The 57,671-nt window shown below is 62.9% G+C and carries 48 protein-coding genes and 3 pseudogenes (2 of these 51 cut by a window edge); 27 read left to right on the forward strand and 24 right to left on the reverse strand.

What is annotated here, in order from left to right:
• The 8 genes and pseudogenes from CD04_RS0117560 to ald form a co-directional block, all read right to left on the reverse strand.
• Positions 1-146, reverse strand: partial view of an ATP-binding protein gene (locus tag CD04_RS0117560; protein ID WP_038168510.1) — the 5' portion only. 2,125 nt of this gene lie to the left of the window's left edge; 146 of the gene's 2,271 nt are visible here — the first part of the coding sequence; the start codon lies at positions 144-146; its stop codon lies off the left edge, out of view.
• Positions 110-727 carry a DUF4390 domain-containing protein gene (locus CD04_RS0117565; protein ID WP_031409140.1) on the reverse strand — a complete coding sequence of 206 codons (618 nt, stop codon included), beginning with the start codon at positions 725-727 and terminating at the stop codon, positions 110-112. Before CD04_RS0117565 ends, CD04_RS0117560 begins: the two co-directional genes overlap by 37 nt.
• Positions 728-736: 9 nt before the next feature.
• On the reverse strand, positions 737-2,119 hold the full coding sequence (gene rsmB / locus CD04_RS0117570; protein WP_231480683.1) for a 16S rRNA (cytosine(967)-C(5))-methyltransferase RsmB: 1,383 nt from the start codon (positions 2,117-2,119) through the stop codon (positions 737-739).
• Between the two features lie 76 nt (positions 2,120-2,195).
• A complete protein-coding gene (locus tag CD04_RS0117575; RefSeq protein ID WP_031409145.1) occupies positions 2,196-2,660 on the reverse strand; it encodes a DsrE family protein in 465 nt (154 codons plus the stop codon).
• Positions 2,661-2,886: 226 nt separating this feature from the next.
• The gene (locus CD04_RS0117585; RefSeq protein ID WP_031409147.1) at positions 2,887-3,354 is read right to left on the reverse strand and encodes a DsrE family protein; all 468 of its coding nucleotides are present in this window, start codon (positions 3,352-3,354) and stop codon (positions 2,887-2,889) included.
• Between the two features lie 53 nt (positions 3,355-3,407).
• A complete protein-coding gene (locus tag CD04_RS0117590) occupies positions 3,408-3,704 on the reverse strand; it encodes a hypothetical protein (RefSeq protein WP_051849381.1) in 297 nt (98 codons plus the stop codon).
• A 30-nt stretch (positions 3,705-3,734) separates the two neighbouring features.
• A pseudogene (locus CD04_RS0117595) lies at positions 3,735-5,045 on the reverse strand (glutamate-5-semialdehyde dehydrogenase); the annotation flags it as partial.
• 299 nt (positions 5,046-5,344) lie between these two features.
• Complete coding sequence (gene ald / locus CD04_RS0117605; protein WP_031409156.1) at positions 5,345-6,484, reverse strand: alanine dehydrogenase; 1,140 nt, start codon at positions 6,482-6,484, stop codon at positions 5,345-5,347.
• 189 nt (positions 6,485-6,673) lie between these two features.
• On the opposite strand from ald, the gene CD04_RS0117610 reads away from it, so the two are divergent.
• Positions 6,674-7,135, forward strand: coding sequence for an Lrp/AsnC family transcriptional regulator (locus CD04_RS0117610; RefSeq protein ID WP_156030325.1), 462 nt, complete (start codon positions 6,674-6,676; stop codon positions 7,133-7,135).
• Between the two features lie 21 nt (positions 7,136-7,156).
• Here CD04_RS0117610 and CD04_RS0117615 read toward each other — a convergent pair whose 3' ends face one another.
• Positions 7,157-7,549, reverse strand: a complete 393-nt coding sequence (locus tag CD04_RS0117615) for a hypothetical protein (protein WP_031409160.1) — start codon at positions 7,547-7,549, stop codon at positions 7,157-7,159.
• Positions 7,550-7,709: 160 nt separating this feature from the next.
• On the reverse strand, positions 7,710-8,909 hold the full coding sequence (locus CD04_RS0117620) for an ammonium transporter (RefSeq protein WP_031409163.1): 1,200 nt from the start codon (positions 8,907-8,909) through the stop codon (positions 7,710-7,712).
• A gap of 813 nt (positions 8,910-9,722) precedes the next feature.
• On the opposite strand from CD04_RS0117620, the gene CD04_RS0117635 reads away from it, so the two are divergent.
• The gene (locus CD04_RS0117635; protein WP_031409167.1) at positions 9,723-10,610 is read left to right on the forward strand and encodes a DMT family transporter; all 888 of its coding nucleotides are present in this window, start codon (positions 9,723-9,725) and stop codon (positions 10,608-10,610) included.
• Positions 10,611-10,667: 57 nt separating this feature from the next.
• On the opposite strand, the gene rocF is transcribed toward CD04_RS0117635, so the two are convergent.
• From rocF to CD04_RS0117670, 7 genes and pseudogenes are all read right to left on the reverse strand, one after another.
• Positions 10,668-11,582: an arginase gene (rocF, locus tag CD04_RS0117640; RefSeq protein ID WP_031409170.1), complete on the reverse strand. Its 915-nt coding sequence runs from the start codon at positions 11,580-11,582 to the stop codon at positions 10,668-10,670.
• Positions 11,583-11,600: 18 nt separating this feature from the next.
• Positions 11,601-12,521 carry a TIGR00730 family Rossman fold protein gene (locus tag CD04_RS0117645; protein WP_031409172.1) on the reverse strand — a complete coding sequence of 307 codons (921 nt, stop codon included), beginning with the start codon at positions 12,519-12,521 and terminating at the stop codon, positions 11,601-11,603.
• A gap of 144 nt (positions 12,522-12,665) precedes the next feature.
• Entirely contained in the window at positions 12,666-13,193 is a 528-nt protein-coding gene (locus tag CD04_RS0117650) for a hypothetical protein (RefSeq protein ID WP_051849382.1), read from the reverse strand.
• Between the two features lie 310 nt (positions 13,194-13,503).
• On the reverse strand, positions 13,504-13,923 hold the full coding sequence (locus tag CD04_RS0117655; protein ID WP_156030326.1) for a hypothetical protein: 420 nt from the start codon (positions 13,921-13,923) through the stop codon (positions 13,504-13,506).
• 190 nt (positions 13,924-14,113) lie between these two features.
• On the reverse strand, positions 14,114-14,803 hold the full coding sequence (locus CD04_RS0117660) for a hypothetical protein (protein ID WP_031409178.1): 690 nt from the start codon (positions 14,801-14,803) through the stop codon (positions 14,114-14,116).
• Between the two features lie 413 nt (positions 14,804-15,216).
• A complete protein-coding gene (locus tag CD04_RS23910) occupies positions 15,217-15,387 on the reverse strand; it encodes a hypothetical protein (RefSeq protein ID WP_156030327.1) in 171 nt (56 codons plus the stop codon).
• Positions 15,388-15,623: 236 nt separating this feature from the next.
• Positions 15,624-16,514, reverse strand: a pseudogene (locus tag CD04_RS0117670) (hypothetical protein); the annotation flags it as partial.
• A gap of 135 nt (positions 16,515-16,649) precedes the next feature.
• Here CD04_RS0117670 and CD04_RS0117675 point away from each other — a divergent pair.
• From CD04_RS0117675 to CD04_RS0117690, 4 genes are all read left to right on the forward strand, one after another.
• A complete protein-coding gene (locus CD04_RS0117675) occupies positions 16,650-17,693 on the forward strand; it encodes a YncE family protein (RefSeq protein WP_038168513.1) in 1,044 nt (347 codons plus the stop codon).
• Between the two features lie 76 nt (positions 17,694-17,769).
• Positions 17,770-18,807, forward strand: a complete 1,038-nt coding sequence (locus tag CD04_RS0117680; RefSeq protein ID WP_031409186.1) for a sterol desaturase family protein — start codon at positions 17,770-17,772, stop codon at positions 18,805-18,807.
• A gap of 262 nt (positions 18,808-19,069) precedes the next feature.
• Positions 19,070-19,672: a GTP cyclohydrolase I FolE gene (gene folE, locus CD04_RS0117685; RefSeq protein WP_081858069.1), complete on the forward strand. Its 603-nt coding sequence runs from the start codon at positions 19,070-19,072 to the stop codon at positions 19,670-19,672.
• Between the two features lie 111 nt (positions 19,673-19,783).
• Positions 19,784-21,025 carry an RNA-guided endonuclease TnpB family protein gene (locus CD04_RS0117690; protein ID WP_031409190.1) on the forward strand — a complete coding sequence of 414 codons (1,242 nt, stop codon included), beginning with the start codon at positions 19,784-19,786 and terminating at the stop codon, positions 21,023-21,025.
• 152 nt (positions 21,026-21,177) lie between these two features.
• Here the strand turns inward: CD04_RS0117690 and metW are convergent, their stop codons facing one another.
• Together metW and CD04_RS0117700 are read right to left on the reverse strand one after the other, a co-directional pair.
• Positions 21,178-21,756 (reverse strand): methionine biosynthesis protein MetW, encoded by a 579-nt coding sequence (gene metW, locus CD04_RS0117695; RefSeq protein WP_031409192.1) that lies wholly within the window; start codon positions 21,754-21,756, stop codon positions 21,178-21,180.
• Positions 21,753-22,904 (reverse strand): homoserine O-acetyltransferase, encoded by a 1,152-nt coding sequence (locus CD04_RS0117700; protein ID WP_038168523.1) that lies wholly within the window; start codon positions 22,902-22,904, stop codon positions 21,753-21,755. The genes metW and CD04_RS0117700 overlap by 4 nt, the downstream gene beginning before the upstream one ends.
• A 468-nt stretch (positions 22,905-23,372) precedes the next feature.
• On the opposite strand from CD04_RS0117700, the gene CD04_RS0117705 reads away from it, so the two are divergent.
• From CD04_RS0117705 to CD04_RS0117750, 11 genes and pseudogenes are all read left to right on the forward strand, one after another.
• Positions 23,373-24,032, forward strand: coding sequence for a hypothetical protein (locus CD04_RS0117705; protein ID WP_197033156.1), 660 nt, complete (start codon positions 23,373-23,375; stop codon positions 24,030-24,032).
• A 216-nt stretch (positions 24,033-24,248) separates the two neighbouring features.
• On the forward strand, positions 24,249-24,659 hold the full coding sequence (locus tag CD04_RS0117710; protein ID WP_051849383.1) for a hypothetical protein: 411 nt from the start codon (positions 24,249-24,251) through the stop codon (positions 24,657-24,659).
• A gap of 116 nt (positions 24,660-24,775) precedes the next feature.
• Positions 24,776-25,327, forward strand: coding sequence for a hypothetical protein (locus CD04_RS0117715; protein ID WP_031409199.1), 552 nt, complete (start codon positions 24,776-24,778; stop codon positions 25,325-25,327).
• A 374-nt stretch (positions 25,328-25,701) separates the two neighbouring features.
• A pseudogene (locus tag CD04_RS24880) lies at positions 25,702-26,844 on the forward strand (transglycosylase domain-containing protein); the annotation flags it as partial.
• 38 nt (positions 26,845-26,882) lie between these two features.
• A complete protein-coding gene (locus tag CD04_RS24885) occupies positions 26,883-28,112 on the forward strand; it encodes a penicillin-binding transpeptidase domain-containing protein (protein ID WP_231480684.1) in 1,230 nt (409 codons plus the stop codon).
• A gap of 161 nt (positions 28,113-28,273) precedes the next feature.
• Positions 28,274-28,936 (forward strand): TlpA disulfide reductase family protein, encoded by a 663-nt coding sequence (locus tag CD04_RS22195; protein ID WP_081858070.1) that lies wholly within the window; start codon positions 28,274-28,276, stop codon positions 28,934-28,936.
• 42 nt (positions 28,937-28,978) lie between these two features.
• Positions 28,979-30,265, forward strand: coding sequence for an MFS transporter (locus CD04_RS0117730; RefSeq protein WP_051849386.1), 1,287 nt, complete (start codon positions 28,979-28,981; stop codon positions 30,263-30,265).
• Between the two features lie 455 nt (positions 30,266-30,720).
• Positions 30,721-31,986, forward strand: coding sequence for a hypothetical protein (locus CD04_RS22200; RefSeq protein WP_051849388.1), 1,266 nt, complete (start codon positions 30,721-30,723; stop codon positions 31,984-31,986).
• 140 nt (positions 31,987-32,126) lie between these two features.
• Positions 32,127-34,115, forward strand: coding sequence for a monovalent cation:proton antiporter family protein (locus tag CD04_RS0117740; RefSeq protein WP_031409206.1), 1,989 nt, complete (start codon positions 32,127-32,129; stop codon positions 34,113-34,115).
• A 425-nt stretch (positions 34,116-34,540) separates the two neighbouring features.
• Positions 34,541-36,310, forward strand: coding sequence for an alkaline phosphatase family protein (locus CD04_RS0117745; protein ID WP_031409208.1), 1,770 nt, complete (start codon positions 34,541-34,543; stop codon positions 36,308-36,310).
• Positions 36,310-37,692 carry a cytochrome-c peroxidase gene (locus CD04_RS0117750; protein ID WP_038168536.1) on the forward strand — a complete coding sequence of 461 codons (1,383 nt, stop codon included), beginning with the start codon at positions 36,310-36,312 and terminating at the stop codon, positions 37,690-37,692. The genes CD04_RS0117745 and CD04_RS0117750 overlap by 1 nt, the downstream gene beginning before the upstream one ends.
• 19 nt (positions 37,693-37,711) lie before the next feature.
• Here CD04_RS0117750 and CD04_RS0117755 read toward each other — a convergent pair whose 3' ends face one another.
• Entirely contained in the window at positions 37,712-38,347 is a 636-nt protein-coding gene (locus tag CD04_RS0117755) for an FMN-binding negative transcriptional regulator (protein WP_038168537.1), read from the reverse strand.
• 132 nt (positions 38,348-38,479) lie between these two features.
• Here CD04_RS0117755 and CD04_RS0117760 point away from each other — a divergent pair, with 132 nt between their 5' ends.
• The 5 genes from CD04_RS0117760 to CD04_RS24235 all read left to right on the forward strand — a co-directional run bounded on the left by CD04_RS0117760 (position 38,480) and on the right by CD04_RS24235 (position 43,455).
• Positions 38,480-39,313: an AraC family transcriptional regulator gene (locus CD04_RS0117760; RefSeq protein WP_081858138.1), complete on the forward strand. Its 834-nt coding sequence runs from the start codon at positions 38,480-38,482 to the stop codon at positions 39,311-39,313.
• Between the two features lie 121 nt (positions 39,314-39,434).
• Positions 39,435-40,208, forward strand: a complete 774-nt coding sequence (locus CD04_RS0117765; protein WP_051849389.1) for an AzlC family ABC transporter permease — start codon at positions 39,435-39,437, stop codon at positions 40,206-40,208.
• The gene (locus CD04_RS0117770) at positions 40,205-40,531 is read left to right on the forward strand and encodes an AzlD domain-containing protein (protein WP_031409219.1); all 327 of its coding nucleotides are present in this window, start codon (positions 40,205-40,207) and stop codon (positions 40,529-40,531) included. Before CD04_RS0117765 ends, CD04_RS0117770 begins: the two co-directional genes overlap by 4 nt.
• Before the next feature lie 340 nt (positions 40,532-40,871).
• Positions 40,872-42,089 (forward strand): tyrosine-type recombinase/integrase, encoded by a 1,218-nt coding sequence (locus CD04_RS0117775; protein WP_031409221.1) that lies wholly within the window; start codon positions 40,872-40,874, stop codon positions 42,087-42,089.
• Between the two features lie 391 nt (positions 42,090-42,480).
• Complete coding sequence (locus CD04_RS24235; RefSeq protein ID WP_081858071.1) at positions 42,481-43,455, forward strand: replication initiation protein; 975 nt, start codon at positions 42,481-42,483, stop codon at positions 43,453-43,455.
• A gap of 143 nt (positions 43,456-43,598) precedes the next feature.
• On the opposite strand, the gene CD04_RS0117785 is transcribed toward CD04_RS24235, so the two are convergent.
• The 4 genes from CD04_RS0117785 to CD04_RS0117800 all read right to left on the reverse strand — a co-directional run bounded on the left by CD04_RS0117785 (position 43,599) and on the right by CD04_RS0117800 (position 52,475).
• Positions 43,599-46,745: a BPTD_3080 family restriction endonuclease gene (locus CD04_RS0117785; protein WP_031409224.1), complete on the reverse strand. Its 3,147-nt coding sequence runs from the start codon at positions 46,743-46,745 to the stop codon at positions 43,599-43,601.
• Positions 46,742-48,490 (reverse strand): DUF262 domain-containing protein, encoded by a 1,749-nt coding sequence (locus tag CD04_RS0117790; RefSeq protein ID WP_031409226.1) that lies wholly within the window; start codon positions 48,488-48,490, stop codon positions 46,742-46,744. The genes CD04_RS0117785 and CD04_RS0117790 overlap by 4 nt, the downstream gene beginning before the upstream one ends.
• Positions 48,487-51,246, reverse strand: a complete 2,760-nt coding sequence (locus CD04_RS0117795) for a site-specific DNA-methyltransferase (protein WP_031409228.1) — start codon at positions 51,244-51,246, stop codon at positions 48,487-48,489. The genes CD04_RS0117790 and CD04_RS0117795 overlap by 4 nt, the downstream gene beginning before the upstream one ends.
• Before the next feature lie 365 nt (positions 51,247-51,611).
• Positions 51,612-52,475, reverse strand: coding sequence for an ArdC-like ssDNA-binding domain-containing protein (locus tag CD04_RS0117800; RefSeq protein WP_051849390.1), 864 nt, complete (start codon positions 52,473-52,475; stop codon positions 51,612-51,614).
• An 853-nt stretch (positions 52,476-53,328) separates the two neighbouring features.
• Here CD04_RS0117800 and CD04_RS0117810 point away from each other — a divergent pair.
• From CD04_RS0117810 to CD04_RS0117830, 5 genes are all read left to right on the forward strand, one after another.
• Entirely contained in the window at positions 53,329-54,189 is an 861-nt protein-coding gene (locus tag CD04_RS0117810) for a hypothetical protein (RefSeq protein WP_156030328.1), read from the forward strand.
• A 1,192-nt stretch (positions 54,190-55,381) separates the two neighbouring features.
• On the forward strand, positions 55,382-56,248 hold the full coding sequence (locus CD04_RS0117815; RefSeq protein WP_031409235.1) for a hypothetical protein: 867 nt from the start codon (positions 55,382-55,384) through the stop codon (positions 56,246-56,248).
• 31 nt (positions 56,249-56,279) lie between these two features.
• Complete coding sequence (locus CD04_RS0117820; RefSeq protein WP_031409237.1) at positions 56,280-56,825, forward strand: adenine phosphoribosyltransferase; 546 nt, start codon at positions 56,280-56,282, stop codon at positions 56,823-56,825.
• A 3-nt stretch (positions 56,826-56,828) separates the two neighbouring features.
• Positions 56,829-57,290: an LEA type 2 family protein gene (locus tag CD04_RS0117825; RefSeq protein WP_081858072.1), complete on the forward strand. Its 462-nt coding sequence runs from the start codon at positions 56,829-56,831 to the stop codon at positions 57,288-57,290.
• A gap of 123 nt (positions 57,291-57,413) precedes the next feature.
• Positions 57,414-57,671: the start of a hypothetical protein gene (locus CD04_RS0117830; RefSeq protein WP_031409241.1), read on the forward strand. It continues 819 nt past the right edge of the window; the window shows 258 of its 1,077 coding nt (coding positions 1-258); the start codon lies at positions 57,414-57,416; its stop codon lies beyond the right edge, outside the window.

Raw genomic sequence — 57,671 nt, forward strand, 5'->3', positions numbered from 1 at the left:
AGTGCGCCGAAATAGGGGTTGATCGCTTGAGTGTTCTTGGTGGACACCGCAAGCAGAAAAACCAGGAAGACCACCAGCGGCAGACCCAGCGCCAGCGCCGTCCAGGCTGCTACCCGGGTGATGCGGTTGACTGTGGAGGGTTCCATACGAAACTGGTGGGCGGAAAGTCAGCCTGGAGCTGCCAGTCCGCCTGTGAGCCAACGTTGATCTGAAACGGGCGCGGAAGCTGGGACAAGTCCAGCTCGAAACTTCCCTGCAGCTGGTAGGTCAGACCCACGTGAAGATCCTTCGCCTCGGCGACCTTCAGATGCAGCACATGCTGGACATGGTTCAGCGCCTCCTCAAGCGTGCTGTAATTTTTCTGCAAAGCGCCTGTGGACACACGATACGTCTCCAAAAGCGGCTGGTAGATCAGGCGGGTGAGCATCTGTGCGCTTGCGACCTTCTGGTCGAACCACCACCAACGCCCGCGTACGACGCTGACCTGAGTGAGAAAATACAACGGGATGCCACGATGCAGCGCGTCTTCCAGCGCGCGCGGCAGGGCGAACACCACGGTGGCGCTTGCATACAGGCCATCGCTATCTTGCTCAACGCTGAGTGGCTGGGCGTCCACCGTAGCGGCACGGACCGTTGCGCACGGCAACCATAGCGGGGCGGTCGCGGCCAGGCCCAGTGTGATAAGCCCGCGGCGGCGTGCGGGATCAGGGACCTGCGGTGGCGTCATGCGTGGGCGTCATGCATCAGCGCGCTTTGCGAAAAGGGCATAAAAGAAACCGTCGCGCTCTGGCGACGTGCCGGGAAGGATTTGCCCAGGCGCAGCCAATGCTAGCGCATCGGGATGCCGCAGCAGAAAGGCCGCCGCCTGCTCACTGCCTTCTTCCGGAAACACAGAGCAGGTGGCATACAGCAGGCGTCCACCTGGTGCAAGCAGGGGCCACAGCGCGTCCAGCAGCACGGTTTGCTGCGCGGCGAGTTTTGTGATGTCGGACTCCTGCCGCAGCCAGCAGATGTCCGGATGACGACGCACGATGCCTGAGGCGCTACAGGGCGCGTCGAGCAAAATACGGTCAAACGGCACGCCATCCCACCATTGCGCGGGATGTGCGGCGTCCGCAGTGGCAACGCGCGCCGCGGGCAAGCGCAGTCGCGCCAGGGTCCCGCTAATGCGTGCGGCGCGCGCAGCGTCCTGGTCGAGCGCAAGCACATTGCACTCGGCGAGCTCCAGGACATGAGCGGTTTTGCCCCCCGGTGCTGCGCAGGCATCAAGCACTCGCATGCCGGGCTTCGCGTCGAGCAAGACAGCCGCGCGCTGCGCCGAAACATCCTGAACGCTGACTGCGCCCTCATCGAACAGCGGCAGCTCTTGCACGGGCACAGGGGTGCGCAGCACGAGGGCCTGTTCAAGACCGGACGACTCGGGCGCATCACCATCGAGTGCCCGGGCCCGCAGCAGCGCCGCATAGGCGTCGCGCGTGCCCCAGCGCGCGTTGACCCGCAGGGTCATCGCCGGACGCTGTGCAGCCGTGTCCAGCACCTCGCGCCAGCCCTCTGGGTAAGCGGCACGCAGATGGGCAATCCACCATGCCGGATGGTTGAAACGCGCCACGTCTTGCTGCAGCACCTGGGCCAGCAAGCGGTCCCTGCTGGCCTGAAGCCGCCGCAGCAGCGCGTTCACGAGCCCGCGTGCGTGGCGCGTTCCCGGGCGCAGTGCGCAAGCCTGCACGGCTTCGTTCACCAAGGTGTGGTCAGCATAGGGATGCGGCTCGGATGGGCTGCTCAGCAGCGCCATGGCGACGAGGACCAGATGTTCCAGTTCGGCCGGCTTGATGCGCTTGGGGTGCAGGGCCTCCAGCAGCGCGCGAGAGCGGCCAAGGCCACGCAGCGCCTCGAAACTCAGCGCCTGCGCCGCTCCACGTTGGTCCGGGGTCCAGGCCTGTGCCAGCGCCAAGCGCGGCAAGGCCGAAGCCAGCGACTGGCCCTGTACAACACAACCGAGAAGATCGGCTGCAGCGCGGAGATCGCGGTGCAGTGGCCGACGCTTCGTCGTGGAGCCGCCGGGATCGCCGGGTTGCGACCCAGCGGGGATGCCGGGAGTTCGTGCAGTTGGAGTTTTCACGCGGCGCGATGATGCACCGCGTCATGATGCCGCGTCAACCCGGGCCGCATGATCGATTGGGCAGATTGCGCATCCCTCAGGGGCATAAATAGGCGTAACCGTCGCGGTACTGCAGATTGGCCGCCTCGGCAACGCCCGAGGGCACGATGGTGGCGTCGATGATCACCTTGTCCTTGGAGATGCCGCGGTTGCTCAGCGTGTTGTTGCAGACGCGAAACGAAACGCCCTTGCTGGCCAGATCCCCGATATTGCCAGCGTACTCGGCGCCTTTCGCATCCTTCGCGCCACTGAGCATGAAATCGATGCCCGCGCCGTTGCCCACGACGACGATCTTGGCCGTGGGGTCCGCGGAGAGGTGGTTGCGCACATTGCCCAAAGCCCGCGAAGCCTGTGCGTCTCCCTGCGTGATGTGATAGACCACCTTCACCGGCCCTTCCTTCTCGGCCCTGCCTGCGGCATGGGCTGTGGTCGTGAAAGCTGCAGCGCCCGCGGCTGCCGAAGCCAGCAGAACCTTGCGGCGGGGGGATTTAATGGATGTCATGCAATGTCTCCTCGTGTTGGTGTGCGCATCGGGCCAGCATGTGCGCAAACCCCACATGCCATGGCAACCTCGACTGGTTGCTGCGATTGATGATGCGTGAGTTCGCCCGCAAACGCAACCGGGTGTAACGCGCATGTTCTGCCGCGGGGATGGAAAGACCGGGACACGCAGCCGCAAGCCTTCCTCATGCCTTGCCGCTGCGTGCCGCATCGATCAAGCAGATCGCTCAGGGCTTGATGTAGTACCAGCCCTCGGACTGCAGCTTGACCAGCTCATAAACACCAGCTGGCACGATGGTGGCTTCGAGGATCAGCCTGTCCTTCGGAATATTGAGGAAAGTCAGCGTGTTATTGCAGGCCTTGAACTGCACACCCTGGTTGGCCAGATTGCCGATCATGCCCTCAAACAGTGCCCCCTGAGGAGTCTTTGCACCGTTGAGCAGGAAACCGATGGCATTACCGTAGCCGACGACGATGAACTGCATCTTCGGGTCAAGTTCGAGGACGTTCTGGACGTTGATCAGCCCCTCATAGGCCTGCTCCAGACTGTCGCTGATTTGCATGACCACCTTCCACGGCTCGCTGGAGATGGGCTTGGCCGGTACGGGCCCCTGGCTTTGCGCCTGAGCCCGGGTGGTGACACCCAGACCTGCCAGCCCTGCTCCAAGGAGTTTGATGCGATCACGCGGGTTCATGCTGTGTACTCCAGGTAGACAAATGCGACAAGCCAGAGGTGATTTGCCCGGCGCTATGCGGACGCGTCCTCGCGCACCATATGGACGCTGAGCCGGTGCAGGCCCAGGCGCTGCCGACGGGCCAGCGCCCGGTAGGGCCAATACCCGATGAGCGTGGCGAACATCAGTGCCAGGGCATTGAACAGGACAGCGCCAAGGAACAGCCCCAGGACCTGCCCTGCCGCAAGCTGGCGCCAGTAAATCCCCACGGCAATGGCCGAGTTGACGACGCCCACACCCATGCCGATCGCCGCCATGATGCGCAGCAACGTGGGAAGTGTGAGGATGCCAGTGATGTGTTGGGGAGTCATGGGCCGATCGGCGGGTGTGGGGATGGTGGCTCAGCTGCGGATTTCGCCCTCGCCCAGGACCATCCATTTCTGGCTTGTCAGCCCCTCCAGGCCTACCGGGCCGCGGGCATGGAACTTGTCGGTGGAGATGCCGATCTCGGCACCGAGTCCGAATTCAAAGCCATCGGAAAAGCGCGTGGAGGCGTTGACCATGACGGTGGCTGAGTCCACCTCCCGCAAGAAGCGCATCGCGTGCGCATGGTTGGTCGTGAGAATGGTATCGGTGTGCTGCGATCCGTAGCGATTGATGTGGGCAATGGCCTCGTCCACATCCCGCACGATCTTGATCGAGATGATGGGCGCAAGATACTCGGTGCTCCAATCTTCCTCAGTGGCGTCGCGCAGCAGCGCGGCCGCGCCGGGCACGGCCTGGAGCAAAGCACGGCTTTGCGGGCAACAACGCATCTCCACGCCCTTGTGTGCGAACACGGCGCCGATGCGCGGCAGGAATGCCGCAGCCGACGCACCCGCCACCAGGAGCGACTCGGCTGCATTGCAGGGACTGTAGCGCTGGGTTTTGGCGTTGTCGGTGACCGTCACGGCCATGTCGAGGTCGACTTCGGCGTCGACATAGACGTGGCAGTTCCCGTCCAGATGCTTGATCACCGGAACACGTGCCTCGGCACTGATGCGCTCGATCAGACTCTTGCCGCCGCGCGGAATGATCACATCCACATACTGTGGCATGGTGATCAGCGCCCCGACCGCAGCGCGATCCGTGGTGGACACGAGCTGCACGGCGTCCGGCGGCAGATCGGCCTCCACCAGCGCCAGCGCAACGAGCGCAGCCAAGGCACGGTTGCTATGGATGGCCTCCGATCCCCCGCGCAGGATGACGGCATTGCCGGATTTGATGGCCAGCGATGCCGCCTCGATCGTCACGTTGGGGCGACTCTCGTAAATCATGCCGAAGACCCCGAGCGGCACGCGCATCCGACCCACGGTGATGCCACTGGGGCGTCGTCGCAAATCGGTCATCTCGCCAATGGGGTCAGGCAATGCGGCCACCTGCTCGCAGCTCTGCGCCATCTGCGCAATCACCTTGTCCGACAGCATCAATCGGTCAACGAAGGCTGGGTCCAGTCCCGCGGCGCGCGCCGCGTCCACGTCGTGCGCGTTGGCCGCGCGCAAGTCAGCGGCCTGGGCACGGATCATCCCCGCCAGAGCCTGCAGCGCGGCATTCTTCGCAGCGGTGCTGGCGCGCGCCATACCGCGCGAGGCGGCGCGAGCGCGGACGCCGAGATCGATGACCAAGGCGTGTGTGGAATCGGTGGCAAGCGACATGGCATTATTTCGAGAGGGTCCGCCATTGTCGCAAACTGCAGCCCACTTCGGTGCCGTGGCGCGCGCGTGCCAGCACGCGAATCGTCGAAGCCCATCGCAAAACTGGACCGCGCGCTCAACACGATCCGCCATACCGCCTTGCCGCGCAGGCCTCCGAGCCCTTGTGCGCGCTCGCCATTCCGCGCCAACATCCGGCGCGACAAATCATGACTCGCAACGCGCAGGGAAAGCCGCTTGGGTGCGCACGATAAACAGCAAAACACGTTCGGGCACCCCTGCTGGCCTGCGGCCGCGGGGGCAGTGCCTTTGCTCGGCATTCAGGCCGCGATCGCCTCCACCGCCTTGCCGAGCACTTTGGCGATCGGGGTGTAGGGAAGATTCAAAGCCTGTGCCACTGCAGGGTGCGTGATGCGCCCGGCCTGAACGTTCAACCCATGACCCAGATGCGCATCCTCGGCGCAGGCCTGTTTCCAGCCCTTGTTCGCCAACGCCAGGGTAAACGGCAGGGTGGCGTTGTTCAGGGCATAGGTGGACGTGCGTGCAACGGCGCCCGGCATATTGGCGACGCAGTAGTGCACGATGCCGTCCACCACGTAAGTGGGCTCGTCGTGGGTGGTGGCATGCGAGGTGCTGAAGCATCCTCCCTGGTCAATGGCGACATCCACAATCACAGCGCCAGGGCGCATGCGGGCGAGCTGCTCGCGACGGATGAGCTTGGGCGCAGCCGCGCCTGGCACCAAGACCGCGCCCACGATCAGATCGGCCTGGGTGACGGCCATATCCAGCGCGTGAAGGGTGGAGTATTGGGTGTTGACGCGCCCATCGAAGAGTTCGTCGAGTTGGCGCAGACGCGGCAACGATTTGTCGAATACGGTAACGCGCGCACCCAGCCCGACGGCCATGCGCGCCGCATGGGTGCCCACGGTGCCACCGCCAATGACCACAACATCGCCCGGCGCCACGCCAGGCACGCCACCCAGCAGCACGCCACGCCCGCCGCTTGCCTTTTGCAGCGCGACTGCACCCACCTGGATGGCCATGCGCCCGGCCACCTCACTCATCGGCGCCAGCAGCGGCAGACCACCGTGGGCATCGGTGACGGTTTCATAGGCTATCGCAGTGCAGCCGCTTTGCAGCAACAAGCCCGCCTGGTCCGGGTCCGGAGCCAGGTGCAGATAAGTGAAAAGCACCTGATCCTGACGCAGCATGCGGCATTCATCGGGCTGCGGCTCCTTCACCTTGACGATCATCTCAGCCTGGGCGAAAACACTCGCCGCGTCGGATGCGATTTGCGCGCCCGCGGCTTGGTACGCCGCATCGTCTGCGCCGATGCCGGCTCCTGCACCCGTCTGCACCAGGACCCGATGGCCGTGGTGCGTGAGTTCACGCACGGCGTCGGGTGTTAGACCGACACGGTATTCGTGCACCTTGATTTCCTTGGGAACGCCGACATGCATGAGATTGCTCCTGTTGATCACTCGTTATGCGCCGCTGTCTTCGCATGGCGCCACGGTAGAAGTATCGGCCTGATCGCGCGCAACGCGGTTGCAAGATCGGTACGAACTTTCCCGAAGTTACGCACGATTTGATTGATTAAAAGGAAAACGTTGGCTTCTAATTGCGCATAATTCCATTTTTGCGCGCGAATGATTGAACTCGACCACCATGACCGCGCCATCCTCGGCATCCTGCAAACGGACGCGAGCGTGGCCAACGCCACGCTCGCGGATCGGGTTGGGCTGTCTGCCTCGGCCTGCCTGCGCCGTGTGCAGCGCCTTGAGCGCGATGGGGTGATCGCGCGCGTGGTTGCGCTGCTCGACGCCTGCGCCATCGGCCGGGCCACCACGGTATTCATTGAAGTGACACTGGATAGTCAGCGCGAGGAAGTCCTGGGTGCGTTTGAACGCGCCGCCGCTGGCTGCCCCGACATCCTTGAATGCCACCTCATGGCTGGAGATTTCGACTACCTGCTGCGCATTGCGGTCAATGGCCCGCAGGAGTACGAGCGCCTGCACAAGCAGGAACTCTCGCGCCTGCCCCACGTGGTGCGGATCAAGAGCAGCTTTGCGCTGCGCACCGTGGTCAAGCGCACGGACTATCCACTTTGAGCGCCGCGGCGCACGCGCCGCTCAGTGCGTGAGGCGGCGCATGATGTGCACGTAGTAGCCAATGCGCGCCGCACTTTGCTCCAACCCGGCGCGGCTGTGCTCCACCATGAACAGCTCCTCCACCGCACCCCCACGCGCGTGGACGCGCCCGCTCAAGCGATACGTCGCGCGGGCCGGCAATTGCTCGCCTGCGACGAGCGCGATATAGCCTTGGCCGTCATCGTCAACGACGATGGCGTCAAATCCATGCGCCTCGGCCACGGCCTGGATGGTCACAGGCTCAAGCCTGCACATGCCCAGATGGTCGATGTAAACCTGCGCGATGCGCGCCAAGCGATCCGCGGCTGCGGGGTCGTTCAAAGCCAGGCTGGCGCCTGCCACGCCAACGCTCTTGGATGAAATCGTCTGGGCCATGATCTGTGTCCTTCGCTGCTGTTGGGAACCCGGCGAGCGGCTCTCATGGCCGATCACCCTGGTCCGCACTTTAGGAAGGACGTGAGCAGACGTCCGTGAACGATTTCACGAAAACGCTGAAAACCTTCGGGGCCGTGCCGGCAGCCCCGCTACACCCGGCTCACCAGCTCACCTCCCGCTCGGGCGTCGACGTGATCTTGTGAATGGACAGGTCCGCCCCTTCGAACTCGGCCTCCGCATCCAGTCGCAGGCCAAGCGTCAGCTTGAGCACGCCGTAGACGACGACGCCGCTGAGCAACGCCCAGCCCACGCCGGCTAACGTGCCCACGACCTGCGCCCAGAAGCTCACGCCGCCGATGCCCCCCAGCGCGGTCTGCCCGAAGATGCCCGCAGCGATGCCCCCCCAGGCACCGCACAAGCCATGCAGCGGCCACACGCCCAGCACATCATCCACACGCAGCCGGTTTTGGGTTAGCGTAAACATCGTCACAAATAGCCAACCGGCCACGGCGCCTGTGATCAGTGCCCCGACCGGATGCATGATGTCCGAGCCCGCGCACACGGCCACAAGACCAGCCAAAGGTCCGTTGTGCACGAAACCAGGGTCGTTGCGCCCAGCCACGAGCGCGGCAATCGTGCCGCCCACCAGCGCCATGAGCGAGTTCACCGCCACAAGCCCAGAGATCTTGCTGATGTTCTGTGCGCTCATGACGTTAAAGCCGAACCAACCGACGATGAGAATCCACGAACCCAGCGCAAGAAAGGGAATGCTCGATGGCGGATGCGGGTTGACCCGACCGTCCCGGTAGCGCCCCCTTCGCGCACCCAGCAGCAGCACGGCTGGCAGCGCAATCCAGCCTCCCATCGCATGCACCACCACGGAACCTGCGAAATCGTGGAACTCGGCACCAAAGACGCCCTGGAACCAGGCCTGGACGCCGAATCGCTCGCCCCACACAGCGCCCTCGAACAGCGGGTAGGCCACGCCGACGATGGCTGCTGTGGCGATGAGCTGAGGCCAGAACTTGGCCCGCTCGGCAATCCCACCCGACACGATGGCCGGAACTGCCGCAGCGAAAGTCAGCAGGAAAAAGAATCGGGTGAGCGCGAAGCCGTCATCGAGCTTAAGCTGGGCTGCCGGCACGAAGAAATGCACGCCATAGGCAATGCCGAAGCCGACGAAGTAGTAGGCCAACGTCGCCACCGAAAAGTCGGTCAGGATTTTGACCAGGGCGTTGACCTGGTTTTTTCTGCGCACCGTGCCCAGCTCCAAAAAGGCAAAGCCGGCATGCATGAAGAGCACCAGAATGGCGCCCAAAAGGAGAAACAACACGTCGCTGCTTTGTTGCAGGGCTTGCATCGTAGGGAACTCCGGAATGTAAATTCAGTGCACCATGATTGGGACGTTATCCTTCCAGATGCAAGCAATAAACGTTCCAAAAGCGTGCAAGCGCACCAAAACGGTCCGGCTTGGGAGCAATTCACTGGGGGTTCGCCGAGAAATGACCACCATCGAAGCGTCCGGGACCGCCTTTGCACGCATCAACGCAGTGCGCGCCCCATACAAATGCCCTATTCTGGTGCGTTATGGCGCCCCGTTTTGGCGCATGCGAAGGGCGCCCGGGAAGCCGGCCTGCGTTGGCACCGCTCCCTTCGTGTGTTGCGGGATCGCACCGGACAGGACGCGCAGGAACCGCATTCGATCGGTCACATGGTGCGCGCAGCGCTTGCGGCCCGAAGGCGCATCAGTTCGCGCCGGTGCGGTGCGTTTATGGCGCGGCGCGCCGGCAATTAATCTTTATCCGTTTGGGGCGGACGAAGAGTGCGGCGAAGGGCTAACGCCAGCCCCACCACCAAACTCAGTGCAGCCACACCAATCAGATACACGAAAAAGGGATACACAGACATGGCTCAATGCAATTTCTCGGCGCGCGTTACTCATCCGGTGGACGTCGCGGCGCCCACCACTTCAAGGCGGCATTTGCGCTCAGGCCGCCCACATCACTGAGTTCCAAATGGCGCACTGAAGTTCAACGCCTATGCGCTCGTCTCACGCACCGCGGATCCATCCATGCGGGCCCTCCTCCATTACCCACTCCATGATGCAAACACTGATGTGCTGCAAGATCGTGTTCAAACTTGAGCTCTGCGTCATCAAACGGACTCTTTGCTGATGCGCCCCGTCTCTTCGCGCACGTCGCCCCTGTTGGCTTTGGTCGCGCTTACGCTGATCTGGAGCAGCAACTGGATCGTGATGAAACTGGCCATGCTGTACAGCGGGCCATTCGAGTTCTCCGCGCTTCGCTATGCCGGCGGCACCGCAGCGCTTTTCCTGGTTCTGCGCCTGCGCGGTGAAAATCTGGCGCCGCCGCCACTTGTCCCAACCCTGGTCATCGGTCTTGCGCAGACCACTGGTTTCACGGCCCTGGCCCAATGGGCCCTCGTCCAAGGCGGGGCGGGCAAGACCGCCCTCCTCGTCTACACCATGCCGTTCTGGACCGTGCTGCTGGCCTGGGCTTGGTTACGCGAACGCCTGCGCGCCACGCAAATCGCCAGCCTCGTGCTCGCAGCCTTCGGTCTGCTACTGATCATGCAACCGTGGAAAGCCCATGTCGATCTGCGAAGCGCGGGGCTTGCCGTCGCCGGCGGGGTGAGCTGGGCCATCGGCACGGTGGCAGCAAAGCGCCTTTTCGTGCGCCAAGGCACGGTGCTGTCGCCGCTGCGCCTGACGGCATGGCAAATGCTGACTGGCACGGCCTTTCTCATCGCGCTGGCGTGGTTCGTACCGGAGCGGCCCGTGAGCTGGGCCCCCGGCTTCATTGCGGCGCTGGCCTTCAACATTGTTCTGGCTTCAGGGGTGGCGTGGACTCTGTGGCTTGTCGTGGTGCAACGCCTGCCAGCCGGCATCGCGGGACTCTCGAGCCTGGCGATACCGGTAACAGGCGTCCTGCTGGCATGGGGCCTGCTGGGCGAACGACCGGACGCGGCTGAGGGCTTGGGCATGGTCGTCGTCGCCGCAGCCCTGGTCCTTTTGTTGCGAGCGTCGAGCCGCCGTCGGTGAGCCCGACGTGACTCCGCCGCATGTGCGTCAGCCATGCAGCAGGCGCACGGCGCTGCCTCACGGCCGCATGAGGGTGGACTTGCCAAACAGGCTCTCGATCAGGTCCACCGCCACCTCCGCCGTCCTGTTGCGCAGATCGAAGGCGGGATTGATCTCCATCACGTCCAACGAACCCAGGCACCCCGTATCGCAGATCATCTCCATGCACAGTTGCGCCTCACGATAGCTCGGCCCACCGCGCACCGTGGTGCCCACCCCGGGTGCAATCTCGGGGTCGAGAAAGTCGACGTCAAAGCTCACATGCAAATGGGTATCGCTGTCCAACCCCGCCAGTGCCATATCCATCGTGGCTCGCATGCCGTGCTCGTCGATGAAGCGCATATCGAACACCTCGGGGCCCACGCGGTGGACCAGTTGCTTTTCGCCCGGATCCACGCTTCGAATCCCGATGAAGCGCAGCCAGGCCGGCTCAATGGCGGGCGCGGCGCCGGAGAACTCGAGCAACTCGCGCGGGCCGTGACCGCACAGGCAGGCTGCAGGCATACCGTGCACATTGCCACTTGGCGTGATGGCGCTGGTATTGAAGTCCGCATGCGCGTCCAACCACAGCACGCGCAGACGGCGACCGCGAGCGCGGCAAGATGACGCCACGGCGCTGATGGAACCAATGGCCAAGCTGTGGTCGCCCCCCAGCACAATGGGCAATTGGGAAGCACTCAGTGCATCGGTCACTGCATCGAACACAGCACGATTCCAGGCCGCGACTTCGGGCAGGTGGCGCCATCCATTCACGGGCGGTTGCCAGGGATTTCCTGGGCCCTGCAGGTTACCTGCATCCATCACATGCAGACCCAAGGTCCGCAGCGCCTCGCACAAACCCGCCACGCGCAGGGCTTCCGGGCCCATGGACGCTCCACGCGCGCCCGCCCCAATATCCGTGGGTGCACCAATCAGTCGAACCGGCTTGCTCATTGCCGCCCGCTCCCCGTCTCAGCCGTTGGCAGGCGGAGCATCGTCGGCCACGCCACCGGCATTGCTCGCAGCGTTCAAGCCAAATTCCTCGCATAGAAGGTCCCATGCCTCCTCGGCCGTTTCCACAAAGTGAAAAAGCCCCACATCCTGCGCAGCAATCATCCCGGTTTGCACCAGGTGCTCGAAATCAATCAGCCGTGTCCAGAATGCCCGGTCAAACAACAGGATGGGGCGCTTGCGCACCTTCCCGGTCTGTGTGAGCGTGAGGACTTCAAAGAGCTCATCCAGGGTGCCAAAGCCTCCGGGAAAGCAGACCAGCGCAACCGATCGCATCAAAAAGTGCATCTTGCGCAATGCGAAATAATGAAACTGAAAGCAAAGCTCAGGCGTGATGTAAGGATTGGGCTGCTCCTCGCGCGGAAGCGTAATGTTCAACCCGATGCTTTGGCCTCCAACCTCGAACGCGCCGCGGTTGCCCGCCTCCATGACGCCAGGCCCGCCCCCCGTGACAACCATGATGGGCTGCTCCAGGTTCCTGGACGCCTGCGTCACCAGCGCCGCGAAGCGTCTGGCCTCCTCGTAGTGCCTGGACATGAGCACGCCTTGCCGGGCGCGCGCAATGGCCTGAGCGTCGCCATCGGCCTCGGCCTGACTCAGTCGGTCCTGCGCCAGATCGGGCGGGGCGATGCGCGCGCTGCCGAAGATCACGATCGTGGCCTCGACCCCGTACTGCCGCTGCACCATCTCCGGCTTGAGCAGCTCGAGCTGCATGCGAACCGGGCGCAGATCATCCTGCAGCAAAAATGCCGTATCCGTGAAGGCGAGGCGGTAGCTGCTCTCTGGCCCGGCGTAGCGCGACGGCGTCTTGAGCTTTGCTGCCTCTTCCTGAGCCGATGGGAAATTACGATCGGCGAGGTGTGGTTTGCGTTTCTTGTTCATGCCATGAGCGTAGCGCGATCGTGGGCGATGGCGTCAAACCCTTGGCGGCGCCCAAGTCGCGGCGCAAGCGCCAGCCGCAAAAGACGAGGCGCAGCCGCCCCACCGGGCCTAGTGGCCGCCCATGTGCAAAGCTCTGGCGCAAGGTCAATGAGCCACCGACGGCAATTGATGCCCCATGGCCGCACCCTTGGACAGAGCCGTGAGATAGACAACCAGATCGACCATCTCCGGACTGTCGTAGCCGGGGGGCTGACCCATAATGCCGGCCCGCACGCAGTGCACGATCTGGCGCTCGAGTGTGTAGACGGAGTGCGTTTTGGCCTTGAACTTGGGATAGTTGGACGCCGCCCCAATGAGACTGGGCAAGTGCGCACCCGACGGCGTCACGCCTTCCGTCAGGCCTCCGCTAGTGTGGCAGGCAGCGCAGCTCATCAGGTGGCTTCCAAACGCGCCAGCGGGCACCCAGGTCTGTTTGCTTCCGAAGCTGTCCTGCGCAAAAATCTTCGCGCCATCTTGCACGGCCTGCTCCATCGTGGTGGCCGGCCGCACGCGCATGGGCCCAGCCTTGGGAGGAACCGCGGCAAAGGCGTTTCCAGCACTGGCCATCAGCGCGACGGCAAAAGCCACACCACACAGGTTGGCCCACGCTGGGCGAAAAGTTGCTTGCTTCATCACGGGCGTCTCCAGATTGAATGTCGATGGCCTCGGCGCGCAGCGCTTGCCTAGCAAGCCGCCGCCTCAATGCATTTTCGGGCCACGCGCCCGCCTTGCCTAGCAATCCGGCGGTCACAATCGTTGCAAGGTGAAACGGGCGCTCCTGCCCTGGGGCATTTCCGCCAGGTTGTGGAGATTGTGGGGATTCGGGGTAGGCGCTGTGGCGATTGTGCCGATCAGGGGTGTGGACTGTGGGGATTGTGGTGATCGGGGGTAGGCGCTGTGGGGATTGTGGTGATCCCCCGCCCCCGCCCCGACCTGCCGTCGGCTATTCCGGCTTCGGCGTCGGCTCGACCCCCGTCTCAACCGCTTCCGCTTGCGTTCCAGCATCAAGCTGCCGGTGGTAGTTCCCGGCACCTTCCAGGCCCCTCCAGGATTGCGATCGTCGCGCGTACTTCGTTGCCGAGTTGCTCCCAAGTGAGAGCTTCACCTCGTCGAGCGACATGACCCGTTTGGCGTTGGCGGCAAACTGGTGGCGGAATGAGTAGAACGAGTACAGCTTCTCGTCCTCCCAGATTGACTTGCAGACGCGTTGCAGATATTTCGTGCATGCCTTCTGGTATTTATCGAAACCGTCCTCGCCCTTGGCGTGTTCGCGCTCGACATTTTCCAGGTGGCGGCTCACGATGTCCAACTCATCGCCTTCGAGTTCCAGTGTTCTGTGTTCGATGATGTGTGCGATCGGCATTTCGCCCATCGCCTTAATGATAATGTCGTCGGCCTCGTAGACATTCTTGACGTCGCGCCCACAATTCGCCTGGCCATAGCCATGCGCTCGAATGCGGCGATATGCCGGTGCGTTTTTGCGCGTCGCGTATGAAGCTTGCCTTCCCAGTCCAGTTCGGACTGGTTCCACTCAACAGGTCTTAATCCTGTGATCATGGTTGCCCGTGCCCAAAGCATGGTTCCGGATCCTTTTTCTCCGCGATCTTGCAGCTCACGGAGAATGGTTTTGAGATCAGCCCGTCCAATTCCTTTTTCCGAGACCTTTTTCTTTGGGCCCGTATGCTCCATCGGAAGGTTTGAGTCGAAGATTGTATTCGGCCTGTGCTTTTCTGGGAAAGGGCAGCGATCGCCTCGATGTATTCGCTCATCTCGCCGGCATCACCAAGGGCTCTGAGTTGAATGTTCATCTCGGACATCAGTGCAGTGCGGTACCTTGCATAGCTTGGTTTTGAATAACGTCCAGCCATCGTATCGGCGATAAAGTGCTCGATAATCTGTGGCATCGTGATGGCGGTCTCGACCTCAGGATCACCCTTGGCGATTTCGTTAATGGCGCGCCGCTGGACGATGTCGAAGATTTCCATATTGCGGGCTCGCGTCGTGGATCGGATCGTATTCTCACCCTCCCAGTTCTCCTCGAGCATTTTTACGCTCGCGCGGTATTTGGACGATCTCCTGACGTTGGTGGCGTTGCCGTCCTGGATTGGCGGCAGGCCGCCTTCGAAGCCGGGCGAGGCCTCGCGCGGGTCGATGGCTTGACCCGAGGGTGGGTTGGGTTGATGGACGCCTTCTGTGCTGTTGCTGTCGAAAAAGGGGAGATCGGGCGCTGTATTTTTTTTCATGGCTTCAACTTTATTTCTGTTGAATGGTAGAAGGTAGGAGACAATTCAGTGTCGCTTGTCCGAACGACAAGGGACACTTTGGGGTGTCGCTTGTCATAGTGACAGGAGACAAAAATGAGGTTTTGATTGAAAAGCGTTGAGAGCGATCTGAAAAGGAGGGTGACCTTATGTCCCTTGTCGAGCAAACAAGAGACATTCAGGCGTCCCTTGTCGTTCGGACAAGCGACGTATGCCATGTCCCCTGTCGTTCGGACAAGAGACATTGACGAGCATGCCAAGCGGTTGTTGTTGTTTGGTGATCACGGCTGCCGTAGAAGGCTAAAGACTTGAATGGAAAGGTATAAGCGATGCAACCATGTCCCTTGTCCGAACGACAACGGACATGGCGAGCCATCTTTCGGCGCCCGCCCATGTCAGCGCATGAATCGGCTGAGCCCACTTCCACCGCCTTGGCTGAGTGTGATGATGCCGCCGTCCTGTCCGAGTCCGGCATCGGGCCCCTCCGCGGCTTCTTGAGCCTCCTGCGCACCATGTTGGTGCGGAGCGGGATTGGCTGCCGCGGGCTGCTGGCCTGGCTCGATCAAGGGCGCTTCCCCGCGGGTTGGCGTGGGCTCCGGAGACCCCTCCGGCTCCCCCTTGCTCAGCCCGGTCGAGGGCCCTTTCGATAAGCATTATCGATAATAGATTAGGGGGTAGAGAGTCCTGGTTTCCGGCAATTTTGAAGCGTTCCAGATCACGGTAAAGTTCGGGCCTGGATAATTCGCTGACATAGACCGCCGCATGGATCTTGATATACCTGACTTTATCGCGTTTGCTCACCTCAAGCCCCTTCCTGCGCCCGGCGCATGGTTTCCTCTCCGGAGAGGAGGAAACCCGTGACATTCCCGAAAATGCCGAGTCTGGAATCGATCACCGGGACATTCGGCAATTTGCCTCGGAGATACTCGACATCATACTCCGGGTGGCCTCCGGCGACGACGATCATCTGGACGCGATCGAGCATATTGCCGACCCGGGTTAACACGAGGTCGACGGAATCACCGGCGGCCGCCTTGGCGTTTTTGACGTAATCGACGGTATCGATGCGCGTGCCGGCCACGTAAATCGGCTTCTTCTGGAGTATGGCCCTATTCATATCGACCCGCGAGCCCCATTTGATGGTGATGCCTGTCTCGCGTTCCATACGCTCGGCGACATGCGGCATAATGTGCATGCGGCCATGACAACCCTCGGCTCCGCTGGCGTCCTGAATGACGACGCCGTCCTGGTAGACGATCCAGTCCATGGTTTCCTGTCCGGGGTCCATGACCATAATCGGCATGCCGACAAGGTCGGACACGTCTTTAATCGGGTCACGCCCCACACGGCGGAATTCGGCGTTGATCTTGCTGGTGAATTCGCCGAGCAGCAGATAACTGCCAAGTGGCTTCGGCAGGACGCTGACCTCGCCGATGGAGAAGGTTTTGCCGCCGACGCTTAGGGTGCGGTTCCTGTATTTTGACTTGAGGTACTCGGCGGGCTTGCTCTGCAGATAGTGCGACACCGGCAGGCCCAGCACGAGAAGCTCGGTGTCCTGCACGCTCGCATCAAAGATGGCGCCGGCCGTGAGGGCCTCATACTTGGGTGTGCGGTAGCAGGCGTCCGAGAAGTCGGCGCCGAATTCCTGCCCGACGATGACGCCGCGCCCGACCCGGTCGTGGTTGCCGCCGGCGCTGACGCGGGCGACAACCCGCGCGGCGGTCGAGCCTCTTGGCGCTCAAGAAAAATGTCGCCGCAAGTCAACAATCCGGGGGGCGGCTGCGTTAAAGTCACTGTCTCTCGTTTTTCCGCAACTGCGGAGACCGCCATGCGTCGCCAGTTTCTCAAAGCCGCGGCCTCTGCCGCTCTTGTGCCTGCTTTTGCGCGGGCCATACCCGCATGGGCTGCAACTCGGCCGTCTGACGTGGTCGTCGTGCTGAACTCGGGCGACGAGACGATCACCCTGATTGACCAGGCCACCCGGCAGCCGCTGCAGACGTTTCCGGTTGGCAAGCAACCGCATCACTTGATGGCTACGCCAGACAATAAGTTGCTGATCGTGGCCAACGCGGTCGGGAACGACCTGGTGTTTCTCAACCCGGTGAGCGGACAGCCCGAAGGGACGCGCCCGGGAATCGAAGACCCCTACCAGATCGGCTTTTCGCCTGACAAGAAGTGGTTTTTGACCAACTGCTTGCGCCTGAACCGGGTGGACATCTACAGCTATGCAGGTGGGCGTGCCTTGCAGCTCGTCAAGCGCATGCCCCTGGAAGCGCTGCCCAGCCATATGGCGTTCACTGCCGACAGCCAGATCGTCTTCGTCAGTTTGCAGCAGACGAATGAAGTGGCGGCCATCCACTTGCCCACCCAGGCCCTGCTTTGGACCATGAAGGTCGGCGAAACCCCGGCTGGCGTCTGGCTCACCCCGAAGGACGAGACACTGCTGGTGGCACTCACCGGATCGAACGCAGTGGTGGCGGTGGACTGGCGCCGGCGCAGCATCATCAGGCGCATCGTGACGGGCGATGCCGCGCACAACTTTCGCTCGCTGGCTGACGGACGCCATGTGCTCGTAAGCAACCGCGTGTCAGACACCATCAGCATTTTGGACATGCAGGCTCTGGCCAAGGTCGCCGACATTTCAGGTCTGCGCCCGGGGCCCGACGACATGGAGCTCTCCGCCGACCGCCGGTGGCTGTGGACAACCTTTCGCTTCGACCGCGGTGTGGGCGTGATCGACATGCAAACGCGCAAGCTCGTCGACGTGATTGGGGTGGGAAAGTCGCCACACGGAATCTACTTCTACGACCGCGCACCCTTCTACGACAACTTGCCGCCCGAGCTGCAGGTGCACGCGCCACGCGCCGCCTAAATCCACCAACGCCGCGCCGCCAGCCCCCATCGCGATCCTCACCTGTCGACCAAGATCTCGCGCCATGCTCGATGCCCTGATCAACGCCGCAACCGCAACCGTGGCGAATCTCGTTGGTGATGCCCAGACCTGGCTCTTTATTCAGTTGGTGCAGCCCTTGCTCTACCACTTCCATTTCATGGACATGGATGACCTGGCATATGACGGCACGCTGTGGGTCGTGGCTGGTGCCGTGCAGATTGCCGTGGTGTATGCAATCCTGCGCCCGCTCGAAGCCCTGCGGCCTCTGGAGCATTGGGCAGACCGCAAGGCGGTGCGTGTCGATGTGATCTACACGCTCATCAACCGGCTCGGCCTGGTCAGCCTTGTGTTTTTTCTGGTTCTGCAGCCGCAGTTCGACAGCCTGCAGGAATGGCTGCGGCTGCATGGCGTCGTCAACGTCAACCTGGACGAGATGATGCACGGCATGCGCATCCATCCGCTCATGGGCTTCGCCATTTACGTCGTGGTCTTGGACTTTGCCGGCTATTGGTATCACCGGTTGCAGCACCAGATCCAATGGTGGTGGGAGCTGCACGCGGTGCACCATAGCCAGCGCCAGCTCACCCTATGGGCCGATGACCGCAACCATTTGCTCGACGACGCCCTGCAGCAAGCCTTCTTCGCCGCACTGGCGCTGGCCATCGGCGTGCCGCCGAGTCAGTTCGTGGCACTCGCCCTCGTAGGCGGCGCCTTGCAGAGTCTTCAGCACGCGAATATCCGCCTGCACTTCGGCTGGCTGGGTGAGCGCCTGCTCGTGAGTCCCCGCTTTCATCGCGTACACCATGCCGTTGGCTATGGGCACGAACTGGGCCACGGCAACCGCGCGCGCCTGTACGGCTGCAATTTCGGGGTGCTGTTTCCATGGTGGGACATGATCTTCGGATCGGCCGATTTTGCACTCTTGCCCCAGCCCACCGGGGTGCGTGCGCAGTACCCACCCCCACTAGGGCAAGGGCTGGATTACGGAGCAGGCTTCTGGGCCCAGCAATGGCTGGGCCTGCAGCGCATGCTGGCTCGGCTCGTCGCCCGGCCCGGCTCCAAGCCGAAGTTGCAGGACATGGCCGGGGCGTGACGCCTGGGCCATGTCTGACAGGCTGGCCCGCAGGCGCGCAAACCTCGCGCCGTCGTCAATGACAGCGGCGTTGAAAGCTGGCTTCGCGCAACCTATTTGCTGGCGCTTGTGGCGGCAGGCTGCTCGCCGCCGGGGGAACCCTGCGGCCCCGCGCCGCCATGCTCCTGTGCATGGACAGCCCGAGATGAAGCGCTGGCGGATCATGCTTTGAAAAGGCCGGCGTGGCGGCTGTGTTTCATTTCCTGTTTAGCATGGGAGCATCATGTCAAGCGAGCTGACTCCGATGCACTCTGACCTCACACCAGTCACGCGCGAGCAGGCCGAGGACGCCATTCGCACCTTATTGCGTTGGGCCGGTGACGACCCAGCCCGTGAAGGCCTTGGCGACACGCCGCGGCGCGTGGCCAAGGCCTACCGGGAGTGGTTTGCCGGCTACGCACAGGATCCCACGGCTTTTCTGGCCCGCACCTTCAAGGAGGTGGCTGGCTACGATGAAATCATTGTGCTTCGCAATATCGAGTTTGAGAGTCACTGCGAGCACCATCTCGCACCGATCATCGGCCGCGCCCACGTGGGCTACCTTCCACGCAGCCGGGTGGTCGGCATCAGCAAGCTGGCCCGGGTCGTCGACGCCTATGCCAGGCGCCTGCAGGTGCAGGAGAAGATGACCGCGCAGATTGCACAGTGCATTCATGACACCTTGCAGCCGCTGGGCGTGGGCGTGGTGATCGAAGCAGTGCACGAATGCATGACCACGCGCGGGGTTCACAAGCGCGGCGTGAGCATGGTCACGAGCACCTTGCTGGGAGCTTTTCGGGAAGACCATCGCACACGCGACGAGTTCATGCGACTCATCCGCGGCTGACCCGATGCGCGACAGGCCCGGTCCTTCAGCGCGGGGAAGCAAAGCGCGGATGCCACAGGCATCCTTGTTTGTCTTGAAGTGGCGCCGCATAAGCTGCACATTAAACCAGTCATGCAGCGACTCCAGGCGTTCAAGTTCGAGCTTCGTCCGAACGGCCCGCAGCAGCGCCAGATGCGCCGCTTCGCGGGCGCGTGCCGGGTCGTGTTCAATGAGGCGCTGGCGTTGCAAAAGGCCCGCCACGAGCGGGGTGAGAAAAAGCTCGGCTACGCCGGGCTGTGCAAGGAACTCACGGCATGGCGCAACGGGGCACCGCTGCCTTCGGGGCGCGTTGCGCCATGGCTGGCCGAGGCACCGATCCACCCGTTGCAACAGGCGCTCAAGGATCTGGAACGCGCCTACACCAACTTCTTCGCCAGGCGCGCGGACTTTCCGTGCTTCAAGAAGAAGGGCCAGAGCGACAGCTTCCGCTACCCGGATCCGAAACAGATCAAGCTCGATCCGGGGAACAGCCGCATCGCTCTGCCCAAGCTGGGGTGGCTGCGCTATCGCAGCAGCCGGGATGTGCTCGGTGCGGTGCGCAATGTCACCGTGAGCGCATCCTGTGGCAAATGGTTCGTGTCGATCCAGACCGAGCGTGAAGTCGAGCAGCCGATCCCGAGCGCCATCCGCGCCATCGGGATCGACGTGGGCATTGCCCGCTTTGCCACGTTCAGCGACGGCACATTCCTGCCACCGCTGAACAGCTTCAGGAAGCACGCGGTGCGTCTTGCGCGGTACCAGCGGGCGATGAGCCGCAAGGTGAAGTTCAGCAAGAACTGGCACAAGGCCAAACGGAGGGTTCAAACCCTTCACACCCGTATCGCCAATGCCCGGCGCGACGCCCTGCACAAGGCCACGACATCCATCAGCCAAAACCACGCGATGGTGTGTATCGAGGACTTGCAGGTACGGAACATGTCCAGGTCGAGCAGGGGTAGTGCCGAGGCACCGGGGACGAATGTCCGGGCCAAGAGCGGCCTGAACCGGTCGATCCTGGACCAGGGCTGGGCCGAGTTCCGCAGGCAACTGGACTACAAGCTCCAGTGGAGCGGCGGATGGCTCGTGGCGGTGCCGCCGCACAACACGAGCCGAACCTGCCCGTGCTGCGGCCACATCGCGGCGGACAGTCGCCGCACGCAGGCCCAGTTCAGATGCGTGGCGTGTGGCTACGCGCATCACGCCGATGTGGTCGGCGCGATGAATATTCTGGCGCGGGGACACCGCGTTGCAGCCTGTGGAGAGGTGGTGCATTCAGGCCCCTCGGCGAAGCAGGAACCCACCGAAGCGACTGCGTATGAGGTCACTCATGCGTAGCGCCGTAGGAATCCCCGTCCTTCCCGCGCAAGCGGTGGCGAAAGCCAAGGGCGGGGAGGAAGTCAACTGTTCGGACCCGGATCCGTTGCAACGCTTGCACCAACGCGCCACCCCAAATGCGCCAACCGTCTTTGGGCTGCGGACGCTGCAGATCATGCGCCAGAGAGCACGAACAGCGCCTCCGACGCGAGCAGATTTGGCCACGTGCGTATTTCGCGCCCAGCATGGATACCGAGGGCATCGTGCACATGCAACCCACACTTGGCAGCCAGCACGGCAAAGTCTGAGTGGGTTGCCACACGCAGATTGGGGGTGTCATACCACTGGTACGGCAATTCTTCAGTCACGGGAAGGCGACCCGAAGCGACTCGCAGGCGAATGCGCCAGTAGGCAAAGTTGGCGAAGGTGGCAATCCCGATGCGGCCGACGCGGGCCGCCTCGCGCAGGGCGGCCTCGGTGTGGCGAAGATTGGGCAACGAGTCGATGAGCAGGACCACGTCAAAGCTTGTGTCGGCGAACATCGCCAAACCTTGCTCCAGGTCGAGTTGCAAGACGTCGACGCCCCGGCGTGCACAAGCCACCAGCTTGTCGGGGTCGATTTCCACACCCTGCACCGAGCAGTTGCGCGTGTCGCGCAGGTGTGCCAGCAGCGCCCCGTCGCCGCAGCCCAGGTCGAGCACACGACTGCCCTGCGGTACCCGCGAAGCGATGATGTCGAATCGTTCATTCATCGCGCGCCCTCCAGATGCAGGTCGTGCGCGATGCGATCGAAATACGCGCGCACCATGTCGTGGTAATGGGGCTCATCCATCAGAAAGGCATCGTGGCCGTGCGGCGAGGCGATCTCCGCATAGCTCACCTCACGGCGGTTGGCCAGGAGCGCGCGCACGATCTCCCGGGAACGCTCCGGTGAAAACCGCCAGTCCGTCGTGAAACTCGCAAGCAGGAAGCGCGCCGTGGCCGGCGAAAGAGCGGCAACCAAATCGCCCCCGCACTCGGCAGCTGGGTCGAAATAGTCGAGTGCACGGGTAAGCAAGAGGTAGGTGTTGGCGTCGAAGTACCCGCTGAACTTCTCACCCTGGTAGCGCAAGTAGCTCTCGATCTGAAAGTCCACGTCGTAGCCATAGGCCAGGGCACCATTGCGCAGGCTGCGTCCGAACTTGCGTGCCATGGCGTCGTCGCTGAGGTAGGTGATGTGACCCACCATGCGCGCAACCGACAACCCTTGCCGAGGCACGACGCCGTATGCGTAGTAGTCGCCGCCGTGAAATTCGGGATCCGTGATGATGGCGCGGCGCGCCACTTCATTGAAGGCGATATTCTGGGCCGATAGATTGGGGGCCGTTGCAATGGCGACGCAGTGCGCAACGCGCTGAGGGTGGCGGATGGCCCAGGACAGCGCTTGCATGCCCCCCAGGCTTCCGCCCATCACGGCCGCCAGGCGCGTGATGCCCAGACGATCAAGCACGCGAGCCTGCGCGTCCACCCAGTCTTCCACGGTCACGACGGGAAAGCGGCTGCCCCAGGGCTTGCCGGTTGCCGGGTCGATGCTTGCGGGCCCGGTGGAGCCAAAGCAGGACCCCAGGTTATTGATGCCAATGACGAAAAAGCGCTCGGTGTCGACCGGCTTGCCCGGACCCACCATGTTGTCCCACCATCCGCGAGTTTTGTCATCGGCTGCGTAGGTTCCTGCCACATGGTGGCTGGCATTGAGCGCGTGGCAAACCAGCACGGCGTTGTTGCGCGCAGCGCTCAACTGCCCGTAGGTTTCCACAACCAATTCGTAGCTCGGCATGGACACCCCGCTCTTGAGCGCGAGTGGCGCCTCGAAGGCCATGCGAACCGGTTCGGGCTCAGGGAGAGGAGAACGTGATGCCATGCGCGTATCCAAGAAAAAGCCGGCTGCTCCTGCTGCAGTGGATGCAGCGAAAACGGCTGGCGGACGCGCGCTGTTTTAGCTGCATTTGTTAAGCGCCCGCAAGCTCAGGGCAAATCGGCGCGTGGCGGAAGTATAGGCCTTGCATAAGCGCCGCGCTGTCCTGACTCATGTACCCCCTGGAAGGGCAACGACGCCCTTTGCTTTGATTGGAGGCGCCGATCCGCTCTCCAGACTCACGTCGCCGAGAAGGACTACATTGTGAATACGGCGCATCCGGAGAGATGGTGGAAGCAAGATCCCAGGATCTGATCATTGCGCAACGAATAAAAACCTCCGCAGCGCCACAAACACAATGCAGAAACAGGACATTGTGAAGATCCAGGCTTGCGGACACGCTCCGCAACAAGAAAAAGACGTGGGGGAAAGGGCCACCTGGCCAAAATACGACCCAACGAACAGGACATGACGATGCAAACCGCCAAAACAAGCCAGAGATATCCGATGCGCCGCGCGCTCGGCCTTGCCATCCTTGCCGTGCTCGGATCGTCGGGCGCCAGCAGCCTGGCCTATGCGGATGGGCCTCCCGTGAGCTTTCAAATCAGCGTCGGCACCCCACCGCCGGTGTACGCACCGGCAGCCTACTACGCCCAACCCGTGTATCCGCCACCTGTGGCCATGGCCCCGCCAGCCATGGTTTGGCAACCGCAGCTCGGTGTGTATATCGCGTTGGGTGTGCAGCAGCCCATTTTCTACTTGGGAGGGCTTTACTACTACGCCTACGGCGGGCGCTGGTATGCGGGCCCGCATTATGGCGGCCCGTGGCGCCCCCTGGGCGGCCCGCCGCCGCAATTGCGCCGCTTCGAGGATCGGGACTGGAACCGTTACCAGGACCAGGCCCGCGAGCATGAGCGCGACCCGCACTGGCGCCATTTTCATGCAGCTCCAATGCCGCAGGGGCGTGGCCCCGAGCGGGGGCGAGAACAGCGACAGGACTACCACCCCGGCGCTGATCGCGGTCAACGGCAAGATCGCGGCCCCGGACGGAATCACGATCAAGGGCCGCAACGCGGTGGAAACCGAGATGGCCGGCCAGGCGACGGCCGCGACCGGAACCCGGGCAACCATTGACACGTCGGGCATTCAAAGTTGCGTCCCTGTAGCGCTTGACAACGCAGGGACATCGCCCATGGAGAACCCATCGGATTTGCGGAGTCGTATGGCGCGATTGCCCCGGATGCTGCAACCGGGGCTCAAGGCCTGACGCCTCGCCATCGTGCTTCTGTTCCCGACATGTCATCAGGAAACGATCTGGATCGTTAAAGTCAAGGTGTTGAGAGGTGCGTCATGAAACATTCCTATTTTTTGTCGGGCCTTCGGCGGTCATCATGGATTTTTGCCTTGGCGCTCGCTGCGATTTCCTCCCTGACGCCAGCCGCACAGGCGCGTGACCATGTGCATTGGAGCATCGGCATCGGGCTTCCCGTCTATGGGTACGGCTGGGATGGTGGCTGGTACGGCGGCTGGGGTCCGGGCTGGGGTGGGTGGAGTTATGCGCCTCCGATCGTCGTGCAGGAACCACCGCAGCGCATCGAGTATCAGAACGTACCGCTCGGGCCAGCGCCGCCCGCGTACTGGTACTACTGCAGCAATCCCGCTGGTTATTACCCGCAGATAGCGACCTGTCCGGGCGGCTGGGCGCAGGTCTTGGCGCAACCTCAGGAACCTGAGGAAGCGGCGCCGGCAGGCAATCGCTAAGCAGAACTCGATGACAATCTGCACGAAACCCTTGTATTCGGCACGATTCAGCCGCAATTAGGTCGATATCACAACGAACGCCAGTCTTTTTCCTTTCGATTCGCAGGATGATCACCATGCGTAAACTTTCCTTCCTTGCCTTGGGCAGCGCGGGCTCAGCGCTTTTCCTGGCTGGATGCGCCACGGCGCCAATGGGCCCGACCATCGCCGTCATGCCGGCTCCCGGCATGCCCTTTGAGCAATTCCAGGCCATCGATGCATCGTGCCGCGCGTTTGCCGCGCAGCAAATTGGTGGCTACAGCCAGTCGGCAAGCAATTCAGGCGTGGTGTCGGGCGCCACTGGCGCCGTGCTGGGCGCAGCGGCTGGCGCCCTGATCGGGGGCAATAGCCAAGGCGCTGGCGTCGGCGCTGGCTTGGGCCTGCTGGCCGGCAGCGCAGGCGGTGCAGGCACTTACAGTGACACCCAGTATGGCGCGCAGCGCGCCTACAACATTGCCTACCAACAGTGCATGTACTCCAAGGGCGCCCAAGTCCCCGGGTACGCAGCGCCACGCTACATCCCGCCACCAAGCTATGCCCCCCCTGCGCCAGGCTACGCGCCTCCCCCGCCTGCCTACAATCCGGCGCAGCCGCAAACCTATCCGCCGGCGCAGCAGCCAGGGTATTGAAACGGTTAACGTACACCCGCCAGCTGCGCTTGCTGGCGAGCTGGCGTTCCATCGGTCGCAGTAGGGCTGGCCGACGGGGCAGCCTCCATGCATGAAATGTCGGCAGGCTGGTGTGAAATCCCGCGTGCGCTCGGCCCGCCGGATACACTCCCTCACCTTTGGGCAGACCACGAGCCCGGGAGCGAGGCTCTCGGCGGCTATCATGCCCCGCTGCAATGACTGAACCGACCTTCGATCCGGACAAGCCGGCACCATCATCCCGGGGGCCACGTACACCCAAGCGGCAGCCGCGCCCAAGCAAATCGGGCGGGTGGAGCCTGAGGCTGTGGCCTTCCATCGTGCTCGGCTTGCTGCTGCTGGGCGCAGGCGGCGCGATGTTCCTGGCTTTTTGCGTCATCCTTTTGTGGCCGCGGCTGCCCGACCTCAGCAAGGTGACGGACTACCGGCCTGATCTGCCTCTGCGCGTGTTCACGGCAAAAGGCACGCTGATCGGCGAGTTCGGTGTGCAGCGCCGCGCCGTGGTTCCCTATGACCAAGTGCCCAAGCAGCTCAAGCAGGCCGTGCTCGCTGCGGAAGACTCACGCTTCTTTGAACACGGGGCGATTGATTTCGCCGGCGTCGCACGCGCGGCGTTGGCTGACTTTGGCGCAGGCGGTGCGGTCCAGGGCGCGTCCACCATCACCATGCAGGTGGCCCGGGATTTCTATCTATCGCCGGAAAAGACGCCGCTGCGCAAGTTCGTCGAAGCGCTGCTCGCCTACAAGATCGAAAATACCCTGAGCAAGGATCAGATCCTCGACCGCTACATCAATCAGGTCTACCTGGGGCAGCGCGCATATGGCTTCGCCGCCGCCGCCCAGGTGTATTACGGCAAACCGCTCACCGAACTGAGTCTGGCACAGATGGCGGTGCTGGCCGGGCTGCCGCAGGCACCATCGGCCTACAACCCGCAAAGCAGCATGAAGCTGGCCGTATGGCGCCAGCATTACGTGCTTGGGCGCATGCTGGCGCTGGGCGATATCACGCGTCAGCAGTACGAGCAGGCACTTGCTGCGCCCTTGAACGTGCTGACCGGGCAGGGGGTGCTTCACTACAGCGTGGACGCTGACTACGCGGCCGAAGCCGTTCGCGAACTCATGGTGGCGCGATTCGGCGAAGCGGCCTACACCGATGGCTACAAAGTCACCACCACACTGGTGGACGCCGACCAGACAGCGGCCAACGCCGCCGTGCGTGCCGGACTCCTCGCCTACGACCGCCACACAGGCTGGCGCGGGCCCGAGGCGCATGTGGACCTGCCAGCGAACGCGCAGGACGCCACGCAGGCAGCGCTTCGGGCGCTGAAACCCGCACACGACGTCGGCGGGCTCAAGGCCGCCGTGGTGCTGAGCATGGATCCGAAGGCCGTGGTCGTCATCCGGCGCGACGGCCAGCAGGAGACGATCTCGGGACAGGGTCTGGACTTTTGCCGCACGGGCCTCAATAGCAAGGCGCCACCCGCCAAGCGCCTGCGCGTGGGCAGTCTGGTGCGTCTGCACAAGGATGCCAAGGGCACATGGAGCATCGTGCAACTGCCGCTGGCCCAATCCGCGCTGGTGTCGCTGCAGCCGCAAACCGGGGCGGTGCAGGCCTGGGTGGGGGCTTCGACTTCAACCATGAGAAGTTCGATCACGTGGATCAGGCCTACCGTCAGCCCGGCTCCAGCTTCAAGCCCTTTATCTACTCGGCCGCCGTGGCTGAAGGGCTGGCACCGTCAACCATCATTGATGACTCGCCCATCTCCATCAACCCCGGACCGGGTCAGCCGCTATGGCAGCCGCATAACTACGAAAACGGCTTCGCCGGCCCCATACCTGCGGCGGCTGCGCTGGCCCATTCGGACAACGTCTGCGCCGTGCGCGTGGTGTTGGCCGTGGGTGTGCCCTACGCGCGGTATCACGCCTCGCAGTTCGGGCTGCCCCTGAACCAGATCCCTCCGTATCCCACCATGGTGCTGGGGGCGGGCTCCTTTACCCCGCTGCAGATGGCGCGCGCCTATGGCGTGTTCGCAAGCGGCGGGTATCTGGTGCAGCCCATGCTCATCAGCAAAATCACCGATGCGCGCGGCAATCTGGTGTACCAGGCGCCCAAGCCGGTCCTGGGCGAGGCCGACGCGCCACGGATCATCAGCCCTGGCAACGCGTACCTGTTGACACGCATGATGCAAGATGTGATCCAGTACGGCACGGGCGCTGCCGCACGCGCCCTGGGGCGCACAGACCTGGCCGGCAAGACCGGCACCACCTCCGACTTTCACGATGCGTGGTTCGACGGCTACAACCACAACCGCGTCACCATCACCTGGGTTGGCTACAACCAGCCGCGCAGCCTGGGCAAGGGCGAGCAGGGTGCCAGTGTGGCGCTGCCGATCTGGATGCAGTACATGCGCACAGCGCTCAGCGGCGACCCTGATATTCCTTGGGCAGCACCGCCCGAAGTGGTCCAAATCCCCGTCAACCCCGCCACCGGCTTTGCCTCCGTCGGCGACTTCGCCGTGCCCAATGCCAAGGAAGCGTATTTCCTGCAACAGTACCCGCCCCTGGACCCTGCGGCTGTGCCCGGGCTGGCTGCCGGGTCTTCATCGGCGGCGGCCGCAGGAACCGTGGAGACCGCGGGCGGCCAACTCACCAGTGGCAGCGGCCAGCCCGTGACGGCAGGCGCGGCACCCGGCCCGGTGGCCAATCCACGCCCGGCGCCCGCGCAAAACAATGGCCCCTTCATCGTCTTGCCGGGCGCCGGCCGGTAGATCCGATGGGGTTACGGAATCTTTTCTGGAAGACCCTGTCGAACCTTCTGTAAGCCGGCCGAATGGGGTTTTGCTTACAACCCATCGATCCCTCTTTATCTTGCATCGCTTCAAAGCGCGGCGCTTCTCGCTGCGCTTTGCGCATTTTCCGGAGATTGTTCATGCTGCGTTTCCCCACCCGCGCGCCGTCCACGCCAGCCTTTCTGGGGATGGCCACGTTGATTGCTGCCTCGTTCCTGCCGCTGCCCGCGCTGGCCAGCGGCTTCACCTTCACGCCCTATCCCGCACCACGTCCAGTGCCTTTGGCCAAAGTCACGTTCGAGAACGCCCAGGGCAAGCTGATGAACCTGGCGGACTTCAAGGGCAAGGTGGTGCTCCTCAATATCTGGGCCACATGGTGCCCGCCCTGTGTGGAGGAGATGCCCACGCTCAACAAGCTGCAAACCCTGCTCGGAGGCAAGGAGTTCGCCGTGGTGCCGCTGTCCATCGACAAGGGGGGCATTTTCACGGTGAAGAGCTTCTACCAGGACAACTTCATCGACCATCTGCCCATTTACGTCGACGCCACAACGCACGCCCTGGACACGCTCGACATTCTGGGCACGCCCACCACCATCCTGATCGACAAGCAAGGCCGCGAGGTGGCGCGAACGCTGGGGCCGCAGGATTGGGACAAACCTGATGTGATCGCACAAATCAAGCGCTACATGGCGATGCCCGGGCCTGCGCCTTCCAAGCCCGGCGCCCAAGCGCGGGCGGGCACGCTCGTGCACACCGTGGCAGAAGTCACCACGCCGACTGCCCCGGCGGCGGCGCTGCGCTGAAGGCCAGGGTGCGGCTCGCGCGCTAGCCGGCGCAACGATCCCATGTCCACAGCAATCTCGCGACCCGATGGCTTGCTCGCTGGTGAAGCCTGGCCGGCTGCCGTCAAGCTCATCATGGGCGCGCGCTTTGCGCGCAGCGTGGGCCAGGGAGCGCTGGTCGTGGGGTTTGCGCTTTACCTGCATGCGCTGAGCTGGAGCGCGGCTGCAATCGGGGCGGTCCTGTCGGCTGGGTTGCTGCTAGGCGTCATCCTCACCCTTCTCATCGGCCCGGCCAGCGATCGCCTCGGCCGCAAGCAGTTCCTGCTGGGCTACGAAGGGGTGCTCATCGCCAGTGCACTGCTCGCCTTGGCCAGCAGTGCCACTTGGGTGATCACCCTGGGGGCCGTACTGGGCGGCTTTGGACGCGGTGCGAACGGCGCAGCCGGACCTTTTGGCCCCTTGGAACAGGCCTGGCTGGCGCAGAACCTGCCGGCGTCGCAGCGCCCGCGCGTGTTCAACCTCAATTCCACCCTGGGTTTTGCGGGAATGGCCGTCGGTGCCTTGCTGGGCGGCTTGCCTGCGCTATGGGGTGCATGGCTGCCCGGTGCGCTGGCCTACCGCCCCCTTTTTGCGCTGCCGCTTCTGGGCTCCGTGATCGGGCTGATCCTGATCTGGAAGGCCCCGGATACGCGACGCCCGAAACCGGTTGCTCCAACACCCGATGTGGACGTCTCCCCTGCGGGCGTGTCCGTCAACAGCCGCGCTCATTCCGCGACCCACCACGCCGAAAACCGCCTGCTCGTTCGCCTGGGCTTTGCAAACGTCCTCAATGGGTTCGGCATCGGACTGGTGGCCCCGCTGATGGCTTACTGGTTCTTGCGCCGCTTCGGCCACGGACCCGCCAGCATCGGGCCCGCCTTGGCGGTGAGTTTCATCCTGGCCGCCCTTGGGGCGCAGATCGCCCAGCGCATCGTGCCGCGCCTTGGCGTTGTGCGCACCGTGGTGGCCATGCGCGGAGTTGGTCTGGTGCTCATGCTGATGACGCCGTTCATGCCTGTCTTTGCGCTCGCCGCCGCGTTGTGGGCGGTGCGAGCGGCGTTCAACCAGGGAACGCTGGGTGTGCGGCAGGCGCTGACCATGGGCCTGACGCGGCAGCACCGTCAGGGACTGGCGGCCACGGTGAACAACGTGTCCATCCAGGTGCCGCGAGCCATCGGCCCCGCCATCACCGGACTGATGCTGCATCAGGGCTGGCTGACTGCACCCTTCATCCTGGCTGCGCTATTCCAGCTTGCCTACCTCGTGGTGTACCAGCGCTTCTTCGGGAGCCTGGAACGCGCCGCTGCCTGAATCGCACGCAATCAGCCCTGGCCGCGCAGGGTCGCGCCCGCGGTGCTACAAAGATTGGCAACTGCCCACTGTCCTGCCATGCCCAAGCTCCATGCCCTGATCGCTGCTTTCGCCCTGAGCATGCCCCTGGTGGCTGCCGGTGAAACCCTGCAGGCCATACCGCCTGCTGACGCAATCCAGGTTGACCGGGTGCTGGAGCCGGGCTGGCACTTTGCCACAGCGTCGCAGGCACAGGCGGCAGCTCGCGGCGCCTTGCAGCTGCTCACGCCGGTGGGCACGCCAGTCACCGGGATCGTGAAAGTGACGGGCGCCACCGCCGTGTTCGAGCCCGCCGCGCCGCTTGCAGGCTGCACGCGCTACACGCTGCAACTTCTGCGCGCGCCTGCGCAGAGCGCACTGCGCAGAGCGCACTGCGCAGCAGCTTCACCACCGCATGCAGCGCCTGGAGTGAGCCCGTGGAAATCGACGACGCCCACACCGCGCATCAAGTGGACCGGCCAGCCAGTGGCGCGGAGGTGGTTGCCGGCAAGCAAGGCCGTGCGGTGGCTGCATGGTTCCAGAGCGACGGCCAGCGCAACGCCATCTTCGCCAGCCGCTACGCCGCCCAGACCGACTTCTGGAGCACACCGCAGGCCATTGACCTCAGTGGTGGCGGGGCCGCCGACGTACCTGCCCTCGTGGCCGATGGCCAAGGCCGTGTCACCGCAACTTGGTTCCAGACGCTGGGTGGGCGCACCGCGATTTTCGCCTGCAGGCTCGATGCCGGGGGCGGCTGCCCAGCGCCCGTGAGACTTGACGACCCAGGCGTGCGGGGAAACGCGACGAATCCGCAATTGGCTGCGGATGATCTGGGCAATGTGGTGGCTGTCTGGCAGCAACCGGACGGCCACCACACCGCCATCTTCGCCGCGCGATGGGCCCAGGCGCAGCAGCGCTGGCGACCCGCCCAGGCGCTGGATCGCTCACCCGCAAACGCCTACGACGTGGTGATCGCCGCCATGGGCGGAGGAGGCTTCCTATCGGCCTGGGAGCAAGGCAAGCGCGGGCACGAGGCGATATGGGCCTCGACACTGCCCAGCCCAACCGCGAGCTGGAGTGCGCCGCGCCGCATCAGCCCCGCCGCAGTGCGCGCCCTGCACCCGACCCTGGCCATGGATCCCCGAGGCGGCGCGGCCGTGGCCTGGGTTCAGGGGATCGGCCGCGCCAGGCGCATCGCCGCGACCCGGCTTGACGCCTCCTCCCAGCATGAACGCCCGGCCGCTGTGATGACCAGTGCCGCCTTCCCCGGCGCAGCCCTTGCCCCGGCGCTGGCGGTCGACGCAGCCGGCAACATCACGCTGGCCTGGGAACAGGCGGATGCACAGGGACGTGATGCCATCCTGGTCAGCCACATGGATGGCATCACGCGACACTGGAACGCTGCCGTGCGCATCGACGATGCACGCCTGGCCAGCGCCGGCAACCCCGTATTGGCTGTCGACCCAGCCGGAAACGTCACCTGCGCGTGGTACCAGGACAGCGCGCACGGCATGCAGATTCAGGCCGCCCGCCTTGACCCGGAAAGCAAGCGCTGGGCCGCTGCGGTGGAGCTCTCGGACCCGCGCCGGACCATCCAGGCCAGCCTGCCGGCCTTGGCAGTGGACAGCGCGGGTAGCGTGACCGTGGTGTGGCAACAGTACAACGGCTGGCGCACGATCGTGATGGCAAGTCGCCTGCCTTGATGCACGCCCGCGGCTAACACGGGGATTCTGCTGCGCGCTGCCGCGTGCGCAGGCAGGCGATGGCATGCCTTATGCTGGTGCGACCGCGTGTTGCAAATCCCGCATGGTGCGGCCCCGCTGCGCGGCCTTCACCTGCGCGCATGACCGGTCTCGAAATCACCCTTCTCTATCTCATCGCCGCCGTGCTCGGCGTTGCGCTCTTTCGCTTCCTTCAGCTCCCGGCCATGCTGGGCTATCTGGCTGTGGGGGTGGTGATCGGACCCAATGCCCTGGCGCTGGCCGGCGATCCGTCCACGGCGCAGCATCTCGCCGAGTTCGGTGTGGTGTTCCTGATGTTCTCCATCGGGCTGGAGTTCAGTCTGCCCAAAATCAAGGCCATGCGCAAGGTGGTCTTCGGATTGGGCGCAGCGCAGGTCGCCGCCACGATCCTGATCGTGCTTGCAGCCAGCGTGGTCCTGGGCTGGCTGTGGCCAAGGGGCTGGAGTCGGCCCGAGGCCTATGGCTTGGTCCTCGGCGGCGTCTTTGCGATGTCGTCGACCGCGATTCTGGTCAAGCTCCTGGCCGACCGGCTTGAGCTGGAATCCGAGCATGGCCGTCACATCATGGGTGTGTTGCTGTTCCAGGATCTGGCCGTGGTTCCGCTGTTGGTGATCATTCCGGCGCTGGCCTCACCGGGGCGCCAGCTGGTCATGACCCTGGCTTGGGCGGCGCTGAAGGCGGCCGTGGTATTGGCCGTGATCCTGCTCGCCGGCGGGCGCGTGCTGCGGCCCTGGCTGCGGCTGGTGGTGCGGCGCCGCTCGGACGAGCTGTTCATGCTCAACCTGCTGCTCATCACGTTGGGCCTGGCCTGGCTCACCCAACTGGCAGGGCTGTCGCTTGCACTGGGCGCTTTTCTGGCTGGCATGCTCATCGCCGAGACTGAATTTCGCCACCAGGTGGAGGCCGACATCAGGCCGTTCCGCGACGTGCTCCTGGGTCTGTTTTTCATCACCATCGGCATGCTTCTGGACTGGCGCCTCGTCGTGGCGCAATGGTGGGTTGTGCTGTTGCTCGCCACGCTTCCCGTGCTCGTCAAGGCGGCAATCGTGCTGGGCGCTGAGCGCCTTCTCGGCACCCCGCCAGGCCTTGCGTTGCGCACGGCGTTGTGGCTGGCTCCCGCAGGTGAATTCGGGATCGTGCTGCTTAACCTGGCCGCCGCGCATCATCTGTTGCCGCCCGAACTGCTGAGCTCGGTGCTGGCTGCGGTGGTGCTGTCCATGCTGGCCGCACCCTTCCTGGCCCAGCACATCGACGCCATCGTGCTCAAGTTCGTGGCAAGCGAGTGGATGCTGGCGTCGTTGCACCTCACCGACATCGCGCGCCAGACCATCAAGATCCAGCGCCATGTCATCATTTGCGGCTACGGGCGTTGCGGCCAGAACCTCGGGCAGTTACTGCACGACGAAGGCATTGCCTATGTCGCGCTGGACCTGGATCCCGACCGCGTGTCCAAAACGCGCGCCAGTGGCCGCAGCGTCGTGTACGGCGACGCCTCCCGCCTGGCGAGCCTGCAAGCCGCGGGGCTCACGCGCGCCAGCGCCATGGCCATCACCTATGTCGACAAACGCTCAGCGCTGCGCGTGCTGCAACTGGTTCGCGCGCATGCGCCGCAGTTGCCTGTGATCGTGCGCACCCGCGACGATGCGCCGCTGGACGAGCTGCGCGCCGCCGGCGCCACTGAAGTGGTCCCCGAAGTGCTGGAGGGCGCGCTGATGCTGGCCTCGCAAACAATGGCCGTGGCAGGCGTGCCGCTGCAGCGCGTCTTGGCGCGTCTGCGCGCCGCGCGCGCCGAGCGCTACAGCCTGCTGCGCGACTATTTCCATGGCATCGACGACCCCGGATCCAGCCTGGAGCTGCGCGAAAAGACGCGGCTGAAGCCGCTCACGCTGCCACCGGGCGCGCTGGCGGTGGGCTGCAGGCTCGAGGCACTGAACCTGCACGGCGCTCAGGTCGCCAAGGTGCACCGCGCCGATGGCCATGTGCTGCAGCCCGAACCTGAATTGGTGCTGTCGGCGGGCGACACGCTGGTGCTCTCCGGGCCACCCGAGGCCCTGGCCCTGGCGGAGGATGCGCTGCTGGGCGGTGGATGACCGGGCGCCTAAGCACGATGGAAGAAGCCGCCGTGGATCCGAACCGCGGCCCATGTGCGCCGCAGCGCAAGCCTTCCCTTGTGAGCCCGCGCGGGCCTCATACCCGCCACGGCCAGTAGATTCGATGGCGATCAAGGCATGGCGCGCCACGAACCCAAAGGGGACCAGGGATCCGGTTTGATGCGGATGGCATGGTCCTTTTCTGTGCATGCACCTGAGATCGACCGCTGGGGACCGTGTCTTCACGCACGCAAAGCGATGGCTGCCCGTAAAGTCGTGCGCGGGCACGGCGAGCGTCACATCAGTTTCACGAAAGCCAGGGACAATGCGCCTTGCCCGCCCCTTCCACCCGTGGCCAGGCTTCGCCGCGGGGCCAGTAGAGCGTCACCCCCGTTTCCCGTCGACTCACAAAAGAAGACTTCACCATGCCCCACAGATCGCGACTTGCCGCCCCGGTGAGCTTGGTGCTCGTTGCGATGGCTCTCAGCGCCTGCATCACGGCCGCTTTCGCGGCCGCGCCGGCAACCAACGCCAATACGCCCGGGCAGCGCCGCCCCGCAGCGTTGCCCACGGCCACACCGATCCGGCACCTGGTGGTGATCTACAACGAGAACGTGTCCTTTGACCACTACTTTGCCACCTACCCGAAGGCCGCGAACCCGAAGGGTGAGCCCGCATTCCACGCTCGCCCTGGCACGCCTGGGGTTGACGGCCTGAGCGGCACCCTATTGGGGGACAACCCGAATTTCGCGAATGCGGCCAACGGCGCGGACGCCGCCAACCCATTCCGGATGGACCGCACCCAGGCTGCCACGGCCGACCAGAACCATGCCTATACCGCCGAGCAACAGGCGTACGACGCCGGGCGTGCCGACCTCTTCCCCAAGTACACCGGCGCAGCCACATCAGGTGGCGTCGGTGCATTCGGCACGAAGGGCCAGGTCATGGGCTACTACGACGGCAACACGGTCACCGCATTGTGGAATTACGCCCAGCATTTCGCCATGAGCGATCACGCATACACCGACACCTACGGGCCATCCACACCCGGGGCCCTGGAAGTCGTGTCGGGGCAGACCAACGGCATGCAGATCGTGGCCACGACCAAAAGGCCGTTTGCCTTGACCCGCTATTCCTATTACATCGACGACGGCCGAGGCGGCTACACATTGATCAACGACGTGGATCCCGGCCACGATGTGTGTTCCAACCCGAAGGACCAGGTGATGATGCTGGGCAGGAACATCGGTGACCTGCTCAATGCGCATGGCATTTCCTGGGGCGGCTTCATGGGCGGCTTTGATTTGCAGCGGGTTAACGCCAACGGCACCACCGGCTGCAAGCGCAGCACCTACTCACGGGTGGTGGGGGCCAACGTGCCCGATTACATCCAGCACCACAACTGGTTTCAGTACTTCGCCTCCACGGCAAACCCCACCCACGCGCGGCCGTCGTCCGTGCAAGCCATCGGCCATACCAACGAGCCTGACGGCAAAACGCGAGACCCAGCCAACCACGAATATGGCCTGAACGATTTCTTCACCGCGGTCAAGGCGGGCAATGAGCCGGCGGTGAGTTTCCTCAAAGCCCCGGCATATCAGGACGGGCACGCCGGCTATTCGGATCCGCTGGACGAGCAGGCTTTTATCACAAAGGTTGTCAACTTCCTGCAACAGTACCCCGAATGGGCGCGAACTGCCGTCATCATGACTTGGGACGACTCGGACGGCTGGTACGACCACGCCTACGCGCCGGTCACCAATCCCTCGTCCGATCCTCAGGCCGACCAGCTCGATGGCGCCGGCCGATGCGGTCATGGCGCACCGCTCCAAGGCGTGCAGGGGGCCCCCGTGAACGGGCGCTGCGGTCCCGGAACCCGCATCCCCTTCCTCGTCATCTCGCCCTGGGCCAAATCAAACGATGTCAGCCACGTGCCCATCTCGCAGGCCTCGGTCGTACGCTTCATCGAGGACAACTGGTTGCAGGGTCAGCGTCTGGGCGGTGGGTCCTTTGATGCCACTGCGGGCAGCATCATGGACCTGTTCGACTTTACGCGTGCCGGCGATGGCGCCAACACGCCTCCCGTCCCGGGTCGCCAGCACGCGCGCCCGAATGCCCGGCTCTACCTCGACCCGCATGACGGGACCGTGTTGAGCGGCCCGCCCAAGGGCAGCGCATCGCCGAGGTCAAGCTGATGGGAAGGCCCGCATGGTGGACCGTGGCGGCAGTTCTGGGCGCCGCCGTCCTGGCGTGGGCAGGGTACGGGGTGAGCACCTCGCCCATCGCCCTTCGGCAATGGCTTGTGCACCCGCACGCCAGCTGGCTGCTCGCGCACGGCGCCAACCCCCATCCGGTGCGCCTGGCGCTGCCGCCCCGGCAGCCCCTGAGCGCTGTGGCCCGTCTGGGCGGGAAGCTGTTCGTCGACTCGGCCCTGTCGGGCTCCCGCAAACTGTCCTGCGCGTCGTGTCACAACCCGGCGCATGCCTATGCCCCGGCCAACAATCTGTCGGTGCAGCTCGGCGGTGGCGCCATGCGCACGGCAGGCGTGCGCGCCGTGCCGTCGCTTAAATACCTGTATCGGCAGCAGAATTTCTCCATCGGACCCGACAACGCCGAAAACGAGGCTGTCAGCCTCCAGCAACTGGCGGCCAGCGGCAACAAGGCTGCACGCGCGACCAAGACTGTGCAAAGCACGGCGCGGGCGGCGCAAAACCTGGTTCCCCAAGGCGGGCTGTTCTGGGACGGTCGCGCCAACACCCTTCAGCAGCAAGCCGGTGGCCCCTTGTTCAATCCGGTGGAGATGGATGCGGGCAGGGTCAGCGCCGTTGCAGCCCGACTGCAGCACTCACCCTACGCGCGGGACTTCACGCAACTCTTCGGCCCCAGCATTTTCCAGGACCCGAAGCTCCTCGTCTCGGAGGCCCTCTTCGCCATTTCGCGCTATCAGATCGAGGACCCCCGCTTTCACCCGTTTACAAGCAAATTTGACGCCTGGGTGCAAGGCAAGGCGCGCTTCACCCCGGCCGAATTGCGCGGATACCTGGCCTTCAACGATCCCAAGCGCGGCAACTGCGCCGCTTGCCACCTCGACCAACCGACATCCGACGGCCTGCCGCCGCTATTCACCGACACGCAATACGAAGCGCTCGGCGTGCCGCGCAATTCATCCATTCCCGCGAACCACGATCCCCGCCATTTTGATCTCGGTCTTTGTGGCCCCTACCGCAGCGACCTGAAGGCCCAGACCGCGTACTGCGGCATGTTCCTGACGCCCACGTTGCGCAATGTAGCCACGCGCCATGCGTTCTTTCACAACGGCCTCTATCACTCGCTGCAGCACGTGCTGGCGTTCTACAACTTTCGCAGCACTGCGCCCCAAAAGATCTATCCGCATGGCCCCGCTGGGATGATTCTCGTGGACGACGATTTGCCAGCCGCGTACCGCGCCAACGTCGACCATACCGATCCGCCCTTCGATCGCAAACCCGGCGATCGGCCGCCCATGAGCACGCAAGACATGCGCGACATCATTGCCTTTTTGCAGACGCTCACAGACGGTTACGCGGCACACCCCTGAGGCCCGAAGCCGCCGCCCGCTAGAGGCCGCTCTGCCCACCCCGCATCATCCATGTCGCGAGCTCTGCGTGCCCCTCGCCGGCCAGGGCCTGCGCAGCCCCGTGGCTGTTGCGCTCCGGCTGGTTCTGGCTGACTTTCCATTTGCCCTGAAGACTCGTGAGCGCGATCTCGATGCCCACGATGGCCTTGAGCATTGCGTCGATGTAGTCGGCCGGCGCGTCGTCCGCGGCCCACGGTTGAGGTCGAACGCGTTCGTGCACACCGGTGAGCGTCGTGACCAATTCGCGCAGCCAGGATGCATCGTCGATCACACGCAGCGGCCCTCGCGCCTGCACGACCACGTAATTCCAGGTCGGCACGACATGCCCGGTCTCGCGCTTGGTTGCATACCAGGACGGACTGATGTAGGCGTCGGGGCCGTGAAAGATCGCCAACACCTCGCTGCCCTTCGCCGTATCGCGCCAGACGGGGTTGGCTCGCGCCACATGCCCGCGCAGCACCCCGTGCGGCGACCCGTCGTCGACCCACATCATGGGCACGGGGTTCGCGTCCAGCCCCTGCGCGCCATGCGTGACGAGCGTCGCAAGCGGATGCGCCTGCATCAACGCACGCAAGGCTTTCACGTCCGGTTGCTGAAAATGCGGGGGTAGGTACATGGTTGTCTCCGCGCTGCCCTCATGCCTCGTGCGATCGCACTGTTCGGCGGCGAAACCGGGCACGCTCGCAGCAACGCAACCCGCTGCACAGCCTACCATTGCCATTTCAAGTCCTTGATGAGCCAAGCGCGCATGCCATCCCTGTTGCCCAACACCGAAGCCGATGCCGGGCGAGAGTATGCACACCTGTGCGTGATCCCGGAACTTGCCGGGATGGAGTGCCTGAGCGCGCATTTCTGGGGCCATCGTTTTGCACCGCATGTGCACGACAGCTACGTGATTGCGCTGATCGAGCGCGGCGCAGAGCGCTTTCACCACGGTCGCACTGAACACGTCGCGGGCGCCGGCAGCATCGTTCTGCTCAATCCTGGAGCCGTGCACACCGGCCAGCGCGGCGCCGATGAAGGCTGGTCGTACCGCGCCTTTTACCCACCCGTGGAATTGTTGGCGAGTCTGGGCAGTCAACTCGGGATCGGCCAGCCGGACTTCAGGCATGTCGTCGTCGACGATCCACCCATGTTTCACGCCATGCGCGAAACCCATATCCACATCCAGAGCGAGCCTGACCCGCTCGCTCGCCAGGCGGCGTGGGTCGAGGCTTGCGGCGTCCTGCTCCAGCGTCATGCGGGTGTGCAGCGGAGCCGCCGCGATGACGCCGGCGCTGTGGCTCAGGTGCGCGCAATTCTGGCGGACGCCTGTGGCGAGCCGCTTTCGCTCAGCGCCTTGGCTCAGGCCGTCGGCTTGAGCCCCTGGCAGCTCAGCCGCGCGTTCCGGCAGCACACCGGACTGCCCGTGCATGCTTGGCGCAACCAGATCCGGCTGAGCCAAGCCCGCACCCTGTTGCGCCAGCGGCGACCCATCGCCGAGGTGGCAAACGCACTGGGGTTTGCCGACCAGGCCCATTTCACACGGCATTTCAAGCGCGCCTTCGGCTTTACGCCCGGGCAATACCGAACCCTCGCTTGAGCCCAGGGACGTGCGGCGACCCTCCGCGCACAAACGTTCAAGACGCGCCCCAAGCGAATCCGTAACCTTCAACAGGCGCGCTCACGGCGTGCGCTGTCTCCGCCTCTGACCCTTCGACCGCATGTCCACCGCAACACCCCTTCATCCCGGGCGCCCCCGTGAGCTCCTTCTCGGCGCGCGCGACACCTTTCCGCTATTGCTCGGCGCCGCCCCGTTTGGGCTGATCTTCGGCGCGCTTTCGGGCCCCAGCGGGCTGCCGGCGGCTGGGGCGCTGGCCATGTCGGCACTGGTGTTCGCAGGCTCGTCGCAGTTCATCGCGTTGACCCTGCTTGGCGGTGGCGCCGGAATCGCGGTGATCGTGTTCACAACCTTCATCGTCAATCTGCGCCATGCGCTGTACGCCGCCACGCTGCTGCCCCACGTGTCCGAGTTGCCCCTGCGCTGGCGTGTACCGCTGGGCTTCTGGCTCACCGACGAGACCTTTGCCGTGGTGCAACACCGTTACGCGCAAACCGGGGATACGCCCCTGGCGCACTGGTACTACCTGGGCTCGTGTCTTGCGATGTATGGCAATTGGCTCGCATGGACGGCAGCGGGCCTGTGGCTCGGCCATGCACAGCCCTGGCTCACGCACGCCGGGCTTGAATTCGCGATGGTGGCGACCTTCACAGGCATCGTCGCACCCATGTTGCGCCAACGCCCGGCGCTTGGGGCCGCGCTCGCAGCGGCAACCGTGGCCGTGCTGGCGCGCAATCTTCCCTACAAGATCGGGTTGATGCTGGCGGCTTTGGCTGGCGTGATCGCGGGCGTGTGGCTGGAAGAGCGAGGCGCCGCGCGACAAATTCGCAATACCGTGCGGACCGAGCAGAGCGATGACAAGGAGCAACCGCAATGAGTGCACAACTGCTGGCCATCATCCTCGGCATGGCCCTGGTTACGTTCGGGATTCGCTTCACCCTGTTCGCGCTGGGCAAGCGCGCCACATTTCCGCCCCGCGTGCGCCGGGCTCTGGCCTACGTACCCGTCGCCGTGCTCACGGCCATTACCGTACCCATGGTGCTTCTGCCCGACGCGCATTGGGACCTGAGCTGGCGCAATCCCTGGCTGGCCGGCGCCCTTGCCAGTCTCGCGTTTGCGTTGCGTGCGCGCCGGCTGCTTGGGGCGATTGCTGCAGGCATGGCCGTATTCCTGCTCTGGCGTTGGGCGTTCGGCGCGTAAGGCGGCGCCCGCTGAGGCATTGGCCAAGAGCAGACGCTGTCCGCCGCATTCGCGCACCTATCGCCCTCGGATCCGTTAGAACGCGCCATTTCGGACGTTTGTTGCCCTGGAGCAACGACAGTGCCTTAAACTGCGCGGCTTTGACGGCCATGGGCATGCTTCGCAGTTGCTCATGGGGTTCATGCAGGCCGGCGTGGCGAAATCGGTAGACGCAACGGACTTAAAATCCCCCAATTATTCTTTCTTTGGCTATTTTTAATCAAACAAAATCAACTTGTTATAAACCGTTCTCCATTTCGCTCTAGAATCCGTGCACACTTTTTGTGTATGAGGAAGCAAAATGGCAACGATTCGTCGTCTCCCCAGCGGGAGCTACCAAGCGCAGATTCGGCGCGGTAAGCACTACGTCTCGAGGACCTTCGCGGCCGAGGGTGAGGCGAGGCAGTGGGCTCAGGACGAAGAGGGGCGTCTTGTCAAAACGCTCATTGATGCACGGGTAACCCGCGGTAAGGAACGCTCCTTCGCTGACGTCGCCGCTGAATATTTTCAAAGCCCACGCTACGAAGATAAGGCGGAAGCAACACGCAGGCGTGAAGCTGTATGCGCCAAGTCCGTGCTGACTGTCCTCGGACGATTGGCGGTAGCCGCCATCGAAACCGCTGACGTCCAGGAGTACATCGATAAACGACGGCGTGACAAAGGAGTGGGCGGTCGCAAGCTGGCTGGTGACACGGTACGGCTGGACCGCGCGTTCATCAGTTCCGTATTCCGATTTGCGATGGCCAAGGGCTACGCGCGCTCCAACCCGGCTCGCTCCTCTCTTGATATGCCAGCCCGGCACGAGCCTGAAGAGCGTGTATCCATCGTGCAACGGGTTCACCTGGAGACTGCAGCACGGGCCTTGCGCGACGATGAGCGCACCAACACGGCGATGCTCCCTTGGCTCGTGCTGTGCATGACCACTGGAATGCGGCCCGGCGAAGCCGCAAAGATACGCACCTCCTGGGTGAATCTCGACAAGCGAGAAATCCGCATCCCGGCAGTGGAGCACAAGCCACGGCACGCTCGCATCGTGCTTCTTACCGACGACAGGTGTATCGACCTTCTTGCCGGTCAAATGGTCCAGGCCGAGGCAGCGGGCAGCGAGTACGTGTTCTTCAGCCGCGCACGAAAAACTGGTGACCCAGTGCCCTATCGGTATAGCCACGCCTTCGCACTGCTGCGCAAGCGGGCTGGCCTACCCTCGGCTGTCAAGCCACATACGATGAGACACGAATGGATTAGCACGCTCTACGAAGGCACGCAGCTCTCAGATGGACAGATTGCGGCACTCGCGGGCGACAAGAGCATCCTTTCACTCGACCGTTATCGACACTTGCGGGTCAACTCGCTGCGCAGCTCCGTAGACGAACTGACCGCCATCGTTCTCAAAGAACGTCAAGCTCAGCTGCGCCTGGATGCCAAAAAACTAGGCAAGGACGTGAAGAAGCTCCTCGGGCGGAGTCTGCCACCTGAATGGTTGGAAAACCCACCCGACCCCACGACTCTCGATGATTGACGTCTACAGGCAAACCGCAGCCTAAGACCTTGCCGGTGCCCACCTCGGCCCATCCGCTTCGCCGCCATGGCAGGCGATAAACGGCATTGCTACACAGTTCACCACATCACTCGGTGAATTGCTATGCCCTACTGCGCTTGTGCGTCTCTCCCCTCGCCTCCTAGTCTGCGGCGCTGCCCCAGCACATCCTGGCGCCTCCGGCTCGGGGAACTGCCCCACCGCGGCCGCGAAATCAAGCCTCATCAACTCAGATAACGACAATTGCCCTGCTAGGAGGCGGGGCGGCGCTCGCATCATGCGAGCACAGGACACTTTAGAAATGGCGGTAACGTACCGCGACCAAGGTAAATTTTCGGAGCCGCTTGACTGACTGGCAGGGCTGGAGACAGCCTTGCAACTTGCACCCCATTTCGAGCCCTCACGACTCGCTCGTCGCCCCTATTGCACCGACGATAAGGCCTTCGGCCTTCAAATTCGCGGCCAAGCGTCCGCACTTGAGCACCGGTACATCCAGGCTAACTCACCTGCATCGCAGTTCCGCATCATCCTAGACATCGACCACGACGTTCGAGGTTCTGCACATGGGCGCTATTGGCACGATGACTACGGCGCGCCAGAACCGAGCTGGACAGCAATAACACCCGGAACAGGCCGCGCTCATGTCGCATACGAACTCGCGGTCCCGATAGCCAAGCACGGCCAGGCTCGCTCTGGGCCCATCCAATACGGCGCTGCTGTCGAAGCTGGCTTGGCCGTCAGGCTGCGTGCCGACCCCGGCTATGTCGGGTTGGTCTGCAAAAATCCTCTACACCCTGACTGGGATACCGTGCCAGGTCGTTTAGAACCCTACGACCTGGCTGAGCTGGCGGAGTGGATAGACCTCACACCGAAGGCCGAGCTACGAGAATCGGCGGGCGGTGCCCTTGGCCGGAATTGCCTCCTGTTCGAGCATCTGAGCCACTGGGCCTATCGGACGGTGGTGCCCTTCAAGTCAAGCGGAGGCCGCTGCGACGGCTGGGAGGCCGCCATACTCCAGCAGGCGCTGCAGCTCAATGATTTCTCTGAGGCAGATGTGGCGCGACGTGACCCGCTCGCCTACAACGAAATCAAGGCAACCGCACACAGTGTGGCCCGGTACACTTGGCGGCATTTCAGCGCCGCATCTAAGCAAGCCTTGATAGACCGAACCCATACCCCTGAACAACAGGCTGCTCGGGGCCGCCGGTCTGGTGAGGCGCGTCGAGCAGCAACGCAAACCTCGCGCGCAACCGCGAGCATGCTTATGGCGCAGGGAAAAAGCACCCGAGCCATCGCTGCCGAACTGGCGGTCAATCAGTCCACCATCAGCCGCTGGCTGGCCACCTGATGCAGAAACCTATATCAGATAACAGCGCTTGCGAAACCAAAAAAAAGGGAGGTGCGCCGAGCATGACGGAGGTGGACCCGTAGGTGCCAGGCGATGCCGACCCAGCGTTGCAGTTACGCTCGGCTGCATCAACGCCAAGGCGACTACACGCCGCTATCGAGCACCGTGAGCAAGTCGGCCGGGTGCCGAACCATCCGGTAGCTCCACGCACCGTAACGGCCGTCGTGGTTCACGGCTCCACACCAGCGATGCGCCGCGGCAGCTTTGATTTCGGCATCGCCGAGCTCGCCCTTGACTTCGACTATCAGCCGCCTACCGTCGGTCAACTCCACGAGAAAATCCGGGAGGTATTTACGTCGAAGTCCATCTTTGCGATACGGCACCACGAAACCGAGGTGGTCATTCTTGACCCAGCGTTTGACACGGATGTGGGCATCCAATGCGGTGGCTGCAGCCTGCTCCCACGTCTTGGTGTCGGCCACAATGGCGTTGAGGTGGCACTTTTGCGCGGGCCACGGCTGCCGACCGGTGTAGAACTCCACATAGCGGGTTGAACGCTCTCCTGCACTGCCCGGCGCGACAACTGGCCGTTCGCGGGCCTTGCCACTCTCGTCTACGGCCTGGACGGCATCGAGCAGAATCCCGACCGCCTTCTGAAAATACGGATTGAGCGCTACGTCTTGTGGGGCTCGGTTACCACGGCAATCGAGCTTGGACGCCAGGAACTGCTGGGTAAATCCGAGCAGCTGCGGGAACAGCCGGTGCATTGGAATTTCCTCGCCGCGCTCCCGCACCCATTGCTGAGCCAAGACCTTTGCCAGCGTGAAGGCGACCTGCTGCACGCGCACCTTTGAACGCCACTGCGCAAGGTCCACCACACCAGCAGCTCCAGGGCCGTACGCGGCCAGAGTCCCGTCCACCGTGGTCAGCCCCTTCATCAAGGTGATGTCGGGCACCTCCATCGGGTCCAGAGCCAAGGTTGGCACTTTGGGCCAATCGACCGCCAGACGCGTGATGCCGGGGTCCACATAGCCTTCAACCACCGGGAACGTGATTTCGTACTCGGACTTCTCGGGAACTGCGTAGATTTGATTCGCGGGAGGCGATGGCGGTTGCTGCGCACCGCCCTCCACCTTGAACGGAATCAGCTCGAACGGCACACCGAACACCTTGGCCGTCTCTTCCCGAAAAAAGCCCGTCGCTTCGTCCACTGCGTAGGACGTGCGGCGTAGCGCGCGCCCGACGACCTGCTCGCACAGCAACTGCGAGCCGAAGGGCCGCAGGCCCACAACATGGGTGACGGTCGTTGCGTCCCAGCCTTCAGACAACATCGCCACGCTGATGATGCAGCGCACGTCCCGGCCAGGTGGAATGCTTGGGTCGATGGTGACGAGGCCGTTGTCCTCCTCCTCCATCGCCTTGTGGTTGTGCTTGTCCACCAAGGCCGCATATTCCTCGGGCACCTTGTTGCCCGGCCACGCTGTCCGACCGATGGTTTCCAGAACGAAACGCAGCCGACGTGCTTCGTCGTTCTTGCCGCCCCCTTCCGCAATATCCTCGGCAACCTTGCTATCCACGCGCACGGTCCACTCGCGGCCTGGCGCGTTACGGAATTGTTCAGGTGCAGCTCCATAGATTGGATTGCCGTTGGCCAGCCAATCATGCAGTTCCTTGGCCAGAGCGGTATCTCGGCAGACGATGATGAATACGGGAGGCACGTCCGTTTTGCGGTGACCTGCCTCAAACTGCGCCTGCCAAGCTGCGGCCGTCTGCCGCCATTCATCGGCCAGCTGCATGATGGGCTGGGTGGCATAGCGCATCAACACATCAGGCGTGAGCTTGCCGCTGGCTCCGTCTTTCTCAGCCAGCTCCTGCACCCACCGCCAGACGTTGAAATAGGCCGGTGTCTGCGTGCCGCCGATGTCCTGAGTTGGCAACTGCGGGATTTTGACTAGCCCGGCCTCGATGGCTTCGAGCAGACTGAAATCCGAGACGACCCAAGGGAACGGTTTGCCGACCTCATTGCCACTGCCCTGGATATAGAACGGCGTCGCGGACAAATCCAAGCAAAGACGAATCCCATTCTTCTTTCCGCCCAGCGCGTTGTTGATGCGGTCCAGACCCTCGACCCAGACGGTCGCCTCGCGGGCATCGACCTCGGCGGTTTCCTCGTCGATGGCGTAGCTGTCCTCGGCATCCAGCTTGCCCCGCCGGTAAGCGTGGTGCGCCTCGTCATTCATCACGAAGATGGCCGAGCTTCGACCCTTCCGGTTACCCAGCACGCGACGCAAAAACGCCGCGTCGCTTTCGTAGTAACGCACCTCCCGGACATCGAACCCAGTCAGGCGTCCCTTAGCGTCGCGCAACTCGCGCACGATATCAAAGGCTCCGGTCAGCGCTTGTTGCCGAATGTCGGCTTCGCTCAGGTCATCCCGGCCGCCGAGCTTGACGGTGCGCAGCTTCTCGACCGGAACCCCACGCTTGACCACGCGGGCCGATTTGCCATTCACGTCGCTCAGTTCGCGCCGTTCGAGGTTGTGCCAATTGGTGATAAACACCTCCCCGCGCCGCAGGTCCGGCATGCGTTGCAGGGGAACTAGCTGACGGGTGCGGTACAGGCTCAGCTCATCTAAATTAGGGTCCAGCTCCCGCAATCGGTCGCGGATAGTGACGTTCGGGCAAACAAGCAGCACCGTGTCGGAATATGCCGGGTTTTGGGGCTGGGCCACCTTATTCAGAATCGACCACGCGGCGAGCATCCCCATGACGGTCGTCTTGCCGCTGCCCGTAGCCATCTTGAGGGCGTAGCGGACAAAGGCCTTGTAACCTGCCTCTTTGGCATCGCCGCCGGGCTCATCGGTCGGTACGTTCACCCCTTGCTTGAGGTCGTCCGGCCCTTCCACAAGAAACAGCACGGTTTCGACGGCTTCGAGCTGGGCATAAAACAGCCGTTGCTGCCGGTCAGGCGACTGCCAAAGTTCAAGCAATTCGCGGGTAACCTTGGTGGCTCCCGCATAGTCTCGCTCGCGCCATTCCTGGCGGCGCTGGCGAATCAAATTCGCCAAGTCCAGCAGATATTCCTGGCCTTTCGAGGCGTCATCGAACAGTGCTTCCTGCTTCTTGGTCTTGCGCCCTCGGGCCGCACGGTCAGGCACGCGGAAGAAATACGACGCAGGCCGTCGGCCGGAACGTTTCTCGGGAGGTTTGGCAACCTCGATATGCCAATGAAATTGCGGCTTGTCGTAGGGCGAATTGATGATGGGCGCTTCGACGGCGTTGATTTGGCTCATCCCTCCCCTCCTGCCTTAGCAGTCGCCAGCTCGGGATTCACCGTTCGGTCGCAAATCTCCCAGATGCGTTGCAGCCGACGGTCTCTAAAGCTTCGATAGGTTGATTCGTCAAAGACAAGCTTCTTGGTATCTGTCGCGAACTCATCAAGGAGAAGGTGCTTCTCGATGGGGCAACCGTACGACTTGAGGCGTCCAAAGTAACTATCCGGGAGCTCTGCGCGCTTGCGGATGTTGTCGGTAGCTCCCACGAAACGGAAGTTGCCCAGGGTATTGACCTCGGCGCCGCCAAGGCCCAGTTTGGTAGACAAAGCATGCCGAGGGTAGATGTGGTCGATGTGTGGTTCGTTGCCCTTGCACTTCACATCGAAAGGCGAGCCCCCCATCTGGTCCACATATACCAGGTTGAGCAGCAAGAACCGTAGCCGCGTCTGTTCCAAGTCTTGCTTATACAGGTTGGTCGAATAGCCGCGGCCGGAGAAGTAGTCCTTGACGGACTGCATCGGAAAACTTCCTGTGCAGTGCTGGCCAACCACCGAATGAAGGCCGTTGATGACCTTATCCGTGCCATGGGAGTACCACCCGAAGAGCTGAGCCTTGTAGTAGTACCCCCGCATCAGCGCCCGGCTGCGCTCGTTGGGCTTCGGGTTGAAATACAAGTAATCGAACAGCGGGATAAAGCTATTGTGGCTGCGAACCACCTTCTCGGAATAGACTTTCAAATCTGTCTTCAGAAAGTCATGAAGCTCCTGAAATGCTGCCTCGGCCTTGTCCCAACCCTCCTTCATATCTGCGAGCAACTTAGCACCATCGGCGCCCGTAAATTTCTCCGCCGACGCCTCGGCTCCGCGCCCATGCACGACTAGCAAGCACTTCAGCGGGAATGTCTTGTCGAAGCCGATTTTGGTGCTGTTGAGCAGTGCGGTGGTCTCTTCAATCGCCTCCTCGATTTCGTCCCAGCCCTCCTTCATGGCGGCGAACATCAGGTCAGAGGCGTCAAGTTTGGTGCCACCGGAGTTCACGCGGACGAAAATATCCAGAACGGTCCCGTAGGTGTAATTGTTCGCTACACCATCGAGCTCTTGAATCCAGAAATGCTTGTCCTCGCGCAGCAGAGAGACCAGTTGCGCGAAATTGCGTCGTACCCGCTTTTGACGTGCTTTCTGGTCCGCCGAATTGGGCCGTGCCTCCGCAGGCTGGGCATCCTCCGCCTCATCGAGGTGCTCATTCATGTCATCGGCGAGTTCCTCCGAGTTTCGCTGCCCATCCTTGCCAACCAGGTCGGCCACGCGGTACCACGGACGAGGCAACGCCACCTTGGAGAATTTGAGCGCGTAAAGCAAGCCGTCTTCAGACATGACGTCGCCATTGCTTGTGTCGAAGTAAGCCTCCAGTCGCTCTTCGTTGGCGCCTTTGATGGCACCGGCAAACGTCGCATACAGGGTCTGCAAACGCTGCTGTCCGTCCAGCACGAATGTTTTTTCGCATCCAGCCTTGCTAACGTTGGGCTCGTAGTAGTCGCTCAGGTTGGGGTCCCATTCGACCTCTTCCATGAACTTACGAGCCTTGATTTCGTCCTTGGTTTTCCAGAACAGCAGCGTCTGAATGGGGTAGTTACGCATCAAGCTATCGAACAGCTTGAGCATCTGCTCTTCCTCCCACACAAAGGGTCGCTGGATGTGCGGCAGGAACAGCCCCTTATTGATGCTCTGAATGAGGTTAAACAGCGAACTCGGCTTGTAGCTCATGCCTTCACCTCTAGTACGCGCATCAGCTCGTTGCCACGCTCATCGATGACTTTGACCGCCACGCGCCGTTTCGGCCCTAAGGCAAAGGGTTCGCTGACCGTGCCCGCCAAGTGCGACCACACGGAGGGGTCGAACTCCGCTTTTAGCGATTTTTGCAGGTTGTCCCACGTGGCCGTTTTAGGAAAGAACACCTGGGTTGCATAGAAACACATGCCGTCGTAATCGGTATCCAGCATCCAGGCAGGCATGTTCTGCCCCTCGATGCTCTCCTGGTCCATCGTGGCCGGGTTAAAAATATCCAAACCCAGCAATTCGACCTCGTAAAGGTCGGCACCGTCGGTATTTTTCTTGCCGGTCTTGCGTATCACGGTATCCGGTAACCCTGTAACGGAAAAAATCTCGCTGGCCCGGCTCGTCTTGAGCAGGTCGCTCATGGCCACATCAGGAGTTACTGTTACGTAGTTACAAGCGATGCGCAGCTTTGCACGGTCCTCCAGCAGCTCGCGGGCCTTCGCCTGGATGGCGAAGCCAAAGAAATAAAGCTGGAGAAATTTCAGAAAATACGCCTCGCGCGCCGCCTCAAACACCACGTCCGACGAGATAGCCCCATCCTCGGGGCCGAACACGATGCCGATGCGCTGCCCTTCTGTGTCAACCGCCTCCGCGTGCAGCACGTCACTATCGGACATGCGCCGTATGTCGGCCAGCACCAGTTCCCGGTTACCGGGCAGTCGCAGCGTCTTGGATTGGCGCAGCACCTGGGTCATGCGCTCGATGTGGGTCGCAGGGTCGCCATAGCGCGCTGCCGGGTCGGCCACGGCCAGCGGCAGGCCGCCGTTCGCCGCATCGGCCGCGCCGATGGCGTCGTCGAGCAACTGTGCCGAGGCAGGCTGCGCAGCGGCGGCGGGTTCATCGTCCACCACTTGGACCGGCGCGATGGTGGCCTCCACCACGAAAGGCCCCGCCACGCGCACCACGCCGGTATTCACTTCGGGCCGGTCCACCAGCACTTCGGTGGCCGGTGCTTCATCGTTGGCGATGGACTTCAGCGTGATGTGCGGCACCAGACCGCCGACCTCTTCCCCCTTGCGATTCTGGCGGCGCCTGTATTCGAATCCGCCGACTGGGCCGGCCTGCGGGCTCTTCAACTCGTAGTACGGGAAAGTCGCTGTCAGCAGGCGCTGCCGCGCCAGCGCGAGCGGCACGCGCGATGTGTCGCAGGTAATCCAGCGTCGCCCCCACTGCTCAGCAACATAGGCAGTCGTTCCCGAACCGCAGGTAGTGTCAAGAACTAAGTCACCTGGGTCTGAGCACATGAGCATGCACCGCTCAATGAACTTTTCTGCGGTCTGCACGACGTACAGCTTCGCTTTGGCGGCGGGCTTATCTGTCCAGCAATTGTCGAATTGCTGCCAAGGGAAATCAGTTTGATAGCTCTTGAAATATGGGTCCTTCCCCAATACAAACAGGCGGTTTCGCTCTTTTAGCCGCTCAATCCCTCTCGGATTTGTTGACCAACTCTTTCCCCCTGCGGGATAGAAAGTCTTTCCGCTCAGTTCGAACTCAAAAGTACAACTTTCGGTGAATCCTGACGACGTGAGGTTACGGCGACGAAATATGCCGGAATGGTCTTTGAGGGCATCAAACTCTTCCTCGCTGAGGACTCTATAGCCCAAGGGTTGTGATTTGTCGTCAATAAACTTGTATTCGCGGTCTCCGCTTATGTCACGAGACTTGAAGATGGGTCTATACTTCTGCCGCGCCGCATCTTTTGCGTACCAAAGGATGTAGTCGTAGACCCGGGCTAGGCCTTTTTGCCCAAGGGGGTCCGCAGCCTTAAACGCTATTTGTGCAGAGAAATTCCTTTCACCGAAAATCTCGTCGAGTATTTCCCGGACATGATGAATGTTTTCGTCTGCAATTTGAACAAAAATGCTTCCGGACTCGTTCAATAGCTCTTTGGCCAAGAGCAGGCGGTCTCGCATGTACGTCAAGTATGAATGCAGACCCATTTCCCAAGTATCACGATACGCCTTCACCATTTCTGGTTCGCGCGTCATATCGTCGTCGCCACCGTGCTTTACGTCTCGACGGCGAATAAATGGCTGAAAATTCGACCCGAATTTCACCCCATAAGGCGGGTCCATATAAACCATCTGCACCTGGCCACCCAAACCCTCGAACTCCAACAACGAGTTCATGATTTGCAGGCTGTCGCCCAGAATCATCCGGTTCTGCCACGGCCCCTTGTGCTCGTAGGCGTCCAGCTTGTCGGTCACGTCCAGCCCGCCGTCGCCGAACAGGTCCAGCGTCGTGCCCTTGGCCTTGCGGCTCTTGATGCCGTCGAGGATGGCCTTGGTCGATTGCCGCTCGTGCACGAACAGCGGCACCGTGGGCACCTCAATCTGGTGGCGCTCGGCCTTCCCCGCCCAGTTCAGGAAGGGCTGTGACAGACTCTTGAGCAGGTCAGCCGCAGCCTTCAGCGACTGCACCTGCACCCCACCACCAGCCCAAACCTGCGGCGCGGCGAACACCATCGCTTCGCCCTCGGTGGCGCAGCGCTGCACCAGGCAAATCAGCCACTCGGCCAGGTCGCGGTTACGGTTCTCGTCCCAGCTCAAGGCTGGGTCGAGGCTGCTGTCGTAACGGTAGGTCTTTGCAGGTCTTTTGGCAGAAAACTGGTCTTGCAAGCCCACATCCGGGCGTTGCGTCGCTTCTTGGCTGTGGGTGTAGTTTGTTGTTGTCGGGTTGGCCATCGGGGTCCCTGCATTGGCGTGTCAATGCAGGGACATCCGCCCTTGGCGACCACCGCCAGAACGCCCGCATCGAGCTCGGGGCAATTTACCAAACATCCATCGCAGAATCGGCACTATGAAACACATCGGTACACCCTGAAGATGAAAACGACGACCAATCCGACAGCGACGAGCTACTCGTGCAGATATCCTGCACCACAAATCCAGCCTGCAACCCGTTAGAGCACGGTGCGATGGCATGGTCATCTGTGATGTAGGACCGACAGACCTCTGACGGACCGGCCAAGACCCAACCGCATAGAACATTCCAAAGTTTCATTTCGTTTTCCTTTTAATGAGCACCCGCACTGTGGGCGGGCAGGTTTTCAGGTGGATGCTTTTGGTTGGCCCGCAGCCAAGATGCGCTGCGCTGCCGAAAACATGCGCTTTGCCGATTTCTCCGGCAATTGCCCGCCATCGAGCCAACCTTGGATGTAGTGGCGCGATTCCGGCAGGCCAGGCAATCCCAGCAGAGCGCAGAGCACATAAGCGACACCTTCCGCCTCGACTTCCTGAAGCGAACGCGACAGCATGAGCGTGTCCGAGCATTCGCTCTGCGCTGTGTGGCCGAGCACCACATGCGCCAGCTCGTGAAATCTTGTCTTGTGCGGATAGAGCGCAACCGGATTGACTGCGATTTGCCGCCTTTGTGCGTAGCCTTGCACGTTACCGTTGAGCATGGAAAACCGAGCCTCCGTGACATCCAGCGTCACTAGGGCCAGGCCGGCATCCCATGCCGGAATCGCCAACGGCGACAACTCGACCTCTGCGCCCTCGGTCTGCTCTAGAGAAAACCAGTTCCGCGCAAGCTTGAACAGAGTGAACGTGTCCGCTTCATCGGTGCCGTTCTGGTCGCCCTTGGCCTGCCGTTTGAGCGTCACAGGCATGTACAGGGTTAACGCCTTCTCGCCCTTGCGCACCGCCCGTCCTAAGTCTTGCCAGCCCCGAAAACTAGCAATCGGCGATAGCGGAAGACCTCGGCTCAACAGTTGCGACGCGGCGAACAGCTGATTGCCCAGGCTGTAGCGGTGAAACCGGCTGTAGGCCTTGCTGACCAGCCCCGGCTCAGTCAGTGCGTGTTGCAACAGATTGGAGAACACACGTTCTGCTGGTTGGTGAGCCTCGGGGGGATTGGGGGGAACGCCCAGGGTTGGATTGGGGTTCGTGGTGGTGATGGTCGCATTCGTCATGGTTACTCTCCTTTCACACTGTGTCTGCTCGTCGGAGCCGCCTCAAGGGAGAGGTCGCGCGCAGGTGGGAGGCCGGAATAAGCCGGGATGCAGGTCGGCATGACAGAGCCGCTGGCGATGGCGTGGCGACGTGCTTTTCCCCGGCCCGGTCGAACCCGAGCACGGGCCTTGGTGGCTCAGAAAGAGCTGAGTGGGAAAGGGATGGGCGAATGCGACCGGCCTTCGTCACCATGCCGTTTGGCACGGTCTGCTTGCAGACGGTGCCAGTTGCCTCGGCAAGCATCGCGCGCAACACCGGGCACAGCCGGGTGTGTAGGGGGAGCCACGGCGGCGCCGTGGGGCCAGGGCGTTCAGCCCGCGGCCCCGCAAGGTGCGCCCGGCCCCAGACGGGCCGCCTTGCGGCGGGGGAGCCAAGCACCAGTCTGCGTGACGCAGCCCGCCAGGGTGCCGACCGTCCAGGGAGACAGGCGAAGCCCTGCGCCGCAGGCAGGCAGCCCCCAGGCTGCCGGTGGAGCTTGGGGGGCGCAGCCCGGCGCCCAAGCCGCAGGCGCGGGAAACCCGGTGGAGTCCGAGCCACAGGCGACGGACCGCAGGCGCAGCCGTAGCCGGTGCAGCGTCCAGCGCAACGGTTCACCGGGTTTCCCGCGCCTTGGATGCCGCGCCAGCGGTGTCCAAGGTGTGGGCGCCCGGATTCAAAGGATGCGCGCCCCGTCCAGGGGCAAGAGCCGCGGCTGAGCGTCCAGCGAAGGAAAAGTGGCGTCGTCCGCCGTGTTCACCTCCCCCGTGCGCCTCCAGGCGCATGGGGACATGCATGGCAGGGCTGTCGCTATACGTGTCAGGAGGAAGACAGAAGATGACGCAACGCGACGGACAAGATATGGCCAGGCTGAACGAGCAGCGCATTCTGAAAGCGCTGCATAAGTATGGCTGGCTGCGCACGCGCGATATTGCCGCGCTGCTCTGGATGCGGGGGCGGCCAAAACGACCCGGCGAATTTTTGCCGGAGCTTATCGAGCTCACCGCGAGCGCTCTGCGCATGGCGCAGCGCTCGGTCGCCCGACTGCGCAAGCAGCATTCCGTCATTTCAGCCAAGGGGCCGGACGGCAGTGTGTTGTATGCGCTATCCGAAGCGGGAGCTCGCGCTTTACTAGCACAAGGAATCCCGGCCCGGTCTGGCAAGGACCAGCTACGCCGCGTGAGTTTGAGTTACTACCACCATAGGCGGTTAGCCAACGAGTTGGCGATTGTGGCAACGCTTCAGGGCTATCGCGTGGCGACCGAATATGAGATTGCGAAAGGGCAATGGTTCGGCGGCAAGGCAGGCATCCTCGGCAAAATACCCGACGTCCTGGTACGCGACGGAAAGAATGTGGGGTGGGTCGAGGTCGAGCGCAGCCGACGTAATCGTCCAGACTACGACAAACTGTTGACCTGGCTAATGACCATTAGAAAATCGCACACGACAGGTGCCACGGCTTTGGCGCCTTTGCCTGGTGATATGCAACTGTCGCGAGTTCTATTTGCCTGCAACCGCGCGTTCGTCAATAAGCTTCGTGATGACCTGGCTCGTCGCGGGTGGCCTGTGACGGACCAACGCAACTATCTGGCTGAAATCCCGTTGCTATACGTTTCAGAGGCCAAATTTATCGTGAAATCCGGCAGCGACCGAGGAGCCGCAGAACACTCTGACGGCGAGATGGACAGTATGGGCTGAACGGAGCGCTCCTCCCCAAGGAACGACACGGACGCCTCATGCAGCCCGCTCAGTGGCGGGGGCCTCTGCCGAGGTCGTTGCTGGAGTCGAGGAAAGGACAGGATGGGCCGGCCCTGCTTCCTTAAAAAATTCATTCTCTGACGCAGACCCGTGTCAGACTCGGCGCCGGCCCGCCGATTTTTTCCAGTATTTCGGCTAACAAGCCCCTTGGCAAAGGGCTCCGTCGAGCCAGTGAGCTATGGGGCTTGCGGACCCACTGGCTGAACTCTGGTGGCCTGTTCCTAAGTCGGCATCGGTCGTTCAATTAGACTTCGCGCAAGGCCCCGATGGTGAAATCGGTAGACACAGCGGACTTGATGAAAATTTGAGCACTCTGACGGGAAACCACAGAGTGAATCCCGTCAAATTCGGTGAACCCCCTGAAGCTGAGCTTCGAGGCAACGCCGAGCCAATCCCGTTATTCGGGCAGGTGTAGAGAGTGGACGGCGGGGGCCTAAGGCGGTGCATTTATCGCTATGGCCAAGGCGCACTCCAGACCCCAAACGCGACCAACTGGTTGCGGCAGCGAAAGCTGTAGTGGGTATGAAAATCCGCCGCTTACCCGAAAGGGAGCGTGCCGGTTCGATTCCGGCTCGGGGCACCAACATCCTTCAATTCGCGTGCACATATTTCGTGCACGCGACTCCCATTGTCCTGCGCAAAATATAGGCAATTTTTTGATGCTTCCCTCGGCACTGGGGCATTCATGGGTCTTCGTTGAATTTGTGCACGTTGTGCACGAAAAGACGCATAAATATAAATAGTTTCAATCACTTATATCGACTTAACGAATACAATTAGAGGACTTAAAATCCGTCGCTTCCTGTAAAGGGGCATGCGGGTTCGACCCCCGCCGCCGGCACCAAAATCGTGGGGAAAGTCGCATGGACCGCAACATGCGTCCCCCACGCATGGCAAGCGCCCTGATTGAGCGTGTCAAATGGCCCCCTGCTGGCTTTCGCCACCACCGTCGCCAAAGTCATCCGTGTGGGGCGCCACCCGGACCGCGCAGCAGAGAAATGTGCGTGTTCCAGGCTTTCCGGCGCCCAAAAAGAGGGGCGGTGACAGCCGCCGGGGCGCAAGTGCGAGAAGCGCGGTTCGGGCATTCGCAGCTGATGGGGATAATGGTGGGGTTGCATCCCAGGGGATCCCCATGCCGGTGTCTGCCAATCCATCCGTTTCACCCCTTCTGCCTTACCGCCGCGTGCCCGCCGGCCAGGCTATTGTCTGGTGGGCAGAAGGCTGGCGCACCTTCCTGCGCGCACCGCTGCCATGGGTGGGCATGACTGTCGCCCTGCTGGTCATCCTGGTCGTGTTGCGCGCGCTGCCTCTCGGGGGCCTGCTCTCCCAATGGCTGAGCCTGCCGCTCTTCGCGCTAGGTGCTGTGTTCGCCTCTTTTTTGCGTCGGCGATGGGTGCAGGCTCAAACCATGACGCCGCAAGGCATGCCAGTGGAACCCGCTACCGAGGGAACTCTCGAGGAGTCTGCACAATTGTGGCGAAAGCGGATCCGACCTTTGCTGGTGGCGTCGGTGCTGGTGCTGGTGCTGGGTGGAGCATTCGGTGCGGTGTTCGTCCTGGGCCTGGGTGCGATGTTCGGCGTGGGCCTGGCCAGCATGGGGGCCTTGTCCCACGTCCTGTCGCCTGGCGCGGGCATGATGGCCGGCATGGGCGCGATGGCCGGCGGCCTGTTCACGCTGATGCTGCTCGCGCTGGCAGCGCTGTTCCTGCTGAATGTGGCCTTCTGGTTCGTTAACACGCTGGTGGCGCTCGGTGGTGTACAACCATGGGACGCCATCGTGCTGTCGGCCAAGGCGGGCTTCGCCAACGTCGGGGCTCTGATCCTGTTCACGCTGTTGCTCATTCCCATCAGCCTGATTGCGATGATTCCCGCTGGCCTGGGGCTTCTGGTACTGCTGCCAGTCTTGTCGGGTGCGTCCTATGCGTCGTATCAGGATGTTTTCGGTATGGCCCGGGCCATGCCTGTCGATGCAGACACGCCGCCAGGCTACGTACGCTGAAATTTTTCCACCGGCTAGGAGCCGAACCGTAATGGACGTCAATCACTATTTGCGCCAGCACATTCGCACGATCCCGGACTGGCCCGCCCCTGGCGTGCAGTTTCGCGACATTACGCCACTGCTCCAGGATCCACGTGTGTTTCGCATCCTCATCGACCAGTTCGTGCACCGTTATATGGCGCCCGAATTGCGGCCTGACGTCGTGGCCGGCATCGACGCACGCGGCTTCATTCTCGGTGCGGTGATCGCTTACGAACTGGGCGTCGGCTTCGTGCCCATCCGTAAGAAGGGCAAGCTGCCGTTTGCCACGGTGTCCGAGACCTACGAACTCGAGTATGGCAGCGCGACAGTCGAAATCCATACCGACGCCGTGAAACCCGGCAGTCGTGTGCTGCTCATTGACGATCTGATTGCCACGGGCGGCACCATGATGGCTGGCAAACGCCTTCTGGAAAAGCTGGGCGGCCAGGTAATCGAAGGTGCAGCCATCGTGGACCTTCCCGAACTTGGCGGATCGGCCGCGCTACGTGCTGCGGGGCTTCCGCTGTTCACTCTGGTCGACTATGCGGGGCACTGAGACATGACAGCTCTGTCACGCGTCGCGGCCTTTGTCATCTCGCTAATGGTCGGCGCCTCGTGCCCACCTGCTGTCGCACAGAGCGCGCCCGAGGTTTCCATCGCGAGCGTGACGGGCATCGCCTTGCAGGGCAGCAATGCGGTGGTCGACCTGCTGCTGTCCGTGCGCAATCAGGGCGGATTGGTGTTGCCCCTGCAGGCGCTGCGCTTTCACTGCTGGCTGGGCGGTGTGGACGTGGCCCGCGGCCAGAGCACTGAGCCCGTGACCATTCCCGCTCAAGGCCGAGCCAGCGTCCCGGTACGGCTCAACGTGGACAGCGCGAGCCTGCTTGGCGTGCTGGCCACGGCTGCACCCGACGGCACGGTGCCGTACAAGCTTGAAGGCCACGCCGAGATTGGCCTGACCATGCTGCAGATCCCATTCAGCCACAGCGGGGTCGTGGCGCTTCAGCTGAATGGAAGTTGAGCCTCGTCACTCCCCCGATCCCGGGAGCGACAGGTGTACGTTTGTATGGCACAGTATCCACGATCGAAGCTTCCGAACCCGTCATCGTGCCGGCAGGGGACTTGCCCTAAAGGGGATCGCATCATGCGCACCTTAGCCTTACTGTTCACCATGACCGTTAGCCTACTTCTCACCGCATGTGGTGGTGGGGGTGGCGGTACGGCAACCAGCCCGAGCGGTACGGTCACTAGCACCACGGCCACCAGCCCCACTGGCACCACAATCACCACGATTTACTCAGGCGGAGGAGGTTCGGGCTCTTCTGCAACTGGCTCAGGAACGAACAGCACGGTTAGCGTCACGGGGCAAGCCTATCCACAAGGCATCGCGGTTTCTGGCGGC

It is taken from the genome of Thiomonas sp. FB-Cd, assembly GCF_000733775.1.
Classification (GTDB): domain Bacteria; phylum Pseudomonadota; class Gammaproteobacteria; order Burkholderiales; family Burkholderiaceae_C; genus Thiomonas_A.

Coding starts and splice junctions, on each gene's coding strand:
- CD04_RS0117565 (WP_031409140.1), bottom strand. CDS start 727: ATGACGCCACCGCAGGTCCCTGATCCCGCACGCCGCCGCGGGCTTATC.
- CD04_RS0117575 (WP_031409145.1), bottom strand. CDS start 2,660: ATGACATCCATTAAATCCCCCCGCCGCAAGGTTCTGCTGGCTTCGGCA.
- CD04_RS0117585 (WP_031409147.1), bottom strand. CDS start 3,354: ATGAACCCGCGTGATCGCATCAAACTCCTTGGAGCAGGGCTGGCAGGT.
- CD04_RS0117590 (WP_051849381.1), bottom strand. CDS start 3,704: ATGACTCCCCAACACATCACTGGCATCCTCACACTTCCCACGTTGCTG.
- ald (WP_031409156.1), bottom strand. CDS start 6,484: ATGCATGTCGGCGTTCCCAAGGAAATCAAGGTGCACGAATACCGTGTC.
- CD04_RS0117610 (WP_156030325.1), top strand. CDS start 6,674: ATGATTGAACTCGACCACCATGACCGCGCCATCCTCGGCATCCTGCAA.
- CD04_RS0117615 (WP_031409160.1), bottom strand. CDS start 7,549: ATGGCCCAGACGATTTCATCCAAGAGCGTTGGCGTGGCAGGCGCCAGC.
- CD04_RS0117620 (WP_031409163.1), bottom strand. CDS start 8,909: ATGCAAGCCCTGCAACAAAGCAGCGACGTGTTGTTTCTCCTTTTGGGC.
- CD04_RS0117635 (WP_031409167.1), top strand. CDS start 9,723: ATGCGCCCCGTCTCTTCGCGCACGTCGCCCCTGTTGGCTTTGGTCGCG.
- rocF (WP_031409170.1), bottom strand. CDS start 11,582: ATGAGCAAGCCGGTTCGACTGATTGGTGCACCCACGGATATTGGGGCG.
- CD04_RS0117645 (WP_031409172.1), bottom strand. CDS start 12,521: ATGAACAAGAAACGCAAACCACACCTCGCCGATCGTAATTTCCCATCG.
- CD04_RS0117650 (WP_051849382.1), bottom strand. CDS start 13,193: ATGAAGCAAGCAACTTTTCGCCCAGCGTGGGCCAACCTGTGTGGTGTG.
- CD04_RS0117655 (WP_156030326.1), bottom strand. CDS start 13,923: ATGCCGATCGCACACATCATCGAACACAGAACACTGGAACTCGAAGGC.
- CD04_RS0117660 (WP_031409178.1), bottom strand. CDS start 14,803: ATGAAAAAAAATACAGCGCCCGATCTCCCCTTTTTCGACAGCAACAGC.
- CD04_RS0117675 (WP_038168513.1), top strand. CDS start 16,650: ATGCGTCGCCAGTTTCTCAAAGCCGCGGCCTCTGCCGCTCTTGTGCCT.
- folE (WP_081858069.1), top strand. CDS start 19,070: ATGTCAAGCGAGCTGACTCCGATGCACTCTGACCTCACACCAGTCACG.
- CD04_RS0117690 (WP_031409190.1), top strand. CDS start 19,784: ATGCAGCGACTCCAGGCGTTCAAGTTCGAGCTTCGTCCGAACGGCCCG.
- metW (WP_031409192.1), bottom strand. CDS start 21,756: ATGAATGAACGATTCGACATCATCGCTTCGCGGGTACCGCAGGGCAGT.
- CD04_RS0117700 (WP_038168523.1), bottom strand. CDS start 22,904: ATGGCATCACGTTCTCCTCTCCCTGAGCCCGAACCGGTTCGCATGGCC.
- CD04_RS0117705 (WP_197033156.1), top strand. CDS start 23,373: ATGCAAACCGCCAAAACAAGCCAGAGATATCCGATGCGCCGCGCGCTC.
- CD04_RS0117710 (WP_051849383.1), top strand. CDS start 24,249: ATGAAACATTCCTATTTTTTGTCGGGCCTTCGGCGGTCATCATGGATT.
- CD04_RS0117715 (WP_031409199.1), top strand. CDS start 24,776: ATGCGTAAACTTTCCTTCCTTGCCTTGGGCAGCGCGGGCTCAGCGCTT.
- CD04_RS24885 (WP_231480684.1), top strand. CDS start 26,883: ATGGAGCATCGTGCAACTGCCGCTGGCCCAATCCGCGCTGGTGTCGCT.
- CD04_RS22195 (WP_081858070.1), top strand. CDS start 28,274: ATGCTGCGTTTCCCCACCCGCGCGCCGTCCACGCCAGCCTTTCTGGGG.
- CD04_RS0117730 (WP_051849386.1), top strand. CDS start 28,979: ATGTCCACAGCAATCTCGCGACCCGATGGCTTGCTCGCTGGTGAAGCC.
- CD04_RS0117740 (WP_031409206.1), top strand. CDS start 32,127: ATGACCGGTCTCGAAATCACCCTTCTCTATCTCATCGCCGCCGTGCTC.
- CD04_RS0117745 (WP_031409208.1), top strand. CDS start 34,541: ATGCCCCACAGATCGCGACTTGCCGCCCCGGTGAGCTTGGTGCTCGTT.
- CD04_RS0117750 (WP_038168536.1), top strand. CDS start 36,310: ATGGGAAGGCCCGCATGGTGGACCGTGGCGGCAGTTCTGGGCGCCGCC.
- CD04_RS0117755 (WP_038168537.1), bottom strand. CDS start 38,347: ATGTACCTACCCCCGCATTTTCAGCAACCGGACGTGAAAGCCTTGCGT.
- CD04_RS0117760 (WP_081858138.1), top strand. CDS start 38,480: ATGCCATCCCTGTTGCCCAACACCGAAGCCGATGCCGGGCGAGAGTAT.
- CD04_RS0117765 (WP_051849389.1), top strand. CDS start 39,435: ATGTCCACCGCAACACCCCTTCATCCCGGGCGCCCCCGTGAGCTCCTT.
- CD04_RS0117770 (WP_031409219.1), top strand. CDS start 40,205: ATGAGTGCACAACTGCTGGCCATCATCCTCGGCATGGCCCTGGTTACG.
- CD04_RS0117775 (WP_031409221.1), top strand. CDS start 40,872: ATGGCAACGATTCGTCGTCTCCCCAGCGGGAGCTACCAAGCGCAGATT.
- CD04_RS0117785 (WP_031409224.1), bottom strand. CDS start 46,745: ATGAGCCAAATCAACGCCGTCGAAGCGCCCATCATCAATTCGCCCTAC.
- CD04_RS0117790 (WP_031409226.1), bottom strand. CDS start 48,490: ATGAGCTACAAGCCGAGTTCGCTGTTTAACCTCATTCAGAGCATCAAT.
- CD04_RS0117795 (WP_031409228.1), bottom strand. CDS start 51,246: ATGGCCAACCCGACAACAACAAACTACACCCACAGCCAAGAAGCGACG.
- CD04_RS0117800 (WP_051849390.1), bottom strand. CDS start 52,475: ATGACGAATGCGACCATCACCACCACGAACCCCAATCCAACCCTGGGC.
- CD04_RS0117810 (WP_156030328.1), top strand. CDS start 53,329: ATGACGCAACGCGACGGACAAGATATGGCCAGGCTGAACGAGCAGCGC.
- CD04_RS0117815 (WP_031409235.1), top strand. CDS start 55,382: ATGCCGGTGTCTGCCAATCCATCCGTTTCACCCCTTCTGCCTTACCGC.
- CD04_RS0117820 (WP_031409237.1), top strand. CDS start 56,280: ATGGACGTCAATCACTATTTGCGCCAGCACATTCGCACGATCCCGGAC.
- CD04_RS0117825 (WP_081858072.1), top strand. CDS start 56,829: ATGACAGCTCTGTCACGCGTCGCGGCCTTTGTCATCTCGCTAATGGTC.